Raw genomic sequence first — 57,671 nt, 5'->3', positions numbered from 1 at the left:
CATTCTTCCATTGCTGCCTGTTTTATAATGTCACGCTTTTCCTCCTTCAAGTTAAAAAATCGTTGTGTTGGCATCTCTTCCCCTCACCTTCCGTATATGCTGACACACTGTCATGTTTGCGATTATACTATAGTTAAAAATCCTTTTCAAGTAAACTTCTGTTTTTTTTGTGTTAAAAATGACAATTTGTCACTTTGCTGAAATTTACCTTAGTTCTTCCTTATTTTTTTGGTGACAATTTGTCACTATCTGTCATCTTTTTCCCTTGACAGAAAACGGCATATCCCTTAAGCCTTCTTTTTAAGGCAGGCAGGTCACTGGGCCATCCTCTGTCCTCCTGCTTGGAGGGCTTTATATCATCAATCGCTTTCCTATGTAATAAAAAACTGCCGGCCGACAATCAGTCAGCACAGCAGCCCTATTCCTTTTAATCAGAGGATTCCTAATACATTTTCTATCATATATATGATGGTGCCTACGCCCAGAGCAGTTCCTGCTACCGCCAGGAGCATTGCCAATGACGTTAAAATCTGTATAAAAAACATGGAAATGATCGGATGCCCACTGGCTATCCCTTCGCTGGATTCAGCGATTCCCGATCCTGCCGTCAACAATCGTTTCCGCATACCACTCACTCTCCTTCTCATCCTTCTGTCTATATTCTATCATCAGAGAACGTAAAGATTCCATCGTAAATTACCGTCCGCCCTGTCAAGAAATTATAAATGGGATTGAATCACTTCAGCGACACCATTCCTTACCGCCGCAGGGCGACCCTGCCCGGAAGGTTTTTTGTTACACAGGATAGTTTGGAGAACTTTCTTATGTAACAGAAAAACCGGACAGACAGGCATTTTCCCATCGTATCCGGTTCTCCATAATTCCCTTGGATTAAAATCTTAATTTTATTTATTTGCCTTTTTTCCAAAAAGCTGTTCTGTCAGTTTTTTTGCAGTAGGCGTATTCGCAAGTCCGCCCTGAGCCGTTTCCCTCAGGGAGCACGGCATGGCATCTCCTACTTCCTTCATGGCATCGATCACCTCATCCACCGGTATATTGGATTTAATACCTGCAAGCGCCATGTCCGCCGCTGAAAAGGCAATCATAATTCCCGCTACGTTACGCTTGATACATGGAATTTCCACAAGACCGGCAACGGGGTCGCAAACAAGACCAAGCTGGTTTTTCAGGGCGATCGCACAGGCATCCGCTGCCTGAGAAGGCGTGCCCCCCATAATTTCCACCAGAGCGGCCGCCGTCATTCCTGCCGCAGAACCGCATTCTGCCTGGCAGCCTCCCTGTGCGCCTGCAATACTCGCTCTTTTTGCGATGACCATACCAAATCCAGCCGCCGTAAACATGGCACTGACCACTTTTTTGCGGTCCGCCTTTTTGTCCTCAATCATACTGACAAGGCAGCCCGGCATGATTCCGCACGATCCTGCCGTAGGGGCTGCAACGATCCTTCCCATAGCAGCGTTATACTCAGAAACTGCAAGCGCTCTTGCCATGGCTCTCGTCATAAATTCCCCGGTAATACCGCCAGTCTGCGCATATTGCATCATCTGAAATGCGTCGCCCCCCGTCAGTCCGGACGTGGATTTTAAATCCTTATCAATTCCGCTCTTTACAGACTCCTCCATAACCTGAAGGCTTTCAGACATGCGTTTATAAACTTCGTATTCCGGAATCTCCATCTGATTCGCCTGATCGCTCATCACCATTGCGCCAATATTATCGTGGGCGCATTCAGCCGCATCGACCAGCTCTTTTATTGAATTGTAGTCCAACATAATCCTCCTTACATAGCCCTTAGCAAAATAACACCGATTACATGGGGAAGCAGCTTCAGCTGTTCCATAAGATTCTCAGGAGGATTTCCGTCGATTTCGATCGTCATGATGGCTTCGCCGCCCTTTTTCGGCCTGGACAGGCGGAAATTCCCTATATTTACATCGGAGTATGCCATAAAGTTTGTAACGGCCGCTATTGTACCCGGCCTGTCATAGTGACGGACCAGAATTGTATTATACTGGCCGGTAAATGTCACATCCATTCCATTGACCTTAGCCACGAGGATATTCCCTCCTCCGATGGACGCTCCCTCTACAACGGCTGTTGCGCCGTCCTTTCCGTACAATGTAATCCTGGCTGTATTCGGATGAGAATCCGGAATATTGGCCTTTTTAAATCCATATACGAGTCCCTGTTTTTTAGCAATCTCGAGAGAGCATTTGATATTCTCGTCATAAGAATGCATACCCATGATTCCCGCAATAAGGGCCTTGTCCGTTCCATGCCCCTTATACGTTTGTGCAAACGAGCCGGAAAGCTCGATCTCTGCCTTTACAGGTTCTTCTCCAAGAATCTTCCAAGCCACTCTGCCGAGTCTGACGGCTCCGGCTGTGTGTGAAGATGACGGGCCTATCATCACCGGTCCTATAATATCAAAAACATTCATTCAAATCCCCCTTCAGGCAAATGTTATGAAAGCAATTTTTTGTTGTCGTGTTGCTCTTATCTATTATACCGCTTTTTTGATAAAACGGTCATTAATTTTATCTACAATAAGGCCGATCGCATTGTCTCCCGATACGTTGCAGGCTGTACCGAAGCTGTCCTGCGTGATATACAGGGCGATCATGAGCGCCTGCAGAGCTTCTGTTCCAAGACCTACCATAGGCAGGAACGGAAGAGCCGTCATAATGGAACCGCCCGGCGCACCTGGTGATGCCACCATTGCGATTCCCAGCGTACACATGAATGGGAACACGGTTGTAAATGATACAGGAAGTCCGTTCATCAGTAGTACGGCTACGGAACAGCAGGTGATCGTAATCATGGAACCACACATATGTATATTCGCACAGAGAGGCACGACAAAATTTCGAATTTCCTGAGAAACACCTTCATTTTCCGCACAGATCAGGTTGACCGGAATCGTAGCAGCCGAGGACTGTGTGCCAAGCGCCGTCGTATATCCAGGCAGCTGTTTTCTGAGAAGGCTGAACGGGTTCTTCTTTGTAACGGAACCTGCTACTGTAAATTGTAAAATCATATAGATCCAGTGGAGGATAATCACTACGAGGAAGACCTTCCAGAGGATGCCCAGGATGACAAATGTTTTTCCCGAATATGTCATATCGGTAAATGTACCGCAGATATACAGAGGAAGCAATGGAATAATCGTCATGTTCAGCACCTTGCCGATAAATCCCGAAAATTCATTCATGCCGTTATAAATTACGGAATTCTTTGATTTTGCGCCTGTAACGGACAGGCAGAGCCCCAGAATAAATGCCAGGACAACTGCTGAGATCGTATCCATAATTGGGGTAATCGAAATGCTGAAATACGCAGCTAGGGACTTGTCTGCTGTGTCTGCAATCTTCTGCAGATCTGCCGGATTCATAAATCCCGGGAACAGGCTGACCGCAACTCCATATCCCATGGAACCTCCGATCAGTGTTGAACCATAGGCAATCAGCGCTGTAATCCCCAGAAGTTTTCCGGCCCCCTGTGTAAGGTCGGCAATTCCCATCGTTACAAATGAAAGAATCATCAGCGGAATTACAAATTTCAAATAGGAACTGAAAATCGATGATAAGGTAACGATCAGGCGACAAAACCATTCCGGACAGAATGATCCTACAATCACACCTAAGATAATGCCTATAATCAGGCGCGGCACAAGGCCAATTTTAATTTTCTTCTTTTCCATACTTATTATCCCTCCTGCATAGTATAAACCTATATCCCAGCAATAGCCGCATTCCATTTTTTCGGCCGCCGTCTTTGTGTATGTCCAATTCTACAACACGTTTCCTCAATAATCAATTATCGTTGTGCACATTTAACAGTAAATTCAAAATTTTCCAAATATTGTAAACAATTTATGAACGCAATCCCTCAAAATATTGTGAACAAAATGTGAACGATATAATTTTCCCTGAAAGGCGGCACATTCTTATCAAATCCAATTGCAGAATGAATCAAGTACTTTAACACTTTACAAAAATAAGTTCTTACCCGGAAAGTAAAAAACCGCTGCGGATAACCGCAGCGGTTGATAAATCTGTAAAACAGCCGAATTATTTAAGAGTAACTTTTGCACCTTCTGCTTCAAGTTTTGTCTTGATGTCTTCAGCTTCTTCTTTAGAAGCGCCAGCCTTAACTACCTTTGGTGCTCCATCAACTACTTCCTTAGCTTCCTTTAAGCCTAAGCCAGTTACTTCACGAACAACCTTGATAACCTTAACCTTGTTAGCGCCTACTTCTGTTAATTCAACATCGAATTCTGTCTTCTCTTCTGCTGCTGCTGCGCCAGCGCCTGCTGCTGCTACAACAACGCCTGCTGCTGCAGATACACCAAATTCTTCTTCACATGCTTTTACTAAATCATTTAATTCTAATACAGATAATTCCTTGATAGCTTCGATAAACTCAGCGGTTGTTAACTTTGCCATTTTTTATTCCTCCTGTGATATATTCGATTTCTTAATCTGAAACAATATGAATTGTTCTGTTATGCGGTCCTTAAGCGGCCGCAGATAAATATAATACGTTTCCCTGTCCCTCGAAAGGAATTAAGCTTCCTTTGCTTCTGCGATCTGATTGATAACGCGGGCGAAGTTTGTAATTGGAGACTGGATGCTTCCAAGCAGTTTTCCAAGAAGAACTTCTCTGGATGGGATTGTAGCGATTACCTGGATTCCGGCCTGGTCGTAGTAAGTTCCCTCTACAACGCCTGCCTTTAATTCCAGAGCATCAGCTGTCTTTGCGAATTCAGCCAGAATTCTTGCCGGAGCTGTTGCGTCATCCTTGGATACAGCTAATGCTGTAGGTCCTTCCAGATTTGGCTCTAAAGCTTCGAATTCTGTTCCCTTTGCTGCGAACCGGATCATTGTATTCTTGTATACTTTGTAAGTAACTCCGGCTTCTCTTAACTTCTTACGAAGAGCAGTATCCTGTTCTACAGTAAGTCCACGATAGTCAACAACTACTGCAGACTGTGCACCGTTCAAAAGTTCAGAGATTTCAGCTACAACTGGTTGTTTTAATTCAACTTTTGCCATGAATGGTTTACCTCCTATCTTAGTATGAAGTATCACCTGCGAAAAAAACCTCTCTGCAAAAAGACAGAGAGGTCTACAATTCTCATTATGAGTTGTATGTTCCTCGGTAGGCGTTAACACCTTAAGCCTTGCGGCACCTACTGTCTTCGGCAGTCAATACTGACGTAGTATATCATCTTTTTTACTGCATGTCAACTGTAAATTTTTATTACGCTCGTTCCTCTCATAAAAACTGCGGGAATGCCTGCCCGATCATGCGGCGCACGCTGTTCATAGAGAAGAGCTTTTTAATTTCCAGGAATCAAACATTTTAATATTTAAACTTTGCAGTGGCAAGATGTTTCTCTGAAAGGAAGAAGAGAGCCGCTACAGGCTGTTTCCCGCATCGGCTCTCTTCTTCATATATTTCTTATATCTGATACAATCCTGTGCAGGATTAGTTGCCTAACTTAGCTACATTCAGCTTTACGCCAGGACCCATAGTGGATGTTAAAGTGATGCTCTTTAAGAACGTTCCCTTTAATGCACTTGGTCTAGCCTTCATGATTGCATCAACAAGCGTCTGGAAGTTGTCCGCTAACTGTTCTTCTGTGAAAGAAGCTTTTCCAACTGGCACGTGGATAATGTTTGTTTTATCGAGTCTGTACTCAATCTTACCAGCTTTGATCTCGTTGATTGCTTTTGCAACGTCCATCGTAACCGTACCAGCCTTCGGGTTTGGCATTAAGCCCTTCGGTCCGAGTACACGTCCGAGACGTCCAACAACACCCATCATGTCAGGTGTAGCAACAACTACGTCAAAGTCTAACCAGCCTTCGTTCTGGATCTTCGGGATCAGTTCCTCTGCTCCTACGAAATCTGCACCTGCAGCCTGAGCCTCGTCAGCCTTCGGTCCCTTTGCAAATACAAGGATTCTAACAGTTTTTCCAGTTCCATGAGGCAGTACAACTGCACCACGGATCTGCTGATCTGCGTGACGTCCGTCACAGCCGGTTCTTAAGTGAGCTTCGATTGTCTCATCAAATTTTGCACCAGCAGTCTTCTTAACGATAGAAATTGCTTCTGGTACATCATAAAGAGTTGTACGATCTACTAATTTAGCAGCCTCGATATATCTTTTTCCTCTTTTCATTCTAAATAACCTCCTAGTGGTATTGTCGGGGATTTCCCTCCCACGTTTTTAAAGAAACCATTCCTTATTCTTCTACAGTGATACCCATACTTCTTGCTGTACCAGCGATCATGCTCATAGCAGCTTCAACGCTTGCAGCATTTAAGTCTGGCATCTTCAGTTCAGCAATCTTGCGAACCTCATCCTTGGAAATGGTAGCTACTTTTGTCTTGTTCGGTACTGCAGATCCAGATTTAATCTTGCAAGCCTTCTTTAACAAAACAGCAGCTGGCGGAGTCTTTGTGATGAAGCTGAAGCTTCTGTCAGCATAAACGGTAATAACAACCGGGATTACTAAATCTCCCTGGTCTGCTGTTCTTGCATTAAATTCCTTTGTAAACTGAACAATATTAACGCCATGCTGTCCAAGTGCAGGACCAACTGGCGGTGCTGGTGTAGCCTTTCCAGCAGGAATCTGTAATTTAATATAACCTGTTACTTTCTTTGCCATAATTAGGCACCTCCTACATAATGTGGTATTGTCGGGGATTTCCCTCCCACCAGCCTTTAACGGATAAAGGCCGATTCTCTCGTTACATCTTCTTCACTTCTGTGAAATTAAGTTCAACCGGGGTCTCACGGCCAAACATCTCGACACTGATTGTGATGGATTTCTTAGCCTCATTGATCGCTTTGATCGCTCCAACGGTATCTTTCCATGCACCTGCGGTAACGACGATCAGGTCGCCTACCTCGAAATCAACAGCGACCTCCTGCTGCATCTGGAATCCAAGACTCTGAATCTCTTCCTCTGTCAGCGGCACAGGCTTGGAACCCGGACCGACAAATCCTGTCACACCACGGGTATTCCTTACAACGTACCAGGTATCATCATTCATCACCATCTTAATGAGAACGTAGCCGGGAAACATCTTCTTATCTGCCTGTTTCTCAATGCCGTTCTTCACTTCAACAACGGGAAGCATCGGAACTGATACTTCTAAAATCTGATCCTGAAGGTTTCTGTTTTCAATCGTTTTTTCAATATCGACTTTTACCTTGTTCTCGTAGCCTGAATAAGTATGCACTACATACCAATGTGCTTCTGCCATATCGTCCACCCTCGCCTTATCTTATCGAATCAAGACACGATCGATGCCAAATTTGATAATGAAATCCAGGATTGCAATGATAAGTCCCAGTGCCACAGATGAAATTAAAACTGCAACGGTCTGCTTCTTTAAAGTATCCTGATCTGGCCAGACAATCTTCTTGTACTCGGAGCGCAACCCCTCGATGAAACTCTTCTTCGGAGTTTCTCCATTTTTTACTGTATCACCCATAATCTCACATCCTTTACTGAACCTTATTATTTGGTTTCTTTGTGTAAAGTATGTGTCTTACAGAATCTACAATACTTTTTTGTTTCCATTCTGTCAGGATGAGTCTTCTTATCCTTGGTCATGTTGTAGTTACGTTGTTTGCATTCTGTACATGCCAGTGTAATCTTTGTGCGCACGACTTCCACCTCCACTTAAATTTTCGTTTTCCGGTCTTTCTTTAATTTTAAGCATAAAAAAAAAGACCTAAGCTCTTCCATTCGCCAGTCCACTGTATCACAATTATTCAGCTACGTCAAGGGTTTTCATCAATTTTCCATGCTGCGGAAAGCCTCGTTCTGCGAGGCTGCCGGGACGTTTTTCTACGCCATATACGGCTTCTTTCCACAGCATGGTATTGTTTAAAGTCTTTCAGTCTTATGAAACTGCTCTTTCTGTCTGTTTATGCTGAACCGAGGATTTCGTAGAGAGTAGCCTCTCCGTAAAGTCCTGATGAGAACAGACCGTCGATCGTTGTCACCTGGCTTAAAATCTCATCTCCAAGTCCATCGACCTGTTCCATGGTAATTTCCTGACCTGTCATCAGGCCTACTGCCAGTACCATGCACTTCGCAATTTCTACCCTTTCATCGTCGGAAGCTGCTGCCCATTTTGATGCCGTGACCTGTAATTTTTCCTTTACGTCAGCAGGAAGATCGATATCATCCAGAGAAACTGTAGTAGAATGGCCTAAATCACAGATTTCCTTCATTGTCCTATCGCCCATGTTAGCGAAAGAGTTTTCAAGCATCGGCCTAATCTGAGCCAGCTGTGGTTCTTTCTTTACTTCTTCTGCTGTCAGGCCTTTCACCCCCTGGTATACGATTGCATCATACAGAACGTATGCAACGACGCCCTCGCTCTTCTCTTCATCCGATGCGGAAGACCACTCGTTACTTGTCCAGGATAAATATTTCTCATATTCTGCCGGAATTGCGCTCTCGGAAGCTGCTGCTTCTGCTGCTTCTGTTTCTTCTGCTTCTGTTGTCTCTTCTGCTGTTGTCTCTTCTGCGGAAGCTGCCTCTGTCGTAACTGCTTCTGTTGTCTCAGCCTTCTCTGCCGGCTTGGAACATCCCTGAGCCCACATGGACACTGCTGTAATGGCTGCCACTAATAACACTAAACGTTTTTTCATTTTTTCCTCCCTATATGCAAATGATCTGCGTTATACAAATTTATCATACCAGATTCTTTTTGTTTGTCAATCATTTCATGAATTATTTATATGAAATGCTCTCTTCTTTTTTATCCATGACGACTGCGCTGCCGCCGTTTTTTACAAACTCCGTAGGGCTTGTACCCGTATACCGTTTAAATACGCTGCAGAAATACTTGTATTCGCTGAATCCCAAATTGTCGGAAATTTCATATATCCTCATTGTCCCTTTTTTCAAAAGATGGATAGACCGCTTCACCCTGTACTGATTCAGAACATCCACAAAAGTGGCGTTCAGGTTGGATTTCAGCCTCCTGCTCAGAAAGCTCGGACTGATCCCCAGCTGCTCCGCTACAGAATTAATGCTCAGTTTCTCCGTATAGTGCTCTTTAATAATTTCATATGTCTGTTTTACATATGTATCCATGCTGTTTTCCGCAATCTCGAAAATTTTCCAGTCCGTATTTTCCGTCAAAACTCTGTCCTGTGAAATCTGTTCGATCTTTTTAAACTTGTTCGCCTCCTCAAGCTGTTTCCGAACCTTTTCCAGGACTTCCTTCAGCTCGTCTTCATCCACCGGTTTCAGCAGATAATCGGCCACTCCGATATGAAGCGCCTGCCGGGCCAGGCTGAATTCCGAATAGCTTGTCAGTATGATGCTTCGAAAGCTTCGGATTTTCAGGCCCTCTTCAATCATCTGAGGCCCGACATTTTAGGCATCCGGATATCCGTAAGCACTACATCCGGGCTTTCTTTTTCTATCATTTTCAGCCCTTCCGCCCCATCCTTTGCCGCCCCGGCTACAATACAGCCCATGTCCAGCCAGTTAATAGCGAACAGAAGGCCTTTTCTTATAATTTCTTCATCCTCTACAATCAGTACTTTCAGAAGCAATCGTTCCTCCCCCTTTATATTTCATCTGCCGGTATAATCAGCTTTACCGCCGTACCTTTTCCCGGAACACTCTCTATGTACGCTCCGTACTTTCCTCCATATAACAGATGAACTCGTCTGTGCACATTATATAGTCCGATGTGTTCAGAACGGTTATGACGGTGTGTCAGATTTTCCTTCAGGTTCTCAAGCAGCTCTTCTTCGATTCCCTTTCCGTCATCGCGAACCACAATCTCCAGCTCTCCCTCTTTGATTCCCGCCGTAATCGTAATTTCCAGATTCTCCTCATCTCCGAATCCATATTTTATGGAATTTTCCACGATAGGCTGAAGGATCATTCTGGGTACCTCGATATCTTTCACACTCTCGTCCACATCGATCCTGTACTTCAGCCGCTCCCCATAGCGATAAAGCATAATTTGAAGGTACCTGTCGGCGAATCCCGCTTCTTCCTTTAAAGTTGCCGTTTCCTCTCCCTGCTGTATGCTGTATCTCAGAAGTCTTGACAGGCTGACGATCATCTTTTCTGCCGTTTTGGGCTCAAATTTAATCATATACCGGATGGATTCCAGCGTGTTAAAAAGGAAGTGGGGATTGAACTGGGATTCCAGCGCCTGAACGGTTGCCAGCGTATTTTCTCTCGCCAGCTCCTGGTGACGGCTGATCAGATGCTTAATGCTGCCAAGCATGATATTGAACGTATTGCCAATTGTCTCAAATTCATCACTGGACTGTATGTTCAGCTTCACATCGAAGTTTCCCTTTTCCACCTGTTCTAGCGCGGATATAAGGTCATACATGATATCCGTTTTCTTCGTGGCAATCGTTCTTGCGCTCATGTAGATGGAACATATCATAACTGCCGCCAGAACCACCACAATCACAGAGGATATGACAATCAGCTGTATAAATGCCGTACAGTCAGACACTGCAAACACCTTGGCTTCCCCGTCAAACACTGCGTTCGGAGCCATAAAATACCACCGGCCGTCCATCCTGAAAATGCCCTTCTCTTTTTTAACGCCCTCCTCCAGTTTTCCTCTTTCATTTATAAATTTAGCCGGCCCTCCCGTGAACACCCGTTCAAAACGGTTTGTTACGATCAAAGACAGGTCCTGCGTCCCCTGACTGCCTTCAAAACAGTCCGCAGACAGTACAAAGCCTCCATATCCGGCAGTCACTGATTTCCCGCCGATCTTTTTAAAAATCACGCAGGAAGGAGGCGTCTTTCTTCTCAGATTATAATTGTCATACATAAACACCATCTTGTTCCAGGATTCATCATCATTTCGGTTTCCCTGCAGATGATTCCTCACATATCCTTCTACGACAGAATCATTCGCTGTAGAAAAGAGGAGGTTGTACTCGCTGTCAAAAAGATAATACTCGCCTCTGATTTCCTGTCTGTTCAGAAACTGATAGATCTCTGAAACTTCCTCTACTCTGTAGCGTGTCCGATCCCGAAAGTCTGATATTGAAATCTTTCCACTTATTTCTTCTGCCTTTTTGGAATAACCTTCAATCAGTTCCGTAAAGCCCGCGGCAAATTCCTTGCATGTCCTGATATTCTTTTTTGCAATCAGATGCAGGCCGACAACCGTAAATGCGATAATCAGCACAAATATGGACAGAATACACGGAATCAGGGCATGGCTGATTAAACTTTTCCTGATTTCTTCTTTAAAACTGGTCTGCTTTTTCAAGGCTTTCCTCCATGATCATCATACTTATGGGCAGTATATCATGCTTTTTATTCCCTGTCACCACCATAGCTTTTTAACGGCCAAAAGCCCCCCGGGCAGCATATGCCCGGGCAGGCCTCAAATCGTACCTATGAAACTCGCAATCATGTAATCTCATACATTCAGACATTCCCTACATGGTAACATCCTTGCTTCCGGAAACTTTGAAGAAGATGAGCAGGGATATAACTGTGGTGGCCGTCAGTATGGTAGCCAGCGCGGCAGCCGTTCCGTAGCTTGCCCGGATTACTTCATTATAAATAGCGACCGACATGGTTCTCGTATTCGCCGTATAGAGCATAACGGACGAACTAAGTTCATTAATCAGAGTAATCCAGCTTAAGATCGCTCCGGAAAGAACGCCTGGCATCATCATCTTGGCCGTCACCTTCACAAATGATTTGGCCGGAGAATCGCCCAGGCTGATTGCCGCCTCTTCCATGCTCGGACTGATCTGATAAAGGATTGCGGAGCTGGAGCGTAGCGTATATGCCTGGCGCCTGATGACGAGTGAAATAATCATAATAATTGCTGTTCCTGCCAGCATGACAGGCGGTCTGTTAAACGCGATCATAAGAGTAATACCGAGTACGGAACCTGGTACAATATATGGGAACATTGCGATCGTATCGATCAGGTTCGTCAGCCAGTTCTTTCTTCTCACCGCCAGATAGGCGATCAGCATGCCGAGTACTACGATAATCAAAATTGCTATGAAACAATACAAATATGTATTTTTAATGGACTGAATCGCTGTAGAGAAAATCTTCTGATAGCTTTCCAGGGAGAATCCTTCCACAAATACCTGCATCTTGGTTGCCTTAAAGGAGGTATATACGACCATGCACTGAGGAATGATGGAAAATCCTGCAAGGAGATAGATGTATAAATGGATCAGGACACCTTTGACTCCACCGGCTGCCTTCGGCTGAATCGGGCGCATGGAGCTCATCGCAAATGATTTCGTATTTACATACCATTCTGAATCAGAAATACGGCTGCTGTGACGACAACCATGATGGTGGCCATGCATGCGGCGAAGTTAGCAGATCCGCCGGTCTCGCCTACGAATTCAGAGTATACGAGTGTAGGCATGACGCGGTAGCCCTCACCGATCAGGGCGGGAGTACCAAAATCCGCCATACAGTTCATAAATACCAGAAGAGATGCAGCTACAAGAGTCGGCGTAACGAGCGGCATGATGACAGTGAATACTTTTTTAATCCCGCCGCAGCCAAGGCTCTCTGCCGCTTCTGAAAGAGCCACGTCGATTTTCTTTAAAGCTCCCGAAACATACATGTAAATAAACGGATACAATTTCAGGGAAAATACGAGAAGCATGCCTCCGAATCCGTAAATAGACGGAACATGAATTCCAAATCCTTTCAGAAACTGCGTAACGCTTCCGCTTCTTCCAAGGAGAAGAATCCAGGAATACGCGCCGATGAAGTTAGGGCTCATCATGGAAATAATGAACATGATCTCCAGAAGTCCTTTTCCCTTAATCTTATAAAATGACATAAAGTACGCCAGCGGGACTCCAAGAAGAATCGCAACTGCAGTTACTGAAATCGTCAGCTTAAATGAATTGAGCAGCGCACTGGTGTAATATTTCTTGGCAAAAAACTTCGCATAGTTTGCCATGGTCCACACAGAGATGTCCTGACCGTCCACTCTCGTCGTCTCTTTAAATCCGCTCAGGAACAGATTTAAAAGAGGATAAATCAGACATATAATAAACAGAACGATGATCGCCAGAGTGACGACATTCCAGAAGTCCCATCTAAATTTTCTTTTATTCATATCTCTTCACATCCTTTATCAGACTCTGTTCCATATCCTTTGTGAATACATTGATCTTGTTTGGATTTGCGCGGAGGCGTATCTTCTCCCCTACGTCAAAGATCCGGTCTACATGGCCCAGATCCTGAGAGTACTCAATACTGGGCTGATTTTCCACGATGATATTATCATCGAATTTCAGGAAGTAATTCGTATATTTTCCAAGGAATGTCCTGCTGATGATTTCGCATTCCATGCCATTTTCATTTAATGAAAATTCTTCCGGTCTGACAGATACGACAACTTCCTGTCCGTCTTCCACCGTATCCATAAGATTCGGCATCTCAGCCTTGTAGCCATTGCGGAATACAACCAGTTTCTTATCTCCGTCTTTCTTTATATTTGCATAGAACAGATTGGAATGGCCGATAAATGTGGATACGAATGCATTGTAAGGACGGGCATATATGCTCTGCGGCGTACCGATCTGCTGAATCACTCCTAGCTTCATAACTGCAATCCTGTCTGAAATCGCCAGGGCCTCTTCCTGATCGTGTGTTACATATACAGTAGTAATGCCGACCTGTTTCTGTACGTCACGGATTGCGCTCCTCATCTCGATACGCAGCTTTGCATCCAGGTTGGAAAGCGGCTCATCCATCAGAAGCACCTGAGGATGAATCACAATGGCGCGGGCCAGGGCCACACGCTGCTGCTGGCCTCCGGACAGCCTTTCAGGAAGACGGTCCTGGTATTCATCGATCTTCACGACTTTTAATATTTCATCGACCTCTGTTTCATCTCATCCCTGGCGTCTTGCGGATCTTGAGTCCATACTCCACGTTCTGTCTTACGGTCAGATGAGGAAAAATAGCGTAGCTCTGAAAAACCATGCCGATGTTTCTCTTCTGAGCCGGTATATCATTAATTACCTGGTCTTCAAACTTGATCGTACCGCCTTCAATACTGTTAAATCCTGCAATCATACGAAGCAGCGTTGTCTTGCCGCAGCCGGACGGGCCGAGCAGCGTAAAAAACTCCCCATTTTTAATCTGTGCTGACAAATCCGGAATGATTGTCAGATCCCCATATTTTTTTACTACATTATCTATTCCTATCGAAACACTCATTTTTTCACCCTCTGCCTATTAAGAAAAGGGCGCCGCAAAAAGAATAAAGCATTGCCACCGATACCAGATGTAGTGACTTGGCCACCGCCTGGAACGGAATCTGGTATCGGCGGCACGCTGACTTCACTTTTGCAGCACCCTCTTTTCAGTCCATTTTCAGTTACATAATTATTCTGTAAAGATATCCTTGAAAGCTTCCAGCCACTCAGATTTATGTTCTGCCGTATCCGTTTCGTCATCCTGGATCACACTGATGTTTTCCATTGGTTCCATGGAATCGCCTGCCGGAACGTCTTTGCGGATGGTTCTTCTGTACTGAGTATTGTTCATATATTCCTGAACTTCCTGACTTGTCAGCCAGTCTACAAACTTCTGGGCATTTTCTTCGTTCGGGCAGCCCTTGATAATATAAACGCCGTCACCACGGAAGATTACGCCTTCTTCCATATAGACCGTCTTAACAGGAGCGCCGGCTCCTACATACTGTGCAGATCCCTGCTCAAATGTAAGTCCAACTGTATACTCGCCGTCTGCAACGCCCTTGTACACTGCGGATGATCCGCCGAGGAGTTTTCCATCCAGCTGTGCGCAGAACTGTTTCACATAATCCCATCCATTCTCAGGATTTCCCTCTCCCATTGCGTAAAGCATATTTACCAGGTGCTCAAAGGATGAAGAGGACGCCGCAGGATCTGCAAATGCAATCTTTCCTTTCAGCTCCGGATTCAGGAGGTCTTCATAGCCTTTAATTTCGATATCGCCGATCAGATCGGTGTTTACCATAATAACGGACGGAATGGTATCGAATCTCGTCAGGTTTCCTTCCGTATTCTTGTACTCGTCGTAGAATGCATCTTCATTTACGCAGGTATAATCGGCAAAATACTCACTTTTGTTCTTAACGGTTCCGATTGTTCCTGACCAGAGAACATCCGCCTGCGGGCTGTCGGCCTCTGTCTGGATTCTCTTTAAGGCGTCTCCTGTTCCCATTGCCAGGCACTCGGCGTCAATTCCCGTATCTTCTTCAAACTTGGATAGCATGGAATCAATCATGGACTCTGTCAGAGGGCTGTAAATAATCAGTTTTCCTCCTCCGGCCTTATCATCTTTCTTATCGCCTGTGTCGGCAGCCTCAGATTTCACTTCTTCTTTCGCTCCATTGTCAGCCGGAGCTGCTTCCTTTCCGCCTCCGCAGGCCGTCAGGCCCAATGCCATTGCTGAAATGCATAATACGGATAACATTCTTTTTTTCATTGTAAACTCCTCCTCTTTATATGAAAATATATGAAACTCTTCCCATCAGATCAATACTGTCCGGCTGCTTCCCCTTTCAGCAGCATAAGTGCGGAACTTGTACCAATTCTGTCACAGCCTTCCTCCAGAAACAGTTCCAGGTCGGCCTTTGTCTTTACGCCGCCGGCGGCCTTAATCTTTACGTTCGGACCGATGTACTGTTTGAAAAGGCGCACATCCTCAATTTTTGCTCCAGCTGTTCCAAAACCGGTGGATGTCTTGATATAATCAGCTCCGCCATCTGTAACACATTGGCAAAGCCTGATTTTTTCTTCTTCTGTCAGATAACACGTCTCTATAATCACCTTCAGAACATGATCTCCGGCAGCCTTTTTCAAAGCTTCAATTTCTTTCGTGACTTTGTCAAAATCCCCGTTCTTTACGTCGCCGATATTAACGACCATATCGACTTCCCCAGCTCCGTCGGCGATAGCCTGCTGTACCTCAAATACTTTCACCGCAGTCGTGTTATACCCCAGAGGAAAACCGATCACCGTACAAATGTTGATCTTATTGCCATATGTATCTGCGATTCTCTTGATATAGCTGGGCGGTACACATACGGACGCCGTATGATTTTCCAGCGCCTCCTCACATATTTTCTGAATCTCGTCCCATGTAGATACTGCTTTCAGCAACGTATGGTCTACATGAGAGAGGATCTCCTGGTTTGTCATAAAATCCCTCCCTTTTTTCTGTCAGATCATCCTTCGTTCCAACTGACTTCATTATACCGAACTTCCTTTTTTCACACCATCCTAATAACAGTACAATTATCCAAAATTCTGAACTAACTGTCATTTGCCATATCCAATACATATTGTCAGAAAATAAACCCGCTCAATTCCCTGTTGTTTCAGGGCCCTTGTACACGCCTCTGCCGTACTTCCGGTCGTATAAATATCATCAACCAGCAGGACCTTATGCATGCTTTCCGGCACATGCACTGCCGTAAACGCCTTTTCCAGATTTTTAAACCGCTCCTGAGGTGAAAGGTCTTTCTGAGGTTCTGTCTTTCTGCTCCTCAAAAGAATGTCTGAATTTACCGGCAGGCCAAGCTGTCTGCCGATTCGGTCCGCCAGCAGCTCTGCCTGATTGTAGCCCCGCGTCCTCATCTTGGACGGATGAACCGGTACGGGAATCAGCGCATCCGGATGGATACGGAAGATTCTTTTTCCGTATCTCCTGACGATGGCCTCCCCATAGAAATCCAGATATTCCCTTTTATTATGATATTTTATCTGAGCCATGGATCCGGCTGCGGCATCATTGTAATTGAGAAGAGCCATTCCGGCTTCAAACGTACGAAGATGCCTGGTACAGTCATAGCAGTATTCTATTCTGTCGTTCATAACTTCTTTTCCACATTTTTTACACGTTGGGGATTTCACAAAAGATAATTTAGAAAAACATGACGGGCAGATCAGACTGCCCCCAGATGAGACGATGCCTTCACAGACGGGGCAGCGTCTTGGAAATAATGCGTCTGTCAAAAAAGACGCAGATTTTTTAAGAATTTTCTTCATATGATTTTAGGTGAACGCAGAGCGATGAAAGAGTCGAGCCAGAATTGCCGCCGATGCCAGATTCCGTTCCAGGCGGCAGCCGAGTCGCTTCATCTGAAATCGGCGGCAATTCTTTACTTCTTTCTACAGCGCTCTCTTTCATAATGTGATGTGTGTTGGATTTGCATGTTTACTATATGTTGTATTTGTATGTTGTATTTATATGTTGTATTTTTGTATCGTACCTGTGCGCCTGCCTTTTAGAATCTGCCGCTTTACAGCTGGGCGATCTCTTCTATCCGGGCCCTGAGTCCCGTATACCGCCTCTGCTCCGTTTCATTATTGACCATGGACTGAAATGTTTCAGGCAGGCCCACCAGGCATACGCAGTTCTTTGCTCTCGTCACTGCCGTATAAATCAGATTCCTTGTCATCAGCATGCGTGGACCGCTGTAAACGGGAATGATTACTGCAGGATATTCACTGCCCTGAGATTTATGAATTGTAATTGCATAGGCCAGTTCCAGTTCTTCCAGCTGCTTGAAACTGTACTCGACCATCTTCCCTTCATCGAACTCCACGGTCATGGTTTCGGCAAAAGAATTAATTTCACGTATGATCCCCATATCGCCGTTGAAGACACCGAGTCCGCTCTCCATGGGAATTCCGTATCGGCTGCGAGTCTCCCACTCCAACTGATAATTGTTTTTAATCTGCATCACCTTATCGCCGACCCGGTATGTAACGCCTCCTGACTCCCTTTCCTCCTTGGACTTATCCGGCGGATTTAAGAACTCCTGAAGAATCCCGTTGATCCTCTCCACTCCGAGGGCCCCTTTTCTCATGGGCGTCATAATCTGGATATCAAATGGCTCCGCATGTACGTATCCCGGCAGTTTTTCTTTGATCAGGGTGATCATGGCGCTGATTATGGCATCCGGATGATCCCTTTTTATAAACAGGAAATCATTGCTCCTCTTACCCAGAGGAATCTGTTCTCCTGCATGGATCTTGTGGGCATTGACAACGATGTCACTTTGAGATGCCTGACGGAATATCCTGGTCAGTTTCACTACGTTGAAACAGCCGGAATCGATAATATCCTTCAGCACACTTCCAGGTCCTACGGACGGCAGCTGGTTCACATCGCCCACAAGAATGAGCCGCGTGCCCACATTGACCGCTTTTAACAGGGAATGCATCAGATGAATATCCACCATGGACATCTCATCGATAATGACCACATCTGCTTCCAGAGGATTTTCCTCATTTTTTTCAAAATGCATCCCGGTACTGTCCTTTTCACCAGGCACCCCGTTCAGCTCCAGAAGGCGGTGTATCGTTTTGGCTTCCCATCCCGTAGCTTCCGTCATCCTCTTCGCCGCCCTCCCCGTCGGGGCCGCAAGGAATATTTCCATCCCCTCTCCTTCAAAATACTTGAGGATCGTATTGATTATCGTCGTTTTTCCCGTTCCCGGCCCGCCTGTTATAATTAAAAGTCCGCTGTTAACCGCTTCTGCTACAGCTCTGGCCTGAAGGGGATCCAGTTCGATCCCTTCCTCGGCCTGTATGGCATCCAAACGTTTATAGACCGCTTCTTCTGCTACACTGCCTTTAATATTCAAGTCAAACAACATCCTGGCCGTGTTCATTTCCAGGTAATAATACTGGGAGGCGTAGACAATGCGGACGCCGTCAACCTCTTTTACCACCAGCTTCTTATCGATCTGCATATCCATCAGATGCTTCTCCATATCTTCCGGGCGGACTTTGAGAAGCTCTGACGCGTTTGCAAGGAGTTCCTGCTCAGGCAGATATGTATGGCCGTTGTTCAGCGCCTGCAGAAGCGTATATAAAAGTCCGCATTGGATACGGTAATCCGAATCCGTAAAAATACCGGCCTGGCGGGCAATCTCATCCGCCATCTTAAATCCTACGCCGGGAATATCATCTGCAAGCCTATATGGATTCTCTTCGATGATCCCATACAGCCTGGAGCCATATTCGTTATAGATTTTGAGGGCCAGATTCATGGAAATTCCATATTTCTGAAGATACATCATAGCCTGGCGCATCTCTTTTTTCTCTTCCACCTGCTCCGAAATTGCCATTGCCATTTTCTCACTTATGCCCTTTACCTCGGAAAGCCGTTCTGGTTCTTCTTCCATGATGCGGAATGTATCTGCTTTAAAATGGCGCACGATTCTGGCCGCCAGGGCCGCCCCGATTCCCTTAACCGCCCCTGAGGCCAGATAGCGTTCTACAGAATGAATGTCCTCCGGCACCTTGATCTCATAGCTCTCTACCTGAAGCTGTTCTCCATAAATCGGATGATCGGTCATAGTTCCTGTCGCTTCCAGCATCTCTCCTTCCGATATGTAGTGGAACGTTCCTACCAGAATATACTCATCCTCCTCGGCAACAACATTGAGCACCGTATAACCGTTGTCTTCATTGCGATATTTTATTTTTTCCACAAAACCGCTGATCGTAGCCAATTTCCAACCCACCTTTTTCATTTGCTTTCGAAGCCGAACTCCCGCGCCAGAGGGCTTTTTCATTACATAGGATAGTTCGGAGAACTATCCTATGTAATGAAAAAGGGCCGCTGTCAGCGGCCCCTGCCTGTCCAATTCGTGAATCATTAATACTCCTGCTGCTTTCCATCTCCGCCATGGGTAAATTCAATGAACTTGCCCGTACCGATTGCAACTGCAGTCAGCGGGTCTTCCGCCACCATCGTTGTAATGCCTGTCTTCTCCTCAATCAGGGAATCCAGCCCGCTCAGAAGGGAACCTCCGCCTGTCAGCACGATTCCTCTGTCATAAATATCGGCGGCCAGCTCCGGAGGAGTTCTTTCCAAAACGTTGTGTACCGCATCCACAATCTGCATAGCCGGTTCGCGCAGCGCTTCCAGCGTCTCGTCAGAGGTCACAACAATCGTTTTCGGCAGACCCGTTACCAGGTTACGCCCTCTCACTTCCATAGTGAGCGTCTCCGGCCTCTTATATGCCGCGCCGATATTGATCTTAATCTCCTCAGCTGTTCTCTCACCAATCAGAAGATTATGTTTCTTTCTCATGTACCGTACAAGCGCTTCGTCAAAGTCGTCTCCTGCAACCTTGATAGACGTGCTGACAACGGTTCCTCCCAGAGAAATAACTGCAATATCTGCAGTACCGCCTCCGATGTCTACGATCATGTTTCCGCACGCCTTGGAGATGTCGATCCCTGCTCCGATCGCCGCTGCAACCGGTTCTTCAATAATCGTAACCTCTCTGGCTCCTGCCTGATACGTCGCATCTTCTACTGCCTTTCTCTCTACCTCAGTCGCACCGCTTGGGATACAGACACTGATGCGGGGCTTTCTTAATGTACGCTTTCCGACAGCCTTATTTATAAAGTATTTAAGCATCTTCTCCGTAATCGTATAATCGGAGATCACTCCCTGACGCAGCGGCCTCACAGCAACGATATTACCTGGAGTTCGTCCAATCATAAGTCTTGCTGCTTCACCGATTTCCATTATTTTATTCGTATCGCGGTCAATGGCCACTACAGACGGTTCTTTTAACACAACGCCTTTTCCTTTAATATACACAAGGATGCTGGCTGTTCCCAAATCAATTCCAATGTCATTTGACATCATCATATGTTTGATTCCTCCTGTCTTTGCTTTCTTTATTATATACAATCCACCTGTTTTTTTAAAGGCTTTTTTTATTTTTTATTATCTTTATGGTTTTTTTATAGAGGGGACATATTTCTGTCACAATTACCGGCTATACTTTAAACATGTTATCCGAAAGGATAGCAGGCCTTTGTTTCAAGTAATAACTTGAAATCAGAAAGCTTTTTCATACTCATACCGGACGGGCAACCGTCCGGCCCCCCTATAACATTTTCTTATTTATATACCTACCATTCCCAAATAACGAAAAGATGATACCCGCGCCTCCCCCAGGCAGCGGGTATCTTCGTGTCTGCGTATCGCTCAACTTCTTGCATTATCCTCTATTTTTTATATCCTCAGACTCCATTCCTTACAGTCCCACACCTTTGTCGCCAGGCCTTCATAAAATTCCGGCTCATGGCAGATCAGCAAAATACTTCCCTTGTATTCCTTCAGCGCCCTTTTCAGCTCTTCTTTCGCATCTGCGTCCAGATGGTTGGTCGGCTCATCCAGCAGAAGCACGTTCGTTTCCCTGTTTATCAGTTTGCACAGGCGCACTTTTGCCTGTTCTCCACCGCTCAGCACCCTGACTTGGCTCTCAATGTGTTTCGTTGTAAGGCCGCACTTGGCCAGAGCGGAACGCACCTGATACTGAGTGTAAGAAGGGAATTCCTTCCAGATTTCCTCTATACATGTAGTCGTATTTCCCGGCGCCATCTCCTGTTCGAAATATCCAATATGCAGATAATCTCCCAGCTCTACAGAACCTTCCAGGCTTGGAATTAATCCCAGAATACTTTTCAGCAGAGTTGTCTTGCCGATTCCGTTGGCGCCTCTGAGCACGATCTTATCACCACGTTCCATCACCAGGTTCAGCGGCTTTGAAAGAGGTTCCTCATATCCGATTACCAGATCGTTTGTTTCAAAAATATATTTCCCCGCCGTTCTGGCTTCCATGAAGTGAAATTCCGGCTTCGGTTTCTCTCTGGCCAGTTCGATTACTTCCATTTTATCCAGCTTCTTCTGCCGTGACATGGCCATATTCCTGGTGGCGACACGCGCTTTATTGCGCGCCACAAAATCCGTCAGCTCTGCAATTTCCTGCTGCTGCCTGCGGTATGCGGCCTCCAGCTGAGACTTTTTAACCTCATAAACCTCCTGAAACTTCTCATAATCGCCCACATAGCGGTCCAGCCTCTGTTTTCCATGTGGTAAATCAAATTGACTACGCTGTTCAGGAACGGAATATCGTGAGAGATGAGGATAAACGCATTTTCATATTCCTGCAGATACCGTTTCAGCCATTCGATATGCTCTGTATCCAGATAGTTGGTCGGCTCGTCCAAAAGCAGGATATCCGGTTTCTCCAAAAGCAGCTTGCCCAGAAGAACTTTTGTCCTCTGACCTCCGGAAAGCTCTGAAACATCTTTGTCCAGCCCAATCTCCTGAAGCCCAAGGGCGCGTCCCACCTCTTCCACCTTAGAATCGATAATATAAAAATCATGAGCCATTAAAAGGTCCTGAATTGTTCCGAGTTCCTCCATCATGGCTGTCATTTCATCTTCTGACGCTTCTCCCATTTTCTCGCAGATATTGTTCATCTGCTCTTCCATCTCAAAAAGAAATGAGAATGCACTTTTCAGCACGTCACGGATCGTCATTCCCTTATCCAGCACGGCATGCTGATCCAGATAGCCGGCTCTCACATTTTTTGCCCACTCTACTTTTCCCTCGTCCGGCTGCAGTTTATCGGTAATAATACTCATAAATGTAGATTTTCCCTCTCCATTCGCACCGATCAGCCCAATATGTTCTCCCTTTAAAAGCCTAAAGGACACGTCCTGAAAGATCGCTCTGTCCCCAAATCCATGGCTCAGATGTTCAACATTTAATATACTCATCGAAAAAACTCCTTTCAAACATCACCATTCTACATGACATAAGCAATTAACGCAAGCAAAAGAATCTTATCTTTTTCATTGCATTTCCGGCCAATACCGCGTATGATACGAATATCAGCAATAAGGAGGTTTTTATGTACACCTACACCTGGTATGAATGGATGGCTTTCTTCTATATATATTGTTTCTTTGGGTGGATTTTTGAATCCGTTTACGTATCCGTGCGGGAGCACCGCCTCGTGAACCGCGGTTTTCTCCGCCTTCCCATGCTCCCTCTCTACGGAACAGGAGCTGTCATGATGCTCTGGGTCTCTCTCCCTGTAAAGGGCAGTATCATTCTCGTATATATTTCCGGTGTTATCGCCGCAACGCTGCTGGAATACGTTACCGGTTATGTCATGGAACGGCTGTTTAAAATCAAATATTGGGACTACAGCAATCAGAAATTTCAGTTTCAGGGATATATCTGCCTCAGTTCTTCTATTGCCTGGGGATTCCTTACAATCTTTCTCACAGAAGTGATCCATCGGCCCATATCCGCCTTTGTAACTTCCGTACGGCCCGTATGGCTTCTGTCCGGAACTGCCGTAATCAGCATCTTCTTCGTCTGTGATGTCGTACAGTCCACAAGAGAGGCTCTTGCCTTAGGCAAGGTCCTGGAAACAATGACGAAACTGCGCGCTGACTTAGACGACATGCAGGTGCAGCTGGCTCTTCTCAAGGCGGAGGCAGAACAGCGCATCGATGAATTCCTGGAGGACAAGGAATTAAAGCTGGCTGAACTGCGCGCCAGGAAAGAACAGGTACTTTCTGAAAGTTTGAAATCCCTTATGGAAAAGCGTGAAACGATCACCCACCATATCGGTTTCTACCGAAAAGGCCTGCTTCTTGGCAACCCGACGGCCGTTTCCCGCCGTTTCAACGATGCATTAAAGGAGCTTCGTGAGCTGGCGCGTTCTCACACTGTGGATTAGCATTTGACTAAATCTAAAGTACTGCAAAAGTTAGTTTAGCAATGGGATCGATACCGGATTCCGTTCCAAGGCGGTGGCCAAGTCACTGCATCCGGTATCGATCCCATTGCTTTTTTTCTGCGCTTTAATCGGCCTTCTCTGTATCTTCACATCTGAGCCGGTATTCCGCCTTTTTATCAGGTTCGCTCAGGCTGATGAATGTCACATGGATTTCTCCATCTGCGATATAAGCCTTCTCACAGGCGTATTCACTTGCATTGTAACCGCATTTATCGTAAAAATAATATCCTTCTCCTTCTTCCATACGGGCAACTGCGATTGCCTGTTTTTGTTCATCCTTATGCAGGAAATAAAAATTACCGTCTCTGACCGTAATCAGCGTTCCGTCAATTTCACCGATCTTCTCAATATTCTGAAGCCGCGTGTCGGCCCTGTATATCGGCCTTGGAAACGCCCCGTCATTTGTCCAGCCTTCAAAATACAGCTGGTTATTTGACGTGTCCAGAGACAATCCCTTCCATGTGCTGTACGGTACCCGGTCCCTACCCGCTGTCTGCCTGTCACTTCCGTCGAGAGCGATACTGATCAGGCTCTCTGTTTTAAAATAAATGGTATCTGCTTTTTCGGCTCCGCGGTAAATCAGCCGGTCTCCTGCCATGATAACTGGCGTTTTCAGCGTCTCCGACGACTCCCACGATATCATGAGCGGATCGAGGAGCTCCCTTTTTCCCCGGCTGTCCACACGGATCAGTTCCCTCCTGCCCGGTATATGCCATCCGTCCTCCCCTGAATCGTTTTTCTCGAATTCAAGGGTTTCCGTCGGAACGCTCACATAGTAATCGTATCCGTTTCTGTAGAACAGGAATTGTCTTATCTCTTCCTGATATACCGTCTCTTCTCCGTCTCCATGGAAGAGATATGCCTGAGTCATGCTCTGGGTTTCCGAATTCACATCGGCAAACCACAGATCCGTCACCCGGTTTGTATAGGAATTGAGCATTGCCAGATGATTTTCCTCCATCTGATATAAGCCGTAATCATATGGATTTCCTTTTTCTTTTACCTCTTCGTTATTGATGATGCTGATTTTTTGGTCCGGGCCGATCCGGCCTTCATCGGGCAGAATATCCATCAGCGATCCAAAGGCCTCGTCTCTGAGCAGCTCCCCCGTTTCAAAATCATAGTAATATGGTTCCCCTTCCCATCCTCCGTCTATTTTATTTCCAATCAGAATCCCCCCGGAGGAAGCCAGAACTCTCGTGTCCTTTCCTTCTGCCATGTAAGAATCATCCACCTTCTCCATGTCAATGGAATGGGTCATTGTCCACTTCCCCTGTTTATTTTCATAGACTAAAATCCCCCATGGGCCATGGAATACGAGCATGCCCTGCACTCTGGAAGCGTAGTCGAGGTGAAGGTTTTTCCGGTCCGGATCCAGCGTTTCATTCGCCAGTTCTTCCAGATTCACAGGCGGACAGTCGACCGTCCGTTCATCGGGATCAAACTTTCCCGCAATAAAAATGGACGTCGGTCCGTCTGCGCCACCGATGATTGAGACCTCTCCTGATTCTTTCGGATTTGTAGACAGCGTACAGCCTGCCAGTACAGCTGCAACCGTAAGAATCGCGCCAATTCGGCCCGTCGGTTTTCTATAGCGCAGAATATTCTTCACCCTGATTTTTGTATGACTTTCTCCAAATGCCAGCGGCAGAAGAAGCCTGTTTTGCTTCACGGCGAACTTAAGCAGTATGGCTGAATAAGCTGTCCCTGCATGATCCCCTTTCAGATCCAGGACCTTCTCATCACATGACCGTTCCATATCTTCACACATCAGGCAGTAGCTCAGCCATACGATTGGATTGAACCAGTGTACGGCCAGCGCCAGAAATGCGGCCAGCTTCACGATATGATCCTTTCTCCTGATATGGACGCATTCGTGAAGAACTACGTATTCCTTCTCCTCTTCGTTCATTCCAAAAGGAATATAAACGGAAGGCCTGAGAAATCCGGCCGCAATGGGGGATGAAATCATGTCGGATTCATAAACGCGCGGTCCCTTCTCCTGTTTCGTGGACAGAATTGCTGTCTTCAGCCTTCTTTTCAGGCCTGCATATCTCAGAAAATTGATTGTAATGAACAGAACGCAGCCAGCTGCCCACAGGGCCGTACCCAGGGCAATCCATATCTGAATGGGATTTACCGATGCTGTTAAATCAGGAGCGGACATCTGCCCCAGCATTTGATTCACCGGCTCATCCAGAAAAAACACCCCCGAATCAACAGCCGGCTTCTGTTCATAGACAATGTGCTGTGCAATCGGCTCCGGATGGACAAAGAACGCGCTGAAATTCGTTTCCATCACCACGGGACAGAGCAGGCGGATTCCAACCGCCGCCCAAAGAATATATGCATACTTTCCCGGAAGCCTTCTGATCAGAAGTCTGGCCGCCATAATCACCAGAGCGACAACGCTGCCTGTAAAAGTCATATTTAATATCGTGATCAGAATCTCTTCTCTCATCTGGCCGCCTCCTCTATCATTTTCATAATTTCTTCCGCCTCACTCTTTGACAGTTTCCTGTCTTTCAGAAAGGAGGTCAGAAACGCCGGAAGAGAATTATCAAAGCTCTTTTTCAGAAGCTCCTCGCTCTCATACTTCTGTACCTGTTCTCTCGTAACAAGAGCACGTACGACTGCCTCCTCATTCTTTACAAATCCCCGCTCGCCAAGTTTTTTCAACACCGTATAACACGTGGACTTCTTCCATCCCAGCTCTTTCAGGGCTTCTCTGGCCAGATCCATGGAACGGACCGGCTCCATTTCCCATATTAAATCCATAAACCGGTATTCGCTCTCGTATAACTTTAGTTCTTCCATATTCCTCCCCTTCCTGCCGCAATATCCATATGGTCTATTATAATAGTCCTTTTCTTTAGTCTATCATAATAGACCACATGACACAAGGAAATATTTCTTACTTTTTCCTAACTAAAAGCTGCTCAGACTCTCACAGAAAAAAAGCCGTACAAGCACATACCTAATCAGATACAGCCTTTGATACAGGAATCCGGTATCAAAGGCTGCGTTTTTCTTCAGCGCACGATTCAGTTGTCTTTTCATTTGAGCCGGCGAAATACATTCTGAGGGACCGCCGCCACCTGCTGAAACAGCCGGTTAATCCATTCATTTCCCAGAATTCCCGTCAGGCATACACAGCCGCAGATCACCAGGATCACCTGAATCTTTGACGCCGGATTATAATAGTTATAAAATCCAAAAATCTGAAAGAGATCACGAACAATTCTGTGAAGAATATAGATCGGAAGTGTTCTTTCTCCCAGCTTCGTGAGAAACCGCACCCTCCTGTCCGGCAGAGCGGCCATTAATCCCATGGAAAGTGTAAATGCAATCCCATATTCCACAAGGCGGACCAGCCATGCCCATGGATATATTGCCTCAGAAAACCGCCAGTATGCCGCTCCGTAAACGACTCTCCGAAAAGCAATCAGATAGTCATACATGCCCAGAAATAGAATGGCAGCAACCAATACGGCGGCAGTCAGCACGATATTTCTCCCCGGCTTTTCTCTCACAAGCTTTTTCCAATCCTGTTCCATGCTGAAGTATCCCAGATAAAAAAAAGGCATAAAAGCCAGCACACGGTCAAGCGCCAGAAATTCTCCAATCCCTTTTCCGTAACCGCTTAAAAGTGCTGCCGCTGTCAGAAACAGCATTGTGTTTTTCAATCCCAGCAGCTTTTTCAAGCGGTCTGCTGCAGGGAGGAACATGTACCAGATTACAAGAGCAAGGAGATACCATGGCGCTCCCGCCTCATGGAAGAAATCGACCCGTGGTGGGATGCTTCCTGCCAGCAATCCTTCCGTCACATGAACCGCCAGCTTGTAAAGTACATAGAGCCAGGCCATTTTTAAGATTCGATCCCATCTAAGCCTTCCGTTTCTGTATATCCCCTTGGCAAAAAATCCGGAAATCAGGATAAATGCCGGCATATGGAATGCATAAATCAGGTATACAATATTTGTAGTCAGGCGCGTGGAGGCAGCCGGAAGCAGAAAATGTCCGATTACTACCAGTATGATCAAAACTCCTTTTGTATTATCGATCTGTAAATTTCTGTCCATCATTCTTATCCTGCAAACGATTCATCATTATCAGCCACAAAACGGCGGGGAGTCCGCAAAATACGATGATTCTGCAGCACTCCCCGCCGCCGTCCCGCTATACGGGCAGTTAAAACCGGTCTGATCCGGCAATTACATCATCTTGTCAACCATAGCCATTACAGCAGCGCCAAGTTCTTCTGATTTCTTATCGCCATCCTCCAGGGAGGTTCCCTTAACACCATAGTAGAACTTGATCTTAGGCTCTGTTCCGGAAGGCCTTACGCATACCCATGCTCCGTCTTCCATATCATAATAAAGCACATTTGAAGCCGGAAGTCCTGTAGGCTTCACTTCTCCGGAAGCCATGTCCTTTATCGTGTCTTCCTTGTAATCTCTTGCAGAAAGAACCTTATATCCGCCGATTTCATCCGGTGTATTCTTTCTCAGAGTTTCCATAATCGACTGAATCTTGGCAAGCCCTTCAATTCCAGACAGTCCAATGGATTTCACTGCGTCTTTGCAGTAGCCGTATTTCTCATACATCTCAATCATGGCATCCCAAAGGGTCATGTCTTTCGCCTTGTAATACGCTGCTGCTTCGCAGAGCGCTACCGTAGCAGAAATTGCGTCCTTATCACGGGCATATGTACCGATCAGGCAGCCGTAGCTCTCTTCCATTCCAAAGAGATAATGGCCTTTTCCCGTATTCTCATTCTTCAGTATCTGCTGGCCGATCCACTTGAAACCGGTGAGAACTTCGATCAGCTCTACGCCGTAACCTTTTGCGATCTCATCGATCAGGTTCGTGGATACGATGGATTTCACGACTTGTCCGTCTGCCGGAATCAGGCCGCGTTCTTTTTTCTGGCTTAATACATACTCACAGAGAAGGGAACCAGACATGTTGCCTGTCAGCGGGATATATCCCCCTGATTTTGTATCCTTTACATATACACCGAGACGGTCTGCATCCGGATCCGTCGCAAGCACCAGGTCCGCATCCAGCTCCCTGGCCATTTTAAGTCCCAGGTCGAATGCCTCTTCTGCTTCCGGATTCGGATAGCTGACAGTCGGGAAATTCCCATCCGGCAGTTCCTGTTCCGGAACGACATATACATGTGTGAAGCCGATCTCTTTGAGCGCTCTTCTGGCCGGAATATTACCTGTTCCATGAAGAGGCGTATAGACGATCTTAATGCTGTCCTGCATCTTGTCAATTGCTTCCTGATTCACGACCTGAGCTTTTACATGGGCAATATATTTATCATCGATATCGGCGCCGATAATCTGATATTTTCCTGCCTTTTCAGCCTCTTCCACCGTCGTTGTCTTAACTGTGGAGAGGTCTTCAATTGCCAGCACCTCTTCGGTTACGCCTTTATCATGAGGAGGGGTAAACTGTGCGCCGTCTTCCCAATATACCTTATATCCGTTGTATTCCGGCGGATTATGGCTTGCCGTTATATTAATTCCTGCAATGCAGCCCAGTTCACGTACGGCAAATGACAGTTCCGGCGTAGGTCTTAAGGATTCGAATTTATATGCTTTAATCCCGTTAGCCGCCAGGGTAAGCGCCGCCTCTTCTGCAAATTCCGGAGACATGCGGCGGGAATCGTAAGCGATTGCAACTCCCTTGTCTGCGCCCCCCTGTTTAATAATGTAATTTGCCAGACCTTGTGTAGCCCTGCGCACTACATAAATATTCATTCGGTTGATACCTGCTCCAATGATTCCCCTCAAACCGGCCGTACCGAATTCCAGGTCCATATAGAAGCGCTCTTTGATTTCATTCTCATCATTCGCGATTGCTCTCAATTCTGCCTTTGTCTGTTCATCAAAATATGGGTTGGAAAGCCATTCTTCATAAATTTTCTTATAATCCTTCATAATTATGCTGCTCCCTCCTTTTTTAGTGATATTATACCTCAAACCGCCCAAAAAGGAAAGCTATCCTTAGTGAATTCTGTCCAAAAATTTGCTTTTATTTTCTTCCTGTTCTTCCAGATTTTTTAATTTTTCGACATTCTTAGACGGAATCCAGGCTTTGTTTGCATTATAATAGAAGTTAATCTGCTTCCAGTATTTTTCAGGATACAGCAGGAGATAATAGAGCCGCTCCCTGTCCTCAGACGTGATTGGAAGGACCCGGTCATATACGTCCAGTATGGAAAGTCCCAGGCTTATATTCCAGTCATGTTTTTCCATGGCCTTCCTCATAAAGTGATAGAGGTCTTCAATCTGCAGACCGAAATGCAGCTTGTTGAATTCAATGATTGCAATCCCCTGATTTCCCATCAGGACATGATGCTGGTTTACATCTCCATGGCTCAGAAACAGCTCCGGCTCCCCTCTCTTACCGATGTCTTCCATGCCTTGAGAAGCTTCCTGAGCCTGTTTATAAAAATGCTCGAAGTTTCCGATTACGCACAACTCAAACTCCGTTTTTTTCCTTTTTCCCCTGATGAAATTCTTTGCCCGTTTCATCTCTCTATTATGGCGTTCCATCTCCTGCTCTGCCGGTTCTGCCAGAATCGATCCCATATTCCACTCTTCTTCAAAGGGAATTTCTTTCAAAATCCTGTGAAGTTTTGCAATCTGTCCAACAGCCTTCAGGACTTCCCCTGAGTCCCTCAGATTGCACTCCTTATCTGCAAACCAGTCCTTCACAATATATCTCGTTCCATCCTCTGCCGGTGAAACGAGATAACCTTCTCTGTTTCGGACATATCGGTCCACGAGAGCATATCCGTTATCCTGAACAAATGTAAGGACCTGTTCCTCAAATTCCAGGCGTTTGACCGTCCCCTTATATTCACGTACCAGCTTTAATCCCTGATTTGTCTCACAAATCCAGGCTCCGCGCCCACGACGCGCAGAAATCAGCTCCAGATCATACTGTTCCAGCACTTCAGTATATTTTTCGTTCACGGCCACCCCTCCACATATCTACTATTTTTCAGCCTTTTTCCATTAAGGAAACTTCCAGTCCCAAAACAGGCGCACCTTTCTATGACAGGAAAAACTGCCTCCCATCCGGCTACTTCTAGGGTATGAGAAAAAGTTGCCTTTTAGAATCACATCCTTTATAATAAAAGAGATTTCATGTACAGCCTTAATTGGCTGCAGTCAATTTATATGATACCATGGTCAAAAAGTGAGCAATCCGGTATCTATGGAGTCAAACGATCGTTTGACTCCCACATCATTTATAATATGGAGGGATAACATCATGAAAAAAGTAGTTTCTACAGAAAAAGCTCCTGCTGCATTAGGACCATACTCCCAGGCAAATATCGTTGGCAATCTGGTATTTACTTCCGGCATGGTACCGATTAATCCTGCCGACGGAACGATTCCTGCTGACGTAAAGTCTCAGGCCGCACAGTCCTTAAATAATGTAAAAGCCGTTCTTGAAGCTGCCGGTTCCAGCATGGACAACGTATTCAAGACGACTGTATTCATTAAAAATATGGATGACTTCGGACAGATCAACGAAGTGTACGCTACATACTTCAACGGCGATTTCCCATCCCGTTCCTGTGTAGAAGTAGCAAGACTTCCAAAAGACGTTCTCGTTGAGATTGAAGCAATTGCAACTCTGGATTAGTTTGCGTTAACGGCTATTTTAAAAGGGCTTACAAAGATTTTTCTTTGCAGGCCCTTTTTATTTTTCTATTATTTTTTATAAAAAAAATAATTTTTCGAATATTTAAATTTTTTCCGCAACAATTTCATCTCTTTTACGTTATACATTATATAAGCTGATTTTCGACAAATTGTGCACTGAATCTTATCTGGAATTCGGTTCACCAAAGGAGACCTTTTTCTATGAGAGAACTTTCTGTCTATTACTGCCCACACTGCGGCCACTATGCTTACTATCAACTGGCGCGTCACGCCGTCTGCCCCAAATGTGAAATTCCCATGCAGGTTCTGGATATGAGATTCCAGGACTTTATGAATCTTACCCGCGAAGAACGGGATGATTTATTATCCTTTGAAATTCTTTCCACCAGCTGCCCTACAGGTCTCTCCATGAGCAAACGCCTTACGACCTCACAGAATATGCCGAACAACCGTGAGATTATTGCTGCGCTGACCCAGAAAATCCAAGCACTCGAGGATGAAAACAAGCATTTAAACGATACCGTTTCCTGGATGCACGAAACAATCTGGGATCTCATTCGAAAGAACAAATTACTGCAGCGTGATTAGTTGTCTTATTCTGCCTTTTCAGAAATAATGTAACGATCAAGCAGTCTGTCCAGCGTCACCTTCATCTGGGTAACAATCGAAAGAAGAACTCTGTTTTCCTCTTTCAGTTTCGCATTCTCCTGCTCAAGCATCGCAATTCTTTCAGTCTCTCCCATCAAAATTTTCCCCCTTTTTAGTTAATACCCGACCGATGTTTATACTATAAAGCCTTTTCCAATATTTGGAAAGCAAAATCAACCGCATTTTTCGACATTGTATCGATATTTTGCAATAATTTCTGAAATCTTTTTTCGCCACTGTTAATAGAAAAACGTAATAAATTCGTAACGTTTTATCTATAGAAAATATATAATATGAATGCTATAATTATTTTAAATAAAAGCGAAGGAGATGAAAATACATGAAACATAAGTCCATATTAATTTTTCTTCTGTCCTGCGTTTTATTTATCATGAGTGCATTTCCGGCCTTTGCAGGCTCCTGGGTCGAAGAGAACGGAAAATTGAGATATTACAACAATGACGGCGCTCCCGTGTCCGGTTGGATTGAGGAGGACGGCAACAAGTATTATACGGACAGCAACGGCTATATGAAAACCGGCTGGACGAAGGCCGACCGCTGCTGGTACTATTTCAATGAGGACGGAACCATGGCATGCGATACATGGATTGATAACTATTATGTCAGCACAGATGGTAAATGGACAAAAACGCGCTGACAGCAAACATCGCAGACAGCATAACAAGGATACAATCATACCCGGTTCAGGTGTTAAAAGCATCTGCCCGGGTATTTTTTTGTCATAAACAATCGGTTTATTTACAGATGAGCCGTTTTCGTTCCGTATTATACCCCATTTTTGCCGCCTTGCTACTTATTTGTTTATGTGATACATTTTGAGCACTACAAAAAGGAGGTATTATTATGCTGCTTGTTAACTCGAACGACATTTCCTCGCAATCCGCTCTGCTGCCGATGTCTCCTGAATCCTTTCAGGAATATCTTCAGTTTGGCAACATGGCGCCAAATACAATTCTTTCTTATGTATTCGCGGTCAAACAATTTTTCAGGCTCTACGGCCGAGTGACTGCGTCCAGCCTTCAGCTGTATAAAGTCTATCTTTTGGAGCATTACAGGCCTCAGACCGTAAATCTCCGGATCAGAGCCCTCAACTGTTATATGGAGGCATGCCGGCTTACAGATAATAAAATCACCATGCTGAAGGTTCAGCAGAAAATGTATGCGGAATGCATCATCAGTGAAGCTGATTATGAATATTTAAAAGCATGCCTGATACGCGATGAAAAATATCTTTATTATTTTATTATCCGTTATATGGCTGCAACCGGAGTCCGCGTAAGCGAACTGGTGGAAATCCAGGTAGAAGATGTTTACAAAGGATACAGGGATATCTATTCCAAAGGCAGCAAACACCGCCGTATTTACATACCGAAGCTGCTGCGTGAGGCCTCAATCAGGTGGTTGAAATATGAAGGAATATCAAAAGGCGATATCTTTCTGAACCGTTTCGGAAGCCGGATTACCACCGGAGGTATACGGGCCCAGCTGAAAAAGGCAGCGATCCGGTACGGTCTGGACCCCCTTGTTGTATATCCTCATTCCTTCCGCCATCGTTTTGCCAAAAACTTTATTGAACGATGTTCCGATATCTCTCTTCTATCGGATCTTCTCGGACACGAAAGCCTGGAAACTACCAGGATCTATCTGCGAAGAACGAGTACGGAGCAAAAGCAGATCGTAAATAAAGTGGTTAACTGGTGATATTATGGATAAGAAAAGTGAATTGCTTGCAGAATTTAAAAAATATTTAATCAGACAAGGGCTTGCAGATAACACGGTCATTTCCTATCTATCTGCAGTACGCCAGTATTTTACGATATATGATGAACTTACTCCGGGAAATCTCCAGGCTTATAAAAACTATCTGGTGGCCAGCTACAAGCCTCATACGGTGAATGCCCGCATTCTCGGCATGAACCGGTATCTTGGAAGCCTTACCGGCTCCGCTTCCGATACCTCCCTAAAAAAGCTGGACTCCTACCGCCTGCCCACCGTACGGGAACAGCAGCGCTCCTTTCTAGACAACATTATTTCAAATAAAGATTACTGCCGCTTCAAAAGGGCATTAAAAGATCATGATAAAATGTTCTGGTATTTTGTGGTCCGGTTTCTGGCCGCCACAGGAGCGCGCATCAGTGAACTCATTCAGATCAAAGCTGAACATCTAATGCTGGGCTATATGGATCTCTGTTCCAAGGGCGGCAAAGTCAGGCGCATTTACTTTCCGGATTCCCTGTGCCGGGAAGCTGTGGAATGGTTTCAGTCACAAGGAATTACGGCCGGTTTTTTGTTTCTCAACTCTCATGGCGTTCCCATGTCTCCAAGAGGAATCAGCCTCCGTTTAAAGCAGCTGGCCGCCAGGTATCACATTCCGCCTGAAACCGTATATCCCCATTCCTTCCGCCATCGTTTTGCTAAAAATTTTCTCGAGAAGTTCAACGACATCTCTCTGCTCGCTGACCTAATGGGCCACGAAAGCATCGAGACGACCCGGATTTATCTGACGCGTTCCACGCAGGAACAGCAGGAACTGATTGACAAAATCGTCACCTGGTAACGGTTTCCTCATTTTTGACGCCTTCATCATATGCTTCTACAATATCCTCAATCAGAATGAGGCCTACCGGTCCCAGAATAAATCCGAGAACACCGAACAGTTTCCAGCCTACATACAGAGAAACCAGAGATTCCAGCGGCGTGAGCCCCATCTGGTTTCCCATAATCCTGGCCTCCATAAATTCCCTCAGCAGGTAGCAGATGAGATAGATCAGAAAGAGCAGAACGCCCCGCCCCCATTCTCCCTGAATCATACAGATAATACCCCAGGGGACAAAAACGGTTCCCGTTCCGAGTATGGGAAGGGCGTCCAGAAGACCGATTATAATTCCCAGCAGAATATAATAAGGATTTTTCAAAATCCACAGGCCCGTAATGCAGATCACAACCGTCATAATCAAAATACTGCCCTGGGTTTTCAGCCATGCTTTTCCTGCCTGGACAAGTCTGTTGCCGATGATCTCATACTCTCTCCAGAAGATGGAATTTTCTCTTCGCCTTTTCAGACTATCCATCTCCTGAAGAGATAATATCGTCCCCAGAAAAACAATTACGCCGATTACTGCGGATTGAAGAAGTCCCTTTACAAGATTCATGGAATTCATCATCAAAAAAGGCATAGCCGCTTCTTTTACCGTATCCCTCAAATGAACCAGCATGTCTCTGACAAGACGGACAAGGCAGTCCGGTTCCAGCCGGAAGAAATCCTCCACCGTATGGCAGCGCCCGGTCAGCCACTGATCCGTCGCCTCTATCCACGCCGGCAGCTGATTTGAAATCATCGTCAGTTCTTTTCCTATTTTCCATATTCCAAGGTACAGCCCGGTTCCAAGCACTGCCAGAAGTACGATAAATTCAACGCCTCCTATCACGCCTACCGGTACCCGGAACTTCTTTCCTCTTAATTCAATCGATAATTTTTTATGAATCCACAAAGCTGACAGTCTTAAACCGAGAGCAATTATATATGCAGCCAAAAAGGGAATTACGAGGGGGAGCAGATACTTGAATCCCGCATACACCACACCCGTAATTCCCAATATTAAAAATACTTTCTTCTGTTTCTTACTCGGTTTTACCATGGATCTCACCTGTTTCTGTTTTGTACTTCATTTGTACATTTCTATTATGAAACAGTAAGACCGAAAATATTCTTGATTTCAGAATTGCCAAATCTTTCATTTAATATAGTAGATATCGAATTATTTCAATCTTTCCTCCCGATCTGCTGCGTCAAACAGCCGCAGGGATCTCCATTTCGGTCTTATGGAAAACGCCATTCGTTTTCCTGTATCCGGATGGATCAATGACAGGGTACAAGCGCAGAGGCAAAGTTCTCTTCTTTTCTCCCCTTCTTTTTCTCCATACTTTGTATCGCCCAGAACCGGCGTACCGTGCCGGCCATCTGAACTCTGATCTGATGATGGCGGCCAGTCATTAGTTCAATCTCCATAAGCGAGTATTCCCTGCCTTCAAAAACGACAGATTTCATTAACTTATACCTTAATTCTGCACGTTTCGCCCCGTTTATCCCCTTATCAACAATTTTCGTATGGTTCATCTTATCGTCTTTCAACAGATAATCCACATAGTTACCCACATTATCCACAGGTTTTCCACAGACGACCGCCTGGTATATTTTTTTCATATCCCCATTCTGAACCTGTTTACTCAAGGAAGCCGCCGCTTTTTTCGTCTTTGCATAGACCATGACCCCCTGTACCGGTTTATCCAGCCTGTGGATAACTCCCACATATAATTCACATCCCTCAGGGGATAACTTGTGGATATGTTTTCTAATCTCACTGACCATATCCGCCCCAAACCCTCTCGAAACCTGAGATTCCAGACCGGAAGGTTTTTCCACAACTATAATACTTTGATCTTCAAACAAAACAGATAACATTTCTCAATCCTCTTGACATCTTTCCTTCTATGAGTTATAGTTTAATAAAATACAGCATATAGTTTTCAAAACTACATATGATAGTAACTGATATAGATTCCTTATTTTATCAAAGGAGGTAAAATTATGATTCAAAAACTTCGCAACCCGGGCAGTGCAATTACCCATTTTATAGCCATGCTTCTGGCATTTATCGCGGCCTTCCCTCTTATATTAAAGGCGGCCGGAGAACCTGGATACCTGCATGTAACTTCTCTTACTATTTTTATCATCAGCATGATCTTGCTGTATGCTGCCAGTACCATCTATCATACGCTGGATATTTCACCGAAAGTAAACCAGATCCTGCGCAAGATCGATCACATGATGATTTTCATATTGATCGCCGGTACTTATACCCCTGTCTGCCTGATCGTCCTTGGAAACCGGACCGGCTGGGGACTCCTGGCCCTCGTATGGGGGATCGCAGCAGCCGGAATTGCCATCATGGCGTTCTGGATTACATGTCCGAAATGGTTTTCCTCTGTCGTCTACATCGCAATGGGGTGGGTATGCGTTCTGGCTATTACAAAGATTATACGGGCGCTCCCTTATCCGGCCTTTCTCTGGCTCGTTGCAGGCGGCGTAATTTACACGGTGGGAGGAATCATATATGCTCTGAAACTCCCGATTTTTAATTCCCGTCATAAGAACTTCGGTTCTCATGAAATTTTCCACCTCTTTGTAATGGGCGGAAGTTTCTGTCATTATATCATGATGTACCAGTTTGTGGCATAAAAATCCCGGAAAGATTCCCTGTCATTTCTCGTATATCGAAAAAGGCATTGGAAAACGGTGACCGATCATTCCTTCTCCGCTGCCAATGCCTTTTTATTTTCTCCAACTGGTCTTTCCTTAATCAGCTGTTCCTTCTGTCTGCGGCTCATCTTTTTAATTGCCGCTTCCCGTCTCATCGCTTCTTCCTTTGTTTCAAACACTTCCATATAGACAAGGCGGACAGGTCTTCTGCACTTTGTATATTTCGCGCCCTTTCCATCATTATGCGCCCTTATTCTCTGCTCCAGATGGTTTGTCCAGCCGCAATAAAGGCTTTTGTCGGCACACTCAACCAGATAAGTATAGTTCATATTTCCTGCTCCGTTTTTCTATGTAAACGGTAATAACGTCTTGCAATCACGCCACTACCGCCCAGGATTCCCTGTCATCTATATGAAGCACCAGCTGGATGCAGTATTTGTCTGCGCTGTCCCAGGGCTTATTGCTTACACACTGGCACCGGGCCAATTGAAGTCCGCCAGGTGCTCATATCTTATAATATGGCCTGAATCCTATTATGTGCAGGGTTTTTTCTTTTATCCCCTTGCAATCTCTTTTACAAGTATCAATTTATCCCCTGGCTTGATGATATCTGAAGTTAAACCATTTGTTTCCATAATGTTTTCCACAGTCGTATGGAATTTTTTTGCAATTTTCCACAGAGAATCGCCCGGCTGCACAATATATCCCACAATTCCCGGCATCTTCTGCAGCTTCTGTAGATCCATGGGCTCTTCGGAGGCGCTGGCAATCACCGGCTGGCAGACCGGCTGCAGTACGAGAAGGTCCAGGTTGATCACCGCTTTAATCTCCACCATATCTCCGCCGATCATAACGGCAGTCATCTGATCCAGCCCAGTATTCATCTGATAAATGCTTTCCGGAGTAATTCCCTTTGCTTCTGCCGTATAATGAAACGGCACCACTTCTGTGGATGACTGGATGGGTTCGCTGTCATCAGCAGTCAGATACAGAAGCTTAACCTCGAGAACGCCTTCAATGTTCAGTTCGTCATTGCTGATTTCCGTTTCATCAATCTTTACGTTGCCTTCGCTGTGGCAAATCTGAAGAATTCTGTCGGAATGGCTGACCTCTACTTTTTCAGCCACCTTGCATTTACACAGGTTTTTTGTAAGGATCTTGTCAAAACAGGCTTCTTCTGTTTCCAGGACGATTTCCCTGTTCGTGGAGTACAGATCGCTCAGCAGCTCTACTTCCTCTTCTTCATACAGCTTCATGTCCAGTTCTACTACGGCGTCGATTTCCAGCTCTCTCATCTCGCCGTCATAATCCGGCTTTGCCTCAATGTCTTTATGTACAAGGCGCATGGAAATCTGTGGTATCATTTCTTCTACAGCTTCAGCAAGCTCCAGTTCCCCTGAAAACGGAACGCTTTCCTCCAGCCACTGAATCGTATCATTTTCTCCCTCGCCGTCATAAATGACGAATACGATCAGTTCTCCTTCCAACCTCACCTTTCCGTCCATAGGCCGGCATGCGGATGAGCAGAGGCGCATCTCGCTCCACAGGATATTGTCAATATTCGGTTTGTTTCCTGAAAGAGCAATTGTTTCTTTCACCCGGTATGTATCTTTTCTGCGCACCGCAATGGCCGCCACTTCCATATTCTGGCGGAGGGCCTTCACTTCTGCGCCGGTGCTACCCTCTGCAACATCGACAGCCGCTTCCACATCATAAAGTGTCTCTGCCGATACATCCAGGGTAATCAGAGCTTTCACGCTCATTTTTCTGGAATTTATCATACCGGCATTCAGATCGTCCAGCTCCCAGGACGTCGCCGTATAATCCCGGTCTTCCAATCCCGGCACATTGATCGTCTCTTCAAAAGGCATGGAACCTGCAAGTGCCTGAAGCCCTCCTCCAGCCTTTCTGTACAGAATCCTGAAATCCAGCTTTCCCTTTACAACAACTTTTTCTCCCTGTGCCCTGGATGATTCAATCTGTATGTCTCCCGTACTTAAAACCACCTGCTCTGCATCATCCATGGTATCCGGCACGATAAAATCATCATCCAGAGTCACCTGAGTGGTCGCATGTGTTTTCCAACGGTTCATATGGATATTTTTTTTACTCAGCTCCATCGAAGCATACACCTTCCTTACCTGATATTATAAGAAAATGTATGCGTTTTTACAGTCTTTTATGCAGAAAGGATATTCCTTTTCTCACTCTCTGTCTTCATATTCCTCCATAAAATGATGGCGTTCTCCGTTCTTTACATAGCCGAGGCACACATCCAGGTTTACGTTTTCCGTACTTTTAAAAATGTTATTTTCAATGTTGGGATTTTGTCTCCTGAAATAAGAAATCAGCTCTTTCATCTCCTGGCGCTTTGAGGACTTCACCTCTTCTCCTGCATCCTGCTCCTCTTTTATCTTTTCCGTAAAGCGGCAGGCGCACTGAAGAAAGGTAAGGCTGTTGGCTTCTTTCCATGCGAGGATATCCGCTTCTTTGACGAAATACAAGGGACGGATTAACTCCATCCCTTTAAAATTCCGGCTGTGAAGTTTTGGCATCATCGTATTCACCTGACCGCCGTACAGCATACTCATGAGAGTTGTCTCGATCACATCGTCAAAATGATGGCCAAGAGCTATTTTATTGCAGCCCAGTTTTCTGGCGCTGTCATACAGACAGCCTCTTCTCATCCTGGCACACAGATAGCATGGAGAGTCGTCTTCCTTTACCACTATATTAAAAATATCTGATTCTACGATCGTAATGGGAATTTCCATCAGCCTGGCATTCTCTTCGATCATCCTGCGGTTCGCCGGGTGATAGCCCGGATCCATTACAAGGTACTCTGCTTCAAACTCCACATTTCCATGGCGCTTGATCTCCTGCATGCATTTCGCCAGGAGCATGGAATCCTTTCCTCCTGATATGCATACGGCGACGCGGTCTCCCGCCTTCAACATTTCGTATTCCTGAAGCCCTCTGACAAATGGTCTCCAGATTTCCTTCCGGAACCGCTTTATGATACTGCTCTCAATTTCCTGACAACGCGTCTTCATCTTTATATTCTGTTCTGTCCTTCCAGCTCTTTTTTCAGCATCTGTACGGTTTCTTCCAGTTCTCTGATTCTTGCTTCCATCATGCAGACATGTTCTTGTGTCACCGCCTGAGGTTCCGGTACTCTGACTCCGTCTATTCTGACAGGGCGCGCCGGAATTCCTGCCGCTGTAATATTTTCCTCGAGCGGCTTTAAAAGAACGGCATTTGCCGCGATGTTGCAGTTATCGCCCACCTCGAAAGCGCCCAGGATCTTTGCGCCTGCGCCTACCATAACGTTGCTGCCCAAAGTGGGATGGCGCTTGCCCTTCTGCGTTCCTACGCCTCCCAGCGTAACTCCCTGGTAAATCGTACAGTTATCTCCTACAACGGCTGTCTCGCCAATGACGACGCCGCAGCCATGGTCAATCAGGATTCCATGTCCCAGCTGAGCGCCGGGATGGATTTCAATCAGCGTAAAAAATCTGGCGATCTGAGAAATCAGCCTGGCTATGAAAAACATCTTATGTCTGTAAAACCAGTGGGCAAACCGGTGCCAGATCAGAGCATGAATCCCCTGATACAAAAGCAGGACCTCCAGCGCGCTCCTGGCCGCCGGGTCCCTTTCCTGAACAGCCTTAATATCAAGCCAAATATCCTTAAAAATCATATTTTTCCCCTTTTCCACTGCGTGTACATCTTCTTTTATACGATTATGATATGACACAGTCTGCAAAACATTTCCTGTACGGTTCCTGTAGAAGCCGCTTCGGCAGCAGCATCCGTTCCGCCTCAGGACACTTTTTCGCGGAATGATTTCCATTCCATAGGGAATAACGCAGGAATTTCCTATGAAACAAAATATTTTTGGGTATTAGTATATCATATGATTTTCCATTTAAAAAGATATTTCACAAATTTTGTCAAGAAACAGGCGCAATCCTGAAAATATCATCCACTCTTCTTTTTTTCCCCATCATATTGTTATACTGGAGGATATAATAGTTTTTGAATATGGGATATTCCTTCTTTTCCTTCCAGTCTATCCAGTCTGACCATATGCCGTCTGCCGAATAATACCCCAGCGGATGAATGACGGGCGCCTGCTGGTACATCTTATCGAGAAATACCTGAAAATCGGTTGGTTCCAGATTCGCCCGTTCTACTACCATGCTGGAAAGGTAGGCAGCACTCATGCCTTCAATCGTCTCTGACGGCATATCATAGTTGGTCCATACAAGGAATGGGGTAATATACCGCCTGATGTAATCTTCACTGCTCACTTCATATAATGGCATACCGTAGACCGCTTCATAAAATTCTTCTTCGATTCCCGGCTGGTGATCACCAAACATGACGATCATAGTAGGCTCTTCACACTCCTCATAATAGTCCAGAAGATACTTAAGCGCCTCATCTGATTCGCGGATGAGGGAAAGGTACTGTTCCGTCTTCGGCATATCATCAAAATCTTCCAGATGGACCTGGCTTTCGTAGCCTTCTGCCGTATAACCGCCGTGATTCTGCATCGTAACATCAAAGATAAATAAACGTTCCCCCGGTTCCTTTTCCTCTGTTAAGCCGATAATTTTATCATAGGTTCCTCTGTCGCTCACATATCCCCTGATTCTGGGTGAATCATCAAAATACTCCTCCGCCAGAAATTCGTCAAAGCCCATCTGAGCAAATACCTGGTTCCTGTTCCAATTCTGTGCGGGATATGGATGCATGGCTACTGTCCTGTAACCCTGATTTTTCAGCGTCAAGGGCAGGCCATATACCGTCTGGTTCGCATATACCTGATAGGGCACACTGCCAGGCGGTGCAAATGACATCGCGTTGCCCGTCAAAAATTCATATTCTGAATTACATGTCATCGCACCGAATACGGGCATATAGAGATTTCCCTTTATACAATTATCGGACAGCTCATAGTAATTTTCCAGATACGGCTTATCTGTCTGGAAATCACCGATTACACTCAGATCGGCAAAGCTCTCGTTCATGATACAGATCATGTTGACAGGGACGACATCCGAATCACTGCTGTTCCAGAAATATTCGTCATTCCTGTACTCATCGCTGATCGTCCGCCCGATATTCTGCACTTCTTTTACAGAGTACCCTTCCGGAGGTTCTGTGGATATATAGGAAAAGGCATACAGCGTGCTCAGGACGTATCCGTTTTCCCTGTAGGAATTTGCCGGATCCCACATATTGATCTCGATGCTGTTTTCGGCAATTCCTTTTCCGTAAAACCACCAGCCGCTAATCAGTGTCACAGCTGCCGCTGCCACAAACGCTCCCCCATGATACTTCCATCCCGCAACTCTTACAGGCCAGAGGACTGCCAGGCCGCTCAGCAGCAAAGACATCATAATTCCTATAATCAATACGGCAGTAAAAACATAATGATAATTGCCCGATACCGTCATAGCCGTCCGCAGCGCCATGACATCCCCAAGCATGATCGGCCTTCCGCGAAATTCCACTACGAAATGTTCGGCCAGTGCGATCGCTGTCATAATCGTATTCAGCAGAGGATATGCAATTCTCGTTGTGCCCGCTACTGCAAACAGAAGGATATAAATCAGGTAATACGCCGCCAGATTCAGCAGAGTGTACCGTATGGATATCACACCCAGATTTCCCGTAATTCCTTCAAATATCATATAAACCGCAGCCGGCGTCAGCGCTAAGACCAGACATCCTGCCGTTGTTCTGAAAACACTTCCCTTATGTTTCGTTTCTGCTCCGTTTATGATATCGCTTTTCTGTATTTCGGCATGCCCTTCCAGCTGCCCGTTTCTATCATTTACCTCTCCTGTCCTTTCCTCTTTAAGCATCCGTTCAACCTTTCTTTGAAAAAAAAGGAGGCACTCATCCCCACAATTATGGATGAGCACCCCTGTCCTCATGGTATCCCTACACACTTTTCATTCATTTATTGTAAAAGATACCTTTTCAGTTGTCAAGATCCTTTCGTTACTCAAATACTACCGGTTCTTCCAGAAATTCCGTTTTAACCACGATATACGGATAGGACTTTTCCGATCCGGATTCTTCACTCTTTTCCGGTCCCAAAAGTTCGGTGTCATATATGATGGAATTCGGTGTCAGATAAAGGGCCTTTACTGCAATGCTGTATCCTCCGGTAGCCTGTTCTCCGTAACCGACTGCTATGTACAGGCTCTGTTCATCACTGTAAGTCAGCTTAAAAGGAGCCTTCTGTTTTTCCTGAATAATCTGTTTTAGCTCTTCCGGAATTTCATTTTCTGCTGTTACTGTAAAATCCAGATCTCTGACTTTTTCTTCCTGTCTGCTGTCTGCGCTGCAGCCAGTTAAAAAGCGCACCAGAAGTACCCATGCAAGAATAATTCCCAATAATACAATTTTTCCATTAACAACTCTTTTCATTGCAACCTCCCCCATATTCGATTATTACTATTTTATGAGAGAGCGGGAAAAATATGACCGCAAAAATACAATGTATTCCGTGCTGTTATGGGTTTTCCCTGAAATAATCCATGTTTTTCTCAATGTGTTCCCGCATTAAATCCATCGCCTGTACAGAATCCTGCCTCTTAACTGCCTCCAAGATTCTGCTGTGATAATCGATAGCAGTTTTATATCCCATACGGTTAATCACGTCAGCCATAGACACTTCCAGTATATCTTTTAAAATATCATTTGTTTTAATAATCAGAGGATTCCCGGTAATCCTTCCAATCTCAAAATGGAACTCCAGATCCAGTCTTGCAAACTCGTTGGAATCCTTTATTTTTTCTGCCTTTTTCATCTCGGATATGATTTCATTTAACCGCTCTATATCTTCCTCCGTCCGCCGTTTCGCCGCCAGACGGGCGCTTTCCACATCCATGAGCTCACGGAATTCACACACCTGGATATTGGTCTTTTCTCCCAGATACATCGTAGGCATAAGCCTGTCCAGAGTCTGTTCAATCTCGATGGTTCTTACAAAGGAGCCTTCTCCCAGCCTCGTCTCTATCAGATTAAGCGCAACCAGCTTCTGCAAAGCCTGCCGGACCGTAATTCTGCTTACGTTAAACATGGAAGCTAATTCATTCTCCGACGGCAGCTTATCACCAGGCATCCATTCTCCCAGGATCAGCATCCGTTTCATCTGCTGGAAAACCTGCTCCCCTACATGTACTTTTTGAATTGGTTTGATTTCCATTTCTGCTATACCTCTCTTTAAAACTGTCTTCTAAAAGATTACTCTATTTACACAAAAATGTCGATATAGTATCGAAAGAATTTTTTATAATTCTCCTATGTACAACATCATAGCTTCAACAAAGTTTCCACTACAGACATCTGAAATCTCAAAGAGAGTCCATGCGTTACACATAAAACCTTCCCTGTCAAAAAGTTCTCATCTCGTAATCTGCCGGAAAAATTCCAGGGTTTTTATAACATCTTTTTCAAAATCCGCCGTATACGCCTCACAGCTGATTCTATTGTCATATCCACATTCCTTCAATGTTCGGAAAAAAGCGCTATAATCCCTTTCTTCCCGGCCGAGAGGAAACTTACGCCCCGACGGATTGGCAAAATGGACATGTTCCAGATAGCTCTTTCCACGTATAATGTGATCAAGAGATTCATTTTCTTCTGTCAGATGATAATAATCCACAAGAACCTTTACATTTTCTTCATGTACGTCTTCTGCCAGCCAACAGCCTTCCTCATATGTATTGATCAGGTTGCATTCGGCCTTCCTCAGCGGTTCGATCAAAATCATGATCCTTCTCTTTTTTGCAGACCTGTTTATTTCCTTCAGCAGCCGGACCACCTGGGTATAGCCTTCTGCTAAAGAAAATCCCGGCGGCACATTTTTCGCCTTTCCGCTTCCAAATACCACCGCCTGCGCCCCCAGTATGCCGGCGCGAGTCAGAGCCTTCTCCGCATATCTAACTGCCTCCCCGGGCCTGGCTTTATTCCCCGTCAGGCGCATGGTTCCAGGAAAAAAGTTATTGCATACGTCACAGGATATTCCTGAACGTTCCACCTGCCCGGCCAGACGGTCAAATTCTCTTTCATCCATTGCCATCATTTCGGCCAAAGGCAGTTCCGCATAATCATAGCCGGCATCAGCCAGCTTTTTTATGGCTTCAATACCCGTTCCATCCGCTCGGGATGCAACCATATTTAAGCAGCAGCCAAATCTCATCACTCTGTCCCTCCTGTCCGCTGGGGTTTCCCTTATTAAAAGCCGGCAGCCTTTCTGACTGCTTCAATCACGCGTTCCGTCGTTAGTCCATAATACTTTAGTACATCTTCGTAGCTGTGGGAACTGCAGCCAAAGACATCATTGATACCTACGAATTCTGCAGGTTTCGGCTCATTCCTCAAGACCTCCATGACAGCGCTCCCCAATCCACCCACGATGCTGTGTTCTTCTGCTGTCACAATGGCACGGCAGCCTGCAACCGCCTTTTTCAGGGCATCCGGGTTCATCGGTTTGATGGTAGACACATTAATCACCCTTACGGATATTTCGTCCTTCAGCTGTTCTGCGGCTTCCAGCGCAAGTCCCACCATGTAGCCCGTAGCTAAAACTGCGATTTCCTCACCCTGCCGCAGAACAGAAGGCGTTCCTATCTCAAATTTCCTTCCTTCCTCTGTGACATTTGGATAATTATTCCTGTTGAGCCTTATATAACAGGGACCGTCCAACTCCGCCATCGCTTTTACAGCTTCTACCGTTTCATTTGCATCTGCAGGGCATAGTACTGTCATATTCGGCAGCGCTCTCATAATCGCCATATCTTCTACCGACTGGTGAGTCGCCCCATCTCCAAAATCCGATAATCCGGAAGAAGAGCCACATATTTTAACATTTAACCGGCCGATGGCGATTGTCTGGCGAATCTGGTCAAACGCTCTTCCTCCCGAAAACACTGCAAAACTGTTGGTAAACGGGATTTTACCAGACTGGGCCAGTCCGGCTGCGACTGACGTCATATTCGCCTCAGCGATCCCCATCTCAAAATGTCTCTCCGGGAATGCTTCTTCGAACATCTTTCCCATAGTCGAGCCTCCCAGATCTGCGTCCAGAACTACAATATTTCTATTTTCACTGCCCAGCTCCACCAAAGTGTTCCCATATGCCGTTCTTTGATTTGTATAGCTCATACTGTGTCTCCCCCTTACGATAACTCCCTCAGTGCTTTTCCATAAGTTTCTTCTGTCAGCGCCCCGTTGTGAAAGCTACCACATTTTCCGCAAAGCTGATTCCCTTTCCCTTAACCGTATCGGCAATGATGACTGTCGGCTTATTTTTTACCAGATCCGCAATATCTAACGCATCCACAATTTCCTCCATACTGTGACCGTCGATCTCAATCACGTGCCAGCCAAAGCTTTTCCATTTTTCCTCCATGGGAGCGCTGTTCATTCTGTCCGCCGTCTTGCCGTTCGCCTGCAGTCCATTCCGGTCTACGATTGCAATCAGATTATCTGTTTTATAATGGCTGGCCGCCATGGCCGCTTCCCAGATCTGTCCTTCCTCCACTTCGCCGTCACCGATGAGCACATATACCTTTCTTTGGATTTTATCCAGCTTCATTCCCAGAGCCATGCCAAGACCGATTGACAGGCCCTGCCCCAAAGAGCCCGTTCCTGCTTCAATTCCCGGCGTTTTTAGCCTGTCCGGATGGCCTTGGAGATAAGAGCCGATGGCCTTAACCGTTTTTAAGTCCTCTTTTGGAAAATAACCGGCTTCCGCCAGAGCAGCGTACTGCAGGATCGCTACATGGCCTTTACTCAGTAAAAACCGGTCGCGATCCTCCATACGTGGATTTTGAGGGTCATATTTCATTTTATAAAAGTACAGGGCCGCTACGATATCCGCTGAAGAACAGGAGCCTCCCAGATGGCCGGCTACTCCAACGCCCATGCTGAGGACTACATCCCTTCTGAGAACTTTCGCTTTCTCCTTTAAATCATGTATTAATTCTTTGTTGTCTATCATGTTTTCCTCCTGTCAAAATCTCGAATAAGAATCCGGCGTTCATCCGATGAATCGAATAAAAGCCCGCAAACCTTCCATTCAGGATTACGGGCTTTTATTTTCAAAAAACAGTCGGGGACAGAACTGACCAGATGCCGATTTGCTTTCCCATGCCCGCGGTCAATGTCTTTAATCTGTTTTTCCCTTTCGTGAAGAACTCAGAGCAAGCACCAGTACAATGATAATGCCCTTAATAATATTCTGCACCCCGATGGAAAAATTCGCCACCTGCATTGCAGCAACTACAAATCCTAAAAACAAGGCGCCGAACAGGGTGCCCACAGCAACGGCACGGCCGCCGGAAGCAAGAGTTCCGCCAATTACTACACTGCCCACCGTATCCATCAGATAGGAATCACCCATTCCCAGAAACGCTCCACCTACGCGTCCTGAAAGGAAGAATCCGCAGAGCGCAGCCAGTACGGCGCTTATCATATATGCAAATGTCTCAACCAGGTTGACCTTAATACCAGCCAGCTGCGCCGCTTTTTTATTCTGCCCCAGCGCCAGCAGGGCCCTTCCCAGAGTAACGGAACGGAACATGCCGTATATTCCTGCTACAATCAGAAGAACCAGATAGCAGATAATGGGGAGTCCCAGAATTTTCTTTCCAATGACGGCCTGCATAATCCCGCATACTTCCATACAGTTGAACGTGCGGTTGTAAATAGACGTCATCGTGGACAGAATGTATCCCACTGCCAGCGTAGCGATCATTGGAGTGATCTTTAATCGGATTACTAGCAGGCTGTTAATGAATCCAATCAGTGCACCCACAGCAATCACCAGCAGCAAAACAGGAAAGAACTTTCCGTTTTCTCCGTTAATCAGGCCCATTGTCAGGAAGGCCGACAGGGTGATCATATTGGGGATCGAGAGGTCGAAAGCCCCGCGTCCTGTCGTCATAACGATCATCTGCCCCAGAGCACAGAGTGTTACGTAACATGCAATCGTGAAGTTGGCGCTGAAGCTGGAGAAGGATATCTTTCCGGAAATAAGCGACATGGTAAGGAACATCAGCAAAGAGCCGATTGCCGCCCAGAGCCAGTGATGTTTTTTTGCAAAAGAGTTAAATTTGTTCATTGCTCCGCTCCTTTCTTTAACAGCCGCAAAGAAAGTATAACAATCAGCATCAGTCCCTGTACCGCCGCCGTAAAGTCAGAGCTGACATGCAGGAAACCTAATAAAATCGTTACAAACGACAGAGTGATCGCTCCGAAAGCCGCTCCCATATGGCTCACCCTGCCCCCGTTCAGTGCGCCGCCGCCCAATACGACCGAGGCAACCGTCAAAAGGGTATAGGAATCCATAGATCCTGCATCTGCAGAATAGGTCAAAGCAGTAAAGGATAATCCGCCCCAGGCTGCAAAAAAACCGGAAAGCATATAAATACTGAATACGGCCCGGTATTTTCCCCAGCCACTGCGCACCATGGCTTCCTCACGGTTTCCAAAACCACGCAGTACAGTGCCATAACGGGAACGGTAGATCATTGCAGCGCTGACAATTGCTATCACTAAAACGATCAATACATTCTGAACTCCAAAGGGCGCATCATTAAACATGGAACTCAGCCACTGAGGTGAACTTCCGCCCGGAATACTTTGTAGAACCAGGGCAATTCCATACCATACAAAGGAGAATCCCAGGGTCACAATGACTGCCGGAATATCCAGTTTCCTGATCAAAAGCCCCATAAAACCATAGACCAGCCATGCTGTCAGAATAAGGAGCAGGCCAAGAGCCGTATTTTCGCAAAGGATCGTGGCCGCCAGAACGCTGACCAGTCCCATGAAATTACCCAGGCCCAGATTTACGTGACTAAGGCCTATAATGTAGGTCTGGCTCAACGCTGCCAGAATAAGGGGCATGGAGCCGCTGATCAGCAGCTCGATTCCAAACAGGGTAAAGGTATTTGGGCGAATCAGTCCGCAGATGACGTACACCGTAATCATGGCCAGCACCGGCATGAAAAGAGTCGTATTCAGCCGGACTTTGGAATTTCCTTCCAGCTTTTTGCTTTTATGTTCCTCCGCTTTAAATGAGGCTTCAATTATGCTGTCCTTATCGATATGCTCGTGATCCAGGGCCGCAACAATGGTGCCGTAGCGCATTACAAACACCCTGGAACAGATTCCTAATTCAGATTCATCGGAGCTGTACCAGAGGACAAGCTTTCCTTCTTTCGCCGCATTCTGAAACACTTCGTAAAGCTGCCGCTTTGTCTCCACGTCTACGCCGCGGGTAGGATCATCCAATATGATAATGTCGGCATTTGACAACAGCGCACGGGCGATCAGGACCTTTTGCTGGTTCCCTCCGCTCAGGCTTATCATATCTGCTTTCGGACTCTCCCCCTTGATTCGCAGCTGGTCATACCATTCGCTTGTCTTCTCCACAATATTTTTGGGAGAATTGACTGCCAGCAGCGGTTTGCGCATCAGAGACGTAATTGCCATATTATCGGCAATGGACCACAGCGGGAAATTACCTTCTGCTTTCCTGTCCCCAGTCACATATGCAATCGTGCCTTTCCGCTGTATTTTTTTTCGAATGCTCAGCGGTACATTAAAAATTGCGTGAAGCAGATCCTTTTGACCGTTTCCTTCCAGCCCTGCGATACCGATGATTTCACCGCCATACATGCTGCAGGAAACATGATGAAGAGCCGCTTTTGTAATATCTCGGCACTGAACGCACACGTTTTGATTTACGGTACCGCCCTGCCGTCCTGTTTCTGCAGACGCTCCTTCCGATCCTTCCGCTTTTTCCGATTTTACTTCTCCGCTCATCAGCTCTATGAGCATGTCTTCATCTGTTTCCTTTGTCAGGCAGCTGGACACCACCGCCCCATTTCTCAGTATATAAACTTTATTGGTGACTTCAATAATTTCAAATAACCGATGAGTAATATAAATGAAGGTAACACCGTCGGCAGCCTTTTTTTTAATATAAGAGAGAAGCTGCTTCGTCTGTTCCACAGGCAGGGACGAGGTCGGCTCATCCAGTATGAGCAGTTTTAATTCCGGGTCCATAAAAGCGCGTGCTATTTCCACCATTTGCTGTTGAGCAATGGACAGTTCTGATAGTTCTTTTTTAACATCGATCCCATTTTCGGGAAAAACGAGCTCCAGCTGTTCCTTTGCCAGTTCGGCGGCTTTTTTGCGCCAGTTCAGGGTTCCTTTAAATAGCTGGCGCAGTTCTACATAAAAGTTCTCATATACCTTTAAATTATCGCATAAGGAAAGCTCCTGATATGCCACACGAATACCTTTTCGGCTGGCACCAAAGGGTGAAAATGTTTTCCAGTCAATCTTTTCACCATCAAAATACATCTCTCCCTGATCCGGGGTGGATACGCCGGATATAATACGCATTAATGTACTTTTTCCCGCTCCGTTTGCCCCTACCAGTCCCAGAATATCCCCTTTATCGATCTGTATGCTGATATTCTGATTTGCAATCGTAGTGCCGTAAATTTTAACAATATCTTCCAGCTTTAAAAACGCTGTCTGACCGGCAGCCGTCTGATTCAAAGTATTTTCCATTTACAGTACTTCCTTCTATAATTCGCTCTGCAGGGGGAGGATATGGAAGGTGCAGAAACCGCCCTTTCCATATCCTGTAATCATCCCGCTGCGCGCAGGCGTCGTCAGCAATTGTTACTTATTTCTGGCCGGAATGATAATCTCATTCATAACCTTATCGTTGGTCCAGTCCTCGCCGGCAATCTGTCCGGCTTCCAGATCCGTATACTGGTCAGCTTCGTCACGGGTAATCACCGACAGTCCAAGCGGCAGCTTCTTAGGGACATCCTCGCCGTTCAGAATATTGACAGCAGTCCACAGTGCAGCTGAACCGCAGACAGGAGCGCAGCGCATACTCAGGGTGTCGTAATTCTCCTGCTCCACCCACCATTTGATAAATTCGCCGGAGTTATCGCCCGACATTAGCGGAACTTCCATTCCAGCCTGTTCGAAGGCCCTGATGATTCCCCATGTATCGCCGCCCTGGTTAAATACCATGTCTACCTTATCCAGACTCGGAAGAATCTTCGTCAGTTCTTCCTGTGCAACGGTAGCATCTGCCTCCCCTACAATTGTAGCGACTACCTTCAGATCCGGATGCTCTTCCACCACTTTCATATAGGCATTGTACATAATCTCTTCCGGCTTGGATCCTGATACTCCGCGTACGACTACTACATTTCCCTTATACCCACAGTTTTTTGCCATATAATCGCCCATCTTATAATAGAAGCTGTAGTTGTCAAAATCCATGCAGTAGGCGTTCTCATTATCGACCGTCGAGTCGAATGCAATGACGGGGATACCGGCCGCAACCGCCTTGTCAATTACGCTGTTCAGCGCAGTTGATGAAGCTGCGTTAATACAGATCGCATCCACGCCTTCCAGTATAAAGCTGTTAATCTGGGCAATCTGGGCGTTCACCGTTCCGTCGCCGTTCTGGATAATATAATCTTTGATGTAGCCCTTTTCTTTGGCTTCTTCCGCTACGTTTGTAAAGGAATCCACCATCTCCTTGCGCCATGTGTTTCCATAGTAGGAATTGGAGAGGCCGATTACCCAGTCCCCCTGAGGGATCTCATACGAAGAAGAGCCGCCTTCTGCTTCCTTTGCCTCTGTCTCTTCTGTCTCTGCCGGCTTTTCTGAAGCCTCAGACGGAGCCGCTGTTGTTTCAGGTGCTTTTGTTTCCTGGGCCGGCGCTTCCGTCTGCTTCTGTTCCTGTGCATTGCTGCACCCTGCCATCAGGCTCAGGGATGCGGTCAAAGCGAGTAACATTACAACTGTTTTCTTCATAAATTATTATCCTCCTTTTCTGGCCGGGCCTGTCAAAGCATGTTTTTCAGATAAGCGATGCTTTCTCTTACCCAGCGGTCTTCTTTTGCAAGAGTTGCTTCCACATCAGGTTCCGGCGCCATCCACAGCTCCAAAATCGAACTGTAGTCCTGGCGCGCTTCCTGTCTCAACCGCTTCTCAACAGCGGGTATATCCAGAAATCCCATTCCTGCCGGCGTTCCTGTCACCAGCAGCCCATACTGTTTTCTACTCTCTGAATTTTAAAATCCTTCACGTGGAAATTAACGGTGTACTTTGCCAGCTCGTCCACCACCTGCCATGTCGTTTCCTCACAGGCGAAGGAATTTACCGTATCCAGCACAATCCCTACATTTGGATGATCCAGCGTCTTTACAATCTGAGCAAATACCCTGGCCGGAAAACGGTCATGGTTCTCAATCCCCAGCACAATATCTGTTTTTTCCAGTTCCGGAAGAACACATCTGAGCAGTTGGATGATTTCATCAAAATCCGGCCGGCTGTCCTTTGTATCCAGCACCACCCGCAGCAAGGGGGCATGTAAAGCGGCAGCGATCTGTATGTAGCGCAATAGATTATCCGTCTTTATTCCGCGCGTGCCCACTTCTATTGATATACCGCGCCGCTTCGCGTAATCTCCCAGGGCCGCCAGCCGCTCCTGGCCCAGCCCGTCCAGCGGACAGTTGTCTCCGATCTGAAGAACGGGCACCTCCAGCTCCGCCGCCTTATCCACCAGCCCGAACGCGTCCAACGGAGATGGCGGCGTAAACCCGGGAAATCCCACTGCATAAGAATATGAATATGAGCTGATTCCAATTTTTGTCTTTTTCATCACTTTTCCTTATTTAATTCATGAGTTATTTCATAAACACTCTGGTCCACGGCCTTACGGCTCATTATATTTTCAATCCAATCCGGCTTAAAAATTACATCCATAGCATTTCGGAGCGCCAGATTTGCCCCGTCTGAAAACGGGAAACCGGCGAAATCAAACAATACGCCGAACTGCACCTTCAAATGCCCCATTACGAATGCCATAACTGCATCTCTGGGAACTCCCTGTTCTACACAGGCGTCCACCGCCATACGCATCCCCTTTACAAGAGGAGCCGTAATCGACTCCACCAGCGCCGGTTCCAGCATTATCATCTGGTCGATCGTCAGCCGGAAGCAACGGTTTACCGGACGGAACATCCTGCGTGCAAAGTCTTCATTCTCTTCATAATCCTCGTCGCTTCCCTGATGGATGGAGCATGCCAGATCCATTCTGGCCGCTCCTACACCGCCGAACCAATCCTTCTGAGCCGCCAGACTCAGGTTATCTTCAAAAGCGAACAGCGGGGGATGACACGGATGAACGACAAAATATTTCAGGTCTTCCCGCATCTGCATCACTTTCCCATAGTGAGCCGCCGGATCCAGGCCTATTACTGTAGCTCCGCTTTTTAACAGCGGTATAACGCTTCTGGATACATTCTGAATCAAAATATCCGGCACTGCAAAAACAACGGTATCGGCATTTTCAAGCGGGCCGTAATCTCCCACAGCCTCCACACCATATGTATCTTTCAGGCGTCTGCGTCCCTGTTCACTGATCTCCACGTAAGAGATATTTAAATCAGACTCATCCTTCAAATTGGCGGTCAGACGACAGCCCATTTTACCGCCCGCTCCCAACAGGACTACATTTTTTTTCATAACCAACGCTCCTTCTGCTGTAAGTACAGCTATAAGCAACATTTCTTACAATCGGTTTCATACGCTTTAATTAGTCATCCAAAAATTCGGCAATCAGGAATGCATATGGTTTCAAAACAACCGGTTTCGTCAAATCCAAATCATACCACGCCTGATCCGTCACAGAGAAGTTTTCTTTCTGAGCCATCTGAGCCACATGATCCTGATCCATGACAAAAGCTCTCACTGTCGCAGCAGCAATGTCATTTACGATCCGAATCTGAACAGGGATTACTTTTGGATTTGCCAGAATCAGCCGCCTGCCTTGTTTGCCCTCTAAAAGAACGGCCGTTACTAAGCCGCTGTCCATTACGCCTGTGCGGAAGGAAGCCAGACTTCGCAGACCGAAAAAGGCAAAATAAAGCGGAAACAGCATATCGGGCGCAGCCGGAAACGGATAGTCCCGTTCAGGCAATGTTTCTTCCATCAGCCCTTTGCTCCTGTAAGCTCAAAGTAAGTCATACCGGCAGCTCCTCCGGCCATACAGGCCGCCGCTGAACGCAGGAACCAGGATGCCGCAAACAACGACATCTGCCTGGGATCTACATCTTTGGGAAGTTCCCCTTTCTTCACAGGCTCCCTTCCCGTTGCATCCGGATTCCACCGCATTTTAAGGGTAATGGGAGACACCCAAACCGGCAGGCCGGGATACAGAGCGGCACAGCTTCTCAAGTTTGCCGCCTGTCCCTCTGTCGTGGACATAATCGAATCGTTGTCAAAGGCATGCACCTGAGGATTGTTGGAATAACTTACAAAATCCATACTGTCACGCTCCGGTTTCTGACGGTTAATCTGGGTAAAAAAGGCATCGGTTCCCGATCCTACCGGGACATTCCATTCTGTAAGTTCAGAACGAATGCATTCCAGTCTCTTTCCCGGCATAACCGTAACTCCTTCCTGGAATATAAGCAGGCCCAACAGCTGTTTTTCCAGGTCTGAAAGCAGTCTCTTCAGAGATAAAATCTCATCGTTCCAGCGTTCCGTAAAAAATACGGCCAGCAGCACATTCAGTCCCAGATCTTTTGCCTGGCAAAAGATCTCCTGAATATCTCCCTCTTCCCCATCAATAAAATGGTAATCTACCCTGAGATGAGACATCTCCAGTACCGCAATGCGCTCAAACTGCAGCCTCGTCAGCGGCCGTGTTATACAGCTGCCAAGGGAACATCTCCTCTCCATCATAGGAAACTCTCTGATAGAAACAATGGTCTCTTCCTGTTCCCCCACTTCTTCTGAATCCACATTTTCTGCCTCAAGAAGACTGATTTCCACAGATTGGCTGATGCGCTCCCCCTTATGCACCTGTACCGGAAACGGAATAGACAGCGGCGTACAATATGTTTTAAAGGAGGCGTCCGTCCAATTCCGCTGATCTTCCATCTCAAATACGTCGCCCTGGAATGCAACCTTCAGAGCCATCCCTTTTTTCGGCCGGTGAGTGATGGATTTCATGTCGGCAAACGGCTGGTGAGGCGAAATCAGTTCCGGAAACCTTCCCTTTTCAGGAGCAGACGAAAAATGCTCTACTTCGCAGTCCATTCCTCCGCATGCAGCCGGATGCAGAACGCATAAACCAATCCGGTTTCTTAAAAAATCGCTGTCAGCCTGTCCATAGAACTCATATTTAACGGAAGATTCCGAATTTCCGGTAATAATCCCCTCCCATTCAAACCGTATATTCCCGCTGTCGTGGATTGCTTTAAAAGAAATGCGGAAGAAATCTTCTTTTTCTTCAAACTGCAGGCCTTCCATACGGTATGGAATGGTCCCCCAGTTGTAATCTCTCAACGCGAAATAAACCTCGTCGATCAGCCTGATTCCACCGGCACGAATATTGAGTATACGGCCGTCTAAAAACTCCAACGTGATTTTTCCTGCACGGAACCGGCACGGTTTCTTTCTATTTTCTGGAGCTCCCAGCCATTGGCTTTCTTGAATTTTATTTATCTGCATAAGAAACATCTCACTTTTCATTTTCTCATATCAAACATTTGTCATATCGTATACTTTTGAATTAAATCTTTTAAATAGCGGGCCGTCACCCTGGCACACTCATCTGCGTTCTCCGCACGTACAAGTCCTTCTGATAGGTAACCGTCATAGCCAATGGCATGCAGCAGCTGGATCAACGCAGGAAAATTGATTTCCCCGTGGGAAAATCCGGCAGGCCACCGGTCCGAATCGCTGAAATGCATATGTTTTACATGATCCTTTGCCATAACAATGGATTCATACATGTTCCGGTCTTCCAGATAGATGTGGAAAAGGTCCAGCGTCATTCCCAGATTATCGTATCCTACGCGTTCTACAATTTCGACTCCTTCTGCCGTCGAATTAATGAAATTGATTTCAAACCGGTTCGTAGGTTCAAAGGACAGGTCTACGTCCCGCTCCTTTGCGTATGCGGCCGCCTCCCTCAGTGCATCCACCAACAGGTCCTTCGAATAGCGGACCGGCTTATCTGGAATACATGCTCCCCGAAACAGACCGATGCCCACGAAGCAGTGCATTCTCTGCGCGATATCAATACACTTTTTCAGCTTCTGCATCGCCTTTTCCATAATCTGTTTATCTTCTGATATCATAGTATACTTCAGCACGGAAGCCAGATAACCGGTATTCAGACACGCCAGTTCAATCCCATTCTCTTTTATGGACTCTTCCAGCAGATCAACGTCACACTCGTCGGGATCGTTGATCAGGAATTCGACCGCCGGAAATCCCTGATCGGCGGCTCGTTTTATATTTTTGTCAACCGTATCCCGATACAAATGTACAAATTTCGAATCCGGAGGAAACTCCGGGGTTGCAATAAACAGTGACGGCTTCATCATAATTTTACCTCCTTATTGTGCGCACAGCGGACGCCTTCCGGCCTGCTGCGTGCAGTACATTTTTCCGGCAGCCCTGCATAGGCCCCTTACACATTTACCTCGATAACCACTTTGCCTTCTGACGTCAAATGGTCTGTAACATACCGGAATCCTTCTACCGCATCTTCAAAGGCAATCTTTTTCGTCAGCAATTCCTTTTCATGTAGTCTGCCTTCACTCATCAGCTTCAGAACCGGGCCAAATGCCCCAACAGAATTTCGCGATCCATGAATGGTCATCTCCTTCTTCGTGAAGTTAAGACCGTTAAAGGTAACTTCCTTTGTCGTAAGTCCCACAATTACAATCATACCGCCCGCGGCAACCAGATCCTGAGTCTGTCCCATAATCGTACTGACTCCCGTAGCTTCAAATACTACGCCGGCTCCTTCTCCCTGTGTCAGCTCCAGCGTGCGGGAAAGCAAATCTTCCCTGCCGCTGTCAATGACCTCATCGGCTCCCATAACCTTTGCCTTATTCAAGCGGAATTCAGATAGGTCTGCCGCTATCACACGGATGCCTCTTGACTTGAGGATGTCCACAATCGTAAGTCCAATCGCCCCTGCGCCGAGTACCAGTGCAGTCTCACCTTCGCCAATTTCAGAACGTTGTACACAATGATATCCGATTGTATAAGGTTCTGTCACTACAGCGGAATCAATATCCAGATTATCCGGTACCTTGTGGAGATTGCGAATCGGATAGACCGCATATTCTGCAAACGCCCCCTGACTGTGGGCCCCGATCACCTTTAAATTGGCGCAGCAGTTCGGTTTTCCATGCCTGCAGGGATAACAACGGCCGCAGGGGCTGAGAATCTCGGTTACCACCAGATCTCCTGTTTTTAATTCGGTGTCCGCTCCTT

Annotated in this window: 56 protein-coding genes, 3 pseudogenes and 1 other annotated feature (2 of these 60 cut by a window edge); of the genes and pseudogenes, 7 read left to right on the top strand and 52 right to left on the bottom strand. The window is 46.1% G+C overall.

The genetic code is table 11. The features are described 5' to 3' along the window. The 24 genes and pseudogenes from DXA13_RS08780 to DXA13_RS08670 all read right to left on the bottom strand — a co-directional run. Positions 1-74 carry the beginning of a TetR/AcrR family transcriptional regulator gene (locus tag DXA13_RS08780; RefSeq protein ID WP_118243515.1) on the bottom strand. It extends 550 nt beyond the left edge of the window, so 74 of the gene's 624 nt are visible here — the first part of the coding sequence; it begins with the start codon at positions 72-74; its stop codon lies beyond the left edge, outside the window. A gap of 357 nt (positions 75-431) precedes the next feature. Further along, complete coding sequence (locus DXA13_RS08775) at positions 432-626, bottom strand: hypothetical protein (RefSeq protein ID WP_118243513.1); 195 nt, start codon at positions 624-626, stop codon at positions 432-434. Positions 627-905: 279 nt separating this feature from the next. Beyond that, positions 906-1,793 (bottom strand): L-serine ammonia-lyase, iron-sulfur-dependent, subunit alpha, encoded by an 888-nt coding sequence (gene sdaAA / locus DXA13_RS08770; RefSeq protein ID WP_118243511.1) that lies wholly within the window; start codon positions 1,791-1,793, stop codon positions 906-908. Positions 1,794-1,801: 8 nt separating this feature from the next. Next, entirely contained in the window at positions 1,802-2,461 is a 660-nt protein-coding gene (gene sdaAB / locus DXA13_RS08765) for an L-serine ammonia-lyase, iron-sulfur-dependent subunit beta (RefSeq protein WP_118243509.1), read from the bottom strand. A 63-nt stretch (positions 2,462-2,524) separates the two neighbouring features. After that, a complete protein-coding gene (locus DXA13_RS08760) occupies positions 2,525-3,721 on the bottom strand; it encodes a dicarboxylate/amino acid:cation symporter (protein WP_118243507.1) in 1,197 nt (398 codons plus the stop codon). Positions 3,722-4,091: 370 nt separating this feature from the next. Then, entirely contained in the window at positions 4,092-4,466 is a 375-nt protein-coding gene (gene rplL, locus DXA13_RS08755) for a 50S ribosomal protein L7/L12 (RefSeq protein ID WP_118243504.1), read from the bottom strand. Positions 4,467-4,586: 120 nt separating this feature from the next. Continuing rightward, the gene (gene rplJ / locus DXA13_RS08750; RefSeq protein WP_118243502.1) at positions 4,587-5,075 is read right to left on the bottom strand and encodes a 50S ribosomal protein L10; all 489 of its coding nucleotides are present in this window, start codon (positions 5,073-5,075) and stop codon (positions 4,587-4,589) included. Between the two features lie 32 nt (positions 5,076-5,107). After that, positions 5,108-5,243, bottom strand: a sequence feature (ribosomal protein L10 leader region). 268 nt (positions 5,244-5,511) lie between these two features. Continuing rightward, positions 5,512-6,207, bottom strand: coding sequence for a 50S ribosomal protein L1 (rplA, locus tag DXA13_RS08745; protein ID WP_118243500.1), 696 nt, complete (start codon positions 6,205-6,207; stop codon positions 5,512-5,514). Positions 6,208-6,271: 64 nt separating this feature from the next. Continuing rightward, on the bottom strand, positions 6,272-6,697 hold the full coding sequence (rplK, locus tag DXA13_RS08740) for a 50S ribosomal protein L11 (RefSeq protein WP_118243497.1): 426 nt from the start codon (positions 6,695-6,697) through the stop codon (positions 6,272-6,274). Between the two features lie 82 nt (positions 6,698-6,779). Next, on the bottom strand, positions 6,780-7,298 hold the full coding sequence (nusG, locus tag DXA13_RS08735) for a transcription termination/antitermination protein NusG (protein WP_118243495.1): 519 nt from the start codon (positions 7,296-7,298) through the stop codon (positions 6,780-6,782). A 21-nt stretch (positions 7,299-7,319) separates the two neighbouring features. Beyond that, entirely contained in the window at positions 7,320-7,529 is a 210-nt protein-coding gene (gene secE / locus DXA13_RS08730) for a preprotein translocase subunit SecE (RefSeq protein ID WP_118243493.1), read from the bottom strand. Positions 7,530-7,555: 26 nt separating this feature from the next. Continuing rightward, on the bottom strand, positions 7,556-7,705 hold the full coding sequence (gene rpmG, locus DXA13_RS08725) for a 50S ribosomal protein L33 (RefSeq protein WP_080552267.1): 150 nt from the start codon (positions 7,703-7,705) through the stop codon (positions 7,556-7,558). Between the two features lie 263 nt (positions 7,706-7,968). Continuing rightward, on the bottom strand, positions 7,969-8,700 hold the full coding sequence (locus DXA13_RS08720; RefSeq protein ID WP_118243491.1) for a hypothetical protein: 732 nt from the start codon (positions 8,698-8,700) through the stop codon (positions 7,969-7,971). A gap of 82 nt (positions 8,701-8,782) precedes the next feature. Next, on the bottom strand, positions 8,783-9,418 hold the full coding sequence (locus DXA13_RS08715; RefSeq protein ID WP_243009030.1) for a helix-turn-helix domain-containing protein: 636 nt from the start codon (positions 9,416-9,418) through the stop codon (positions 8,783-8,785). Next, positions 9,415-9,615, bottom strand: a complete 201-nt coding sequence (locus DXA13_RS21625) for a response regulator (RefSeq protein WP_243009029.1) — start codon at positions 9,613-9,615, stop codon at positions 9,415-9,417. The genes DXA13_RS08715 and DXA13_RS21625 overlap by 4 nt, the downstream gene beginning before the upstream one ends. Before the next feature lie 14 nt (positions 9,616-9,629). After that, on the bottom strand, positions 9,630-11,318 hold the full coding sequence (locus DXA13_RS08710; protein ID WP_118243489.1) for a sensor histidine kinase: 1,689 nt from the start codon (positions 11,316-11,318) through the stop codon (positions 9,630-9,632). Between the two features lie 172 nt (positions 11,319-11,490). Then, positions 11,491-13,160, bottom strand: a pseudogene (locus DXA13_RS08705) (iron ABC transporter permease). Beyond that, positions 13,153-14,269, bottom strand: a pseudogene (locus DXA13_RS08700) (ABC transporter ATP-binding protein). Before DXA13_RS08700 ends, DXA13_RS08705 begins: the two co-directional pseudogenes overlap by 8 nt. A 168-nt stretch (positions 14,270-14,437) precedes the next feature. Further along, positions 14,438-15,523: an ABC transporter substrate-binding protein gene (locus DXA13_RS08695; RefSeq protein ID WP_118243486.1), complete on the bottom strand. Its 1,086-nt coding sequence runs from the start codon at positions 15,521-15,523 to the stop codon at positions 14,438-14,440. Positions 15,524-15,573: 50 nt separating this feature from the next. After that, complete coding sequence (gene deoC, locus DXA13_RS08690) at positions 15,574-16,239, bottom strand: deoxyribose-phosphate aldolase (RefSeq protein ID WP_118243485.1); 666 nt, start codon at positions 16,237-16,239, stop codon at positions 15,574-15,576. 120 nt (positions 16,240-16,359) lie between these two features. Next, entirely contained in the window at positions 16,360-17,088 is a 729-nt protein-coding gene (locus DXA13_RS08685; RefSeq protein ID WP_118243483.1) for a ComF family protein, read from the bottom strand. 254 nt (positions 17,089-17,342) lie between these two features. Beyond that, a complete protein-coding gene (locus tag DXA13_RS08680) occupies positions 17,343-19,565 on the bottom strand; it encodes an ATP-dependent RecD-like DNA helicase (RefSeq protein WP_118243481.1) in 2,223 nt (740 codons plus the stop codon). A gap of 146 nt (positions 19,566-19,711) precedes the next feature. Beyond that, positions 19,712-20,719 (bottom strand): rod shape-determining protein, encoded by a 1,008-nt coding sequence (locus DXA13_RS08675; RefSeq protein WP_118243479.1) that lies wholly within the window; start codon positions 20,717-20,719, stop codon positions 19,712-19,714. 369 nt (positions 20,720-21,088) lie between these two features. After that, positions 21,089-22,641 (bottom strand): annotated as a pseudogene (locus tag DXA13_RS08670) (ABC-F family ATP-binding cassette domain-containing protein). Positions 22,642-22,775: 134 nt separating this feature from the next. Between DXA13_RS08670 and DXA13_RS08665 the strand changes: the two are divergent. Next, a complete protein-coding gene (locus DXA13_RS08665; RefSeq protein ID WP_118243477.1) occupies positions 22,776-23,615 on the top strand; it encodes a hypothetical protein in 840 nt (279 codons plus the stop codon). 124 nt (positions 23,616-23,739) lie between these two features. On the opposite strand, the gene DXA13_RS08660 is transcribed toward DXA13_RS08665, so the two are convergent. From DXA13_RS08660 to DXA13_RS08640, 5 genes are all read right to left on the bottom strand, one after another. Beyond that, complete coding sequence (locus DXA13_RS08660; protein WP_118243475.1) at positions 23,740-26,136, bottom strand: M56 family metallopeptidase; 2,397 nt, start codon at positions 26,134-26,136, stop codon at positions 23,740-23,742. Further along, positions 26,133-26,492, bottom strand: a complete 360-nt coding sequence (locus DXA13_RS08655) for a BlaI/MecI/CopY family transcriptional regulator (RefSeq protein ID WP_118243473.1) — start codon at positions 26,490-26,492, stop codon at positions 26,133-26,135. Before DXA13_RS08655 ends, DXA13_RS08660 begins: the two co-directional genes overlap by 4 nt. Before the next feature lie 239 nt (positions 26,493-26,731). After that, entirely contained in the window at positions 26,732-27,760 is a 1,029-nt protein-coding gene (locus tag DXA13_RS08650; RefSeq protein ID WP_118243471.1) for an acyltransferase family protein, read from the bottom strand. Between the two features lie 129 nt (positions 27,761-27,889). After that, a complete protein-coding gene (locus DXA13_RS08645) occupies positions 27,890-29,626 on the bottom strand; it encodes a phospho-sugar mutase (protein WP_118243469.1) in 1,737 nt (578 codons plus the stop codon). A 66-nt stretch (positions 29,627-29,692) separates the two neighbouring features. Then, complete coding sequence (locus DXA13_RS08640; protein ID WP_118243467.1) at positions 29,693-30,667, bottom strand: spore coat protein CotS; 975 nt, start codon at positions 30,665-30,667, stop codon at positions 29,693-29,695. A gap of 298 nt (positions 30,668-30,965) precedes the next feature. On the opposite strand from DXA13_RS08640, the gene DXA13_RS08635 reads away from it, so the two are divergent. Both DXA13_RS08635 and DXA13_RS08630 read left to right on the top strand, forming a co-directional pair. Next, complete coding sequence (locus DXA13_RS08635; RefSeq protein ID WP_347559786.1) at positions 30,966-31,346, top strand: RidA family protein; 381 nt, start codon at positions 30,966-30,968, stop codon at positions 31,344-31,346. Positions 31,347-31,567: 221 nt separating this feature from the next. Next, positions 31,568-31,954 (top strand): teichuronopeptide, encoded by a 387-nt coding sequence (locus tag DXA13_RS08630; RefSeq protein ID WP_118243463.1) that lies wholly within the window; start codon positions 31,568-31,570, stop codon positions 31,952-31,954. A gap of 5 nt (positions 31,955-31,959) precedes the next feature. Here the strand turns inward: DXA13_RS08630 and DXA13_RS20975 are convergent, their stop codons facing one another. Next, positions 31,960-32,109 carry a hypothetical protein gene (locus DXA13_RS20975; RefSeq protein WP_181995580.1) on the bottom strand — a complete coding sequence of 50 codons (150 nt, stop codon included), beginning with the start codon at positions 32,107-32,109 and terminating at the stop codon, positions 31,960-31,962. 245 nt (positions 32,110-32,354) lie between these two features. Between DXA13_RS20975 and DXA13_RS08625 the strand changes: the two genes are divergently transcribed. The 3 genes from DXA13_RS08625 (at position 32,355) to DXA13_RS08615 (ending at position 34,592) form a co-directional block, all read left to right on the top strand. After that, positions 32,355-32,672: a hypothetical protein gene (locus tag DXA13_RS08625; protein ID WP_118243461.1), complete on the top strand. Its 318-nt coding sequence runs from the start codon at positions 32,355-32,357 to the stop codon at positions 32,670-32,672. 206 nt (positions 32,673-32,878) lie between these two features. Continuing rightward, positions 32,879-33,736 (top strand): tyrosine-type recombinase/integrase, encoded by an 858-nt coding sequence (locus DXA13_RS08620; protein ID WP_118243459.1) that lies wholly within the window; start codon positions 32,879-32,881, stop codon positions 33,734-33,736. 4 nt (positions 33,737-33,740) lie between these two features. Then, positions 33,741-34,592, top strand: a complete 852-nt coding sequence (locus DXA13_RS08615) for a tyrosine-type recombinase/integrase (RefSeq protein ID WP_118243456.1) — start codon at positions 33,741-33,743, stop codon at positions 34,590-34,592. Here DXA13_RS08615 and DXA13_RS08610 read toward each other — a convergent pair. Further along, entirely contained in the window at positions 34,582-35,673 is a 1,092-nt protein-coding gene (locus tag DXA13_RS08610) for an AI-2E family transporter (RefSeq protein WP_118243454.1), read from the bottom strand. The genes DXA13_RS08615 and DXA13_RS08610 overlap by 11 nt on opposite strands. A 221-nt stretch (positions 35,674-35,894) precedes the next feature. Further along, positions 35,895-36,497, bottom strand: a complete 603-nt coding sequence (locus DXA13_RS08605) for an RNA pseudouridine synthase (RefSeq protein ID WP_347559781.1) — start codon at positions 36,495-36,497, stop codon at positions 35,895-35,897. Between the two features lie 126 nt (positions 36,498-36,623). Between DXA13_RS08605 and DXA13_RS08600 the strand changes: the two genes are divergently transcribed. Beyond that, positions 36,624-37,274: a hemolysin III family protein gene (locus DXA13_RS08600; RefSeq protein ID WP_118243452.1), complete on the top strand. Its 651-nt coding sequence runs from the start codon at positions 36,624-36,626 to the stop codon at positions 37,272-37,274. A 65-nt stretch (positions 37,275-37,339) separates the two neighbouring features. On the opposite strand, the gene DXA13_RS08595 is transcribed toward DXA13_RS08600, so the two are convergent. The 20 genes from DXA13_RS08595 to DXA13_RS08500 all read right to left on the bottom strand — a co-directional run. Beyond that, a complete protein-coding gene (locus DXA13_RS08595; RefSeq protein ID WP_118243449.1) occupies positions 37,340-37,624 on the bottom strand; it encodes a GIY-YIG nuclease family protein in 285 nt (94 codons plus the stop codon). Positions 37,625-37,849: 225 nt separating this feature from the next. Then, entirely contained in the window at positions 37,850-39,415 is a 1,566-nt protein-coding gene (locus tag DXA13_RS08590; RefSeq protein WP_118243446.1) for an SPOCS domain-containing protein, read from the bottom strand. Positions 39,416-39,499: 84 nt separating this feature from the next. Next, on the bottom strand, positions 39,500-40,348 hold the full coding sequence (locus DXA13_RS08585; protein WP_118243444.1) for an ATP-binding protein: 849 nt from the start codon (positions 40,346-40,348) through the stop codon (positions 39,500-39,502). A gap of 2 nt (positions 40,349-40,350) precedes the next feature. Next, on the bottom strand, positions 40,351-41,148 hold the full coding sequence (gene cysE, locus DXA13_RS08580; protein WP_118243442.1) for a serine O-acetyltransferase: 798 nt from the start codon (positions 41,146-41,148) through the stop codon (positions 40,351-40,353). 100 nt (positions 41,149-41,248) lie between these two features. After that, entirely contained in the window at positions 41,249-43,171 is a 1,923-nt protein-coding gene (locus tag DXA13_RS08575) for an LTA synthase family protein (RefSeq protein WP_181995579.1), read from the bottom strand. Positions 43,172-43,310: 139 nt separating this feature from the next. Beyond that, positions 43,311-43,742 (bottom strand): protease complex subunit PrcB family protein, encoded by a 432-nt coding sequence (locus DXA13_RS08570; RefSeq protein WP_118243437.1) that lies wholly within the window; start codon positions 43,740-43,742, stop codon positions 43,311-43,313. A gap of 85 nt (positions 43,743-43,827) precedes the next feature. Continuing rightward, positions 43,828-44,523: a FadR/GntR family transcriptional regulator gene (locus tag DXA13_RS08565; protein ID WP_118243435.1), complete on the bottom strand. Its 696-nt coding sequence runs from the start codon at positions 44,521-44,523 to the stop codon at positions 43,828-43,830. Between the two features lie 198 nt (positions 44,524-44,721). Further along, entirely contained in the window at positions 44,722-45,519 is a 798-nt protein-coding gene (locus tag DXA13_RS08560; RefSeq protein ID WP_118243433.1) for a sugar phosphate isomerase/epimerase family protein, read from the bottom strand. Positions 45,520-45,554: 35 nt separating this feature from the next. Beyond that, a complete protein-coding gene (locus tag DXA13_RS08555) occupies positions 45,555-46,484 on the bottom strand; it encodes a transketolase C-terminal domain-containing protein (RefSeq protein WP_118243431.1) in 930 nt (309 codons plus the stop codon). 55 nt (positions 46,485-46,539) lie between these two features. Continuing rightward, complete coding sequence (locus DXA13_RS08550; protein ID WP_347559780.1) at positions 46,540-47,322, bottom strand: transketolase; 783 nt, start codon at positions 47,320-47,322, stop codon at positions 46,540-46,542. Between the two features lie 168 nt (positions 47,323-47,490). After that, a complete protein-coding gene (locus DXA13_RS08545) occupies positions 47,491-48,444 on the bottom strand; it encodes an ABC transporter permease (RefSeq protein ID WP_118243428.1) in 954 nt (317 codons plus the stop codon). Further along, complete coding sequence (locus DXA13_RS08540) at positions 48,441-50,909, bottom strand: ATP-binding cassette domain-containing protein (RefSeq protein WP_118243425.1); 2,469 nt, start codon at positions 50,907-50,909, stop codon at positions 48,441-48,443. The genes DXA13_RS08545 and DXA13_RS08540 overlap by 4 nt, the downstream gene beginning before the upstream one ends. Before the next feature lie 114 nt (positions 50,910-51,023). Next, positions 51,024-52,181 (bottom strand): substrate-binding domain-containing protein, encoded by a 1,158-nt coding sequence (locus DXA13_RS08535; protein WP_118243422.1) that lies wholly within the window; start codon positions 52,179-52,181, stop codon positions 51,024-51,026. 32 nt (positions 52,182-52,213) lie between these two features. Beyond that, positions 52,214-52,408, bottom strand: a complete 195-nt coding sequence (locus DXA13_RS08530; protein ID WP_118243419.1) for a hypothetical protein — start codon at positions 52,406-52,408, stop codon at positions 52,214-52,216. Then, entirely contained in the window at positions 52,405-53,031 is a 627-nt protein-coding gene (locus DXA13_RS08525) for a TIM barrel protein (RefSeq protein ID WP_118243417.1), read from the bottom strand. Before DXA13_RS08525 ends, DXA13_RS08530 begins: the two co-directional genes overlap by 4 nt. Then, a complete protein-coding gene (locus DXA13_RS08520) occupies positions 53,031-53,897 on the bottom strand; it encodes a phosphogluconate dehydrogenase C-terminal domain-containing protein (RefSeq protein ID WP_181995578.1) in 867 nt (288 codons plus the stop codon). Before DXA13_RS08520 ends, DXA13_RS08525 begins: the two co-directional genes overlap by 1 nt. 70 nt (positions 53,898-53,967) lie before the next feature. Further along, positions 53,968-54,363: a hypothetical protein gene (locus tag DXA13_RS08515; RefSeq protein ID WP_118243413.1), complete on the bottom strand. Its 396-nt coding sequence runs from the start codon at positions 54,361-54,363 to the stop codon at positions 53,968-53,970. Further along, positions 54,363-55,889, bottom strand: a complete 1,527-nt coding sequence (locus DXA13_RS08510; RefSeq protein ID WP_147348009.1) for a hypothetical protein — start codon at positions 55,887-55,889, stop codon at positions 54,363-54,365. The genes DXA13_RS08515 and DXA13_RS08510 overlap by 1 nt, the downstream gene beginning before the upstream one ends. Positions 55,890-55,930: 41 nt before the next feature. Further along, positions 55,931-56,770, bottom strand: coding sequence for a sugar phosphate isomerase/epimerase family protein (locus DXA13_RS08505; RefSeq protein WP_118243408.1), 840 nt, complete (start codon positions 56,768-56,770; stop codon positions 55,931-55,933). 86 nt (positions 56,771-56,856) lie between these two features. Continuing rightward, a protein-coding gene (locus tag DXA13_RS08500) for a zinc-binding alcohol dehydrogenase family protein (RefSeq protein ID WP_118243406.1) crosses the window boundary here: on the bottom strand, positions 56,857-57,671 show its 3' portion. It continues 208 nt past the right edge of the window; only the last 815 of its 1,023 coding nucleotides appear in the window; its start codon lies off the right edge, out of view; its stop codon occupies positions 56,857-56,859.

This window comes from Clostridium sp. AM58-1XD (assembly GCF_003464085.1).
Lineage (GTDB): Bacteria > Bacillota > Clostridia > Lachnospirales > Lachnospiraceae > Lachnoclostridium_A.
This window is presented reverse-complemented; position numbering and strand designations above follow the sequence as displayed.

Excerpts from the sequence above, each read along its gene's own strand:
- rplJ (WP_118243502.1), bottom strand. The coding sequence starts at position 5,075 with ATGGCAAAAGTTGAATTAAAACAACCAGTTGTAGCTGAAATCTCTGAA.
- DXA13_RS08665 (WP_118243477.1), top strand. The coding sequence starts at position 22,776 with ATGTACACCTACACCTGGTATGAATGGATGGCTTTCTTCTATATATAT.
- nusG (WP_118243495.1), bottom strand. The coding sequence starts at position 7,298 with ATGGCAGAAGCACATTGGTATGTAGTGCATACTTATTCAGGCTACGAG.
- DXA13_RS08645 (WP_118243469.1), bottom strand. The coding sequence starts at position 29,626 with ATGAAGGATTATAAGAAAATTTATGAAGAATGGCTTTCCAACCCATAT.
- DXA13_RS08720 (WP_118243491.1), bottom strand. The coding sequence starts at position 8,700 with ATGAAAAAACGTTTAGTGTTATTAGTGGCAGCCATTACAGCAGTGTCC.
- DXA13_RS08655 (WP_118243473.1), bottom strand. The coding sequence starts at position 26,492 with ATGGAAGAACTAAAGTTATACGAGAGCGAATACCGGTTTATGGATTTA.
- DXA13_RS08520 (WP_181995578.1), bottom strand. The coding sequence starts at position 53,897 with ATGAAAAAAAATGTAGTCCTGTTGGGAGCGGGCGGTAAAATGGGCTGT.
- DXA13_RS08585 (WP_118243444.1), bottom strand. The coding sequence starts at position 40,348 with ATGAAGACGCGTTGTCAGGAAATTGAGAGCAGTATCATAAAGCGGTTC.
- DXA13_RS08570 (WP_118243437.1), bottom strand. The coding sequence starts at position 43,742 with ATGAAAAGAGTTGTTAATGGAAAAATTGTATTATTGGGAATTATTCTT.
- DXA13_RS08525 (WP_118243417.1), bottom strand. The coding sequence starts at position 53,031 with ATGAAAAAGACAAAAATTGGAATCAGCTCATATTCATATTCTTATGCA.
- DXA13_RS08695 (WP_118243486.1), bottom strand. The coding sequence starts at position 15,523 with ATGAAAAAAAGAATGTTATCCGTATTATGCATTTCAGCAATGGCATTG.
- DXA13_RS08715 (WP_243009030.1), bottom strand. The coding sequence starts at position 9,418 with ATGATTGAAGAGGGCCTGAAAATCCGAAGCTTTCGAAGCATCATACTG.
- DXA13_RS08660 (WP_118243475.1), bottom strand. The coding sequence starts at position 26,136 with ATGAGAGAAGAGATTCTGATCACGATATTAAATATGACTTTTACAGGC.
- DXA13_RS08565 (WP_118243435.1), bottom strand. The coding sequence starts at position 44,523 with ATGGAAATCAAACCAATTCAAAAAGTACATGTAGGGGAGCAGGTTTTC.
- DXA13_RS08595 (WP_118243449.1), bottom strand. The coding sequence starts at position 37,624 with ATGAACTATACTTATCTGGTTGAGTGTGCCGACAAAAGCCTTTATTGC.
- DXA13_RS08540 (WP_118243425.1), bottom strand. The coding sequence starts at position 50,909 with ATGGAAAATACTTTGAATCAGACGGCTGCCGGTCAGACAGCGTTTTTA.
- DXA13_RS08600 (WP_118243452.1), top strand. The coding sequence starts at position 36,624 with ATGATTCAAAAACTTCGCAACCCGGGCAGTGCAATTACCCATTTTATA.
- DXA13_RS08545 (WP_118243428.1), bottom strand. The coding sequence starts at position 48,444 with ATGAACAAATTTAACTCTTTTGCAAAAAAACATCACTGGCTCTGGGCG.
- cysE (WP_118243442.1), bottom strand. The coding sequence starts at position 41,148 with ATGGAAATCATTCCGCGAAAAAGTGTCCTGAGGCGGAACGGATGCTGC.
- DXA13_RS08555 (WP_118243431.1), bottom strand. The coding sequence starts at position 46,484 with ATGAGCTATACAAATCAAAGAACGGCATATGGGAACACTTTGGTGGAG.
- DXA13_RS08760 (WP_118243507.1), bottom strand. The coding sequence starts at position 3,721 with ATGGAAAAGAAGAAAATTAAAATTGGCCTTGTGCCGCGCCTGATTATA.
- DXA13_RS08685 (WP_118243483.1), bottom strand. The coding sequence starts at position 17,088 with ATGAAGAAAATTCTTAAAAAATCTGCGTCTTTTTTGACAGACGCATTA.
- DXA13_RS08605 (WP_347559781.1), bottom strand. The coding sequence starts at position 36,497 with ATGTTATCTGTTTTGTTTGAAGATCAAAGTATTATAGTTGTGGAAAAA.
- DXA13_RS08515 (WP_118243413.1), bottom strand. The coding sequence starts at position 54,363 with ATGGAAGAAACATTGCCTGAACGGGACTATCCGTTTCCGGCTGCGCCC.
- DXA13_RS08650 (WP_118243471.1), bottom strand. The coding sequence starts at position 27,760 with ATGATGGACAGAAATTTACAGATCGATAATACAAAAGGAGTTTTGATC.
- DXA13_RS08625 (WP_118243461.1), top strand. The coding sequence starts at position 32,355 with ATGAAACATAAGTCCATATTAATTTTTCTTCTGTCCTGCGTTTTATTT.
- rplA (WP_118243500.1), bottom strand. The coding sequence starts at position 6,207 with ATGAAAAGAGGAAAAAGATATATCGAGGCTGCTAAATTAGTAGATCGT.
- DXA13_RS08560 (WP_118243433.1), bottom strand. The coding sequence starts at position 45,519 with ATGAGATTTGGCTGCTGCTTAAATATGGTTGCATCCCGAGCGGATGGA.
- sdaAA (WP_118243511.1), bottom strand. The coding sequence starts at position 1,793 with ATGTTGGACTACAATTCAATAAAAGAGCTGGTCGATGCGGCTGAATGC.
- DXA13_RS08775 (WP_118243513.1), bottom strand. The coding sequence starts at position 626 with ATGCGGAAACGATTGTTGACGGCAGGATCGGGAATCGCTGAATCCAGC.
- DXA13_RS08535 (WP_118243422.1), bottom strand. The coding sequence starts at position 52,181 with ATGAAGAAAACAGTTGTAATGTTACTCGCTTTGACCGCATCCCTGAGC.
- DXA13_RS08675 (WP_118243479.1), bottom strand. The coding sequence starts at position 20,719 with ATGATGATGTCAAATGACATTGGAATTGATTTGGGAACAGCCAGCATC.
- DXA13_RS08610 (WP_118243454.1), bottom strand. The coding sequence starts at position 35,673 with ATGGTAAAACCGAGTAAGAAACAGAAGAAAGTATTTTTAATATTGGGA.
- DXA13_RS08630 (WP_118243463.1), top strand. The coding sequence starts at position 31,568 with ATGAGAGAACTTTCTGTCTATTACTGCCCACACTGCGGCCACTATGCT.
- secE (WP_118243493.1), bottom strand. The coding sequence starts at position 7,529 with ATGGGTGATACAGTAAAAAATGGAGAAACTCCGAAGAAGAGTTTCATC.
- rplL (WP_118243504.1), bottom strand. The coding sequence starts at position 4,466 with ATGGCAAAGTTAACAACCGCTGAGTTTATCGAAGCTATCAAGGAATTA.
- rplK (WP_118243497.1), bottom strand. The coding sequence starts at position 6,697 with ATGGCAAAGAAAGTAACAGGTTATATTAAATTACAGATTCCTGCTGGA.
- DXA13_RS08575 (WP_181995579.1), bottom strand. The coding sequence starts at position 43,171 with ATGCTTAAAGAGGAAAGGACAGGAGAGGTAAATGATAGAAACGGGCAG.
- DXA13_RS08615 (WP_118243456.1), top strand. The coding sequence starts at position 33,741 with ATGGATAAGAAAAGTGAATTGCTTGCAGAATTTAAAAAATATTTAATC.
- DXA13_RS08550 (WP_347559780.1), bottom strand. The coding sequence starts at position 47,322 with ATGATAGACAACAAAGAATTAATACATGATTTAAAGGAGAAAGCGAAA.
- deoC (WP_118243485.1), bottom strand. The coding sequence starts at position 16,239 with ATGACAAACCAGGAGATCCTCTCTCATGTAGACCATACGTTGCTGAAA.
- DXA13_RS08510 (WP_147348009.1), bottom strand. The coding sequence starts at position 55,889 with ATGCAGATAAATAAAATTCAAGAAAGCCAATGGCTGGGAGCTCCAGAA.
- DXA13_RS08620 (WP_118243459.1), top strand. The coding sequence starts at position 32,879 with ATGCTGCTTGTTAACTCGAACGACATTTCCTCGCAATCCGCTCTGCTG.
- DXA13_RS08505 (WP_118243408.1), bottom strand. The coding sequence starts at position 56,770 with ATGATGAAGCCGTCACTGTTTATTGCAACCCCGGAGTTTCCTCCGGAT.
- DXA13_RS20975 (WP_181995580.1), bottom strand. The coding sequence starts at position 32,109 with ATGGGAGAGACTGAAAGAATTGCGATGCTTGAGCAGGAGAATGCGAAA.
- sdaAB (WP_118243509.1), bottom strand. The coding sequence starts at position 2,461 with ATGAATGTTTTTGATATTATAGGACCGGTGATGATAGGCCCGTCATCT.
- DXA13_RS08590 (WP_118243446.1), bottom strand. The coding sequence starts at position 39,415 with ATGGAGCTGAGTAAAAAAAATATCCATATGAACCGTTGGAAAACACAT.